The 57,671-nt window shown below is 41.7% G+C and carries 41 protein-coding genes and 1 pseudogene (2 of these 42 running past the window's edge); 13 read left to right on the top strand and 29 right to left on the bottom strand.

Going from position 1 to position 57,671, the window contains the following annotated elements:
* From Q0791_RS00850 to Q0791_RS00825, 6 genes are all read right to left on the bottom strand, one after another.
* Positions 1–1,041, bottom strand: the 5' portion of a protein-coding gene (locus tag Q0791_RS00850) for a multidrug effflux MFS transporter (RefSeq protein ID WP_299001882.1). Its footprint begins 135 nt before the window's first position; only the first 1,041 of its 1,176 coding nucleotides appear in the window; the start codon lies at positions 1,039–1,041; its stop codon lies off the left edge, out of view.
* A 20-nt stretch (positions 1,042–1,061) separates the two neighbouring features.
* Positions 1,062–2,054, bottom strand: a complete 993-nt coding sequence (locus tag Q0791_RS00845) for an alpha/beta fold hydrolase (RefSeq protein ID WP_299001880.1) — start codon at positions 2,052–2,054, stop codon at positions 1,062–1,064.
* Positions 2,055–2,279: 225 nt separating this feature from the next.
* Complete coding sequence (locus Q0791_RS00840; protein WP_299001878.1) at positions 2,280–3,101, bottom strand: sulfite exporter TauE/SafE family protein; 822 nt, start codon at positions 3,099–3,101, stop codon at positions 2,280–2,282.
* A 52-nt stretch (positions 3,102–3,153) separates the two neighbouring features.
* Complete coding sequence (locus Q0791_RS00835; protein WP_299001876.1) at positions 3,154–4,566, bottom strand: MFS transporter; 1,413 nt, start codon at positions 4,564–4,566, stop codon at positions 3,154–3,156.
* The gene (locus Q0791_RS00830) at positions 4,553–5,932 is read right to left on the bottom strand and encodes an MFS transporter (protein ID WP_299001873.1); all 1,380 of its coding nucleotides are present in this window, start codon (positions 5,930–5,932) and stop codon (positions 4,553–4,555) included. The genes Q0791_RS00835 and Q0791_RS00830 overlap by 14 nt, the downstream gene beginning before the upstream one ends.
* 28 nt (positions 5,933–5,960) lie before the next feature.
* Positions 5,961–7,346, bottom strand: coding sequence for an MFS transporter (locus Q0791_RS00825; protein WP_299001871.1), 1,386 nt, complete (start codon positions 7,344–7,346; stop codon positions 5,961–5,963).
* A gap of 209 nt (positions 7,347–7,555) precedes the next feature.
* Here Q0791_RS00825 and Q0791_RS00820 point away from each other — a divergent pair, with 209 nt between their 5' ends.
* On the top strand, positions 7,556–8,716 hold the full coding sequence (locus Q0791_RS00820) for a glycerate kinase (RefSeq protein WP_299001869.1): 1,161 nt from the start codon (positions 7,556–7,558) through the stop codon (positions 8,714–8,716).
* Between the two features lie 238 nt (positions 8,717–8,954).
* Here the strand turns inward: Q0791_RS00820 and Q0791_RS00815 are convergent, their stop codons facing one another.
* The 3 genes from Q0791_RS00815 to Q0791_RS00805 form a co-directional block, all read right to left on the bottom strand.
* Positions 8,955–9,167: a hypothetical protein gene (locus tag Q0791_RS00815; RefSeq protein ID WP_299001868.1), complete on the bottom strand. Its 213-nt coding sequence runs from the start codon at positions 9,165–9,167 to the stop codon at positions 8,955–8,957.
* Between the two features lie 204 nt (positions 9,168–9,371).
* On the bottom strand, positions 9,372–10,274 hold the full coding sequence (locus Q0791_RS00810) for a class I SAM-dependent methyltransferase (protein ID WP_299001937.1): 903 nt from the start codon (positions 10,272–10,274) through the stop codon (positions 9,372–9,374).
* Between the two features lie 94 nt (positions 10,275–10,368).
* Positions 10,369–11,481, bottom strand: coding sequence for an AI-2E family transporter (locus tag Q0791_RS00805; protein ID WP_299001867.1), 1,113 nt, complete (start codon positions 11,479–11,481; stop codon positions 10,369–10,371).
* A gap of 119 nt (positions 11,482–11,600) precedes the next feature.
* Between Q0791_RS00805 and folX the strand changes: the two genes are divergently transcribed.
* Entirely contained in the window at positions 11,601–11,963 is a 363-nt protein-coding gene (gene folX / locus Q0791_RS00800; RefSeq protein ID WP_299001865.1) for a dihydroneopterin triphosphate 2'-epimerase, read from the top strand.
* Between the two features lie 135 nt (positions 11,964–12,098).
* Entirely contained in the window at positions 12,099–13,010 is a 912-nt protein-coding gene (locus Q0791_RS00795; protein WP_299001863.1) for a TIGR01777 family oxidoreductase, read from the top strand.
* A 413-nt stretch (positions 13,011–13,423) separates the two neighbouring features.
* Here Q0791_RS00795 and Q0791_RS00790 read toward each other — a convergent pair whose 3' ends face one another.
* Both Q0791_RS00790 and Q0791_RS00785 read right to left on the bottom strand, forming a co-directional pair.
* Positions 13,424–15,877 carry an FtsX-like permease family protein gene (locus Q0791_RS00790; protein WP_299001861.1) on the bottom strand — a complete coding sequence of 818 codons (2,454 nt, stop codon included), beginning with the start codon at positions 15,875–15,877 and terminating at the stop codon, positions 13,424–13,426.
* On the bottom strand, positions 15,877–16,590 hold the full coding sequence (locus Q0791_RS00785; protein ID WP_299001859.1) for an ABC transporter ATP-binding protein: 714 nt from the start codon (positions 16,588–16,590) through the stop codon (positions 15,877–15,879). Before Q0791_RS00785 ends, Q0791_RS00790 begins: the two co-directional genes overlap by 1 nt.
* 25 nt (positions 16,591–16,615) lie before the next feature.
* Here Q0791_RS00785 and Q0791_RS00780 point away from each other — a divergent pair, with 25 nt between their 5' ends.
* Positions 16,616–17,212, top strand: a complete 597-nt coding sequence (locus tag Q0791_RS00780; protein WP_299001856.1) for an arylesterase — start codon at positions 16,616–16,618, stop codon at positions 17,210–17,212.
* Positions 17,213–17,306: 94 nt separating this feature from the next.
* Positions 17,307–18,461, top strand: coding sequence for a DUF481 domain-containing protein (locus Q0791_RS00775; protein ID WP_299001855.1), 1,155 nt, complete (start codon positions 17,307–17,309; stop codon positions 18,459–18,461).
* 32 nt (positions 18,462–18,493) lie between these two features.
* Here the strand turns inward: Q0791_RS00775 and Q0791_RS00770 are convergent, their stop codons facing one another.
* The 5 genes from Q0791_RS00770 to Q0791_RS00750 all read right to left on the bottom strand — a co-directional run bounded on the left by Q0791_RS00770 (position 18,494) and on the right by Q0791_RS00750 (position 22,100).
* Positions 18,494–18,985: a DUF2165 family protein gene (locus Q0791_RS00770; RefSeq protein ID WP_299001854.1), complete on the bottom strand. Its 492-nt coding sequence runs from the start codon at positions 18,983–18,985 to the stop codon at positions 18,494–18,496.
* A gap of 55 nt (positions 18,986–19,040) precedes the next feature.
* Positions 19,041–19,730, bottom strand: a complete 690-nt coding sequence (locus Q0791_RS00765) for a VIT family protein (RefSeq protein WP_299001853.1) — start codon at positions 19,728–19,730, stop codon at positions 19,041–19,043.
* Between the two features lie 109 nt (positions 19,731–19,839).
* Positions 19,840–20,463 carry a M15 family metallopeptidase gene (locus Q0791_RS00760; RefSeq protein ID WP_299001851.1) on the bottom strand — a complete coding sequence of 208 codons (624 nt, stop codon included), beginning with the start codon at positions 20,461–20,463 and terminating at the stop codon, positions 19,840–19,842.
* Positions 20,464–20,493: 30 nt separating this feature from the next.
* Positions 20,494–21,054: a hypothetical protein gene (locus Q0791_RS00755; RefSeq protein WP_299001850.1), complete on the bottom strand. Its 561-nt coding sequence runs from the start codon at positions 21,052–21,054 to the stop codon at positions 20,494–20,496.
* Positions 21,055–21,173: 119 nt separating this feature from the next.
* Positions 21,174–22,100, bottom strand: coding sequence for an alpha/beta hydrolase (locus tag Q0791_RS00750; RefSeq protein ID WP_299001848.1), 927 nt, complete (start codon positions 22,098–22,100; stop codon positions 21,174–21,176).
* A 212-nt stretch (positions 22,101–22,312) separates the two neighbouring features.
* Between Q0791_RS00750 and Q0791_RS00745 the strand changes: the two genes are divergently transcribed.
* The gene (locus tag Q0791_RS00745; protein WP_299001846.1) at positions 22,313–28,060 is read left to right on the top strand and encodes a hypothetical protein; all 5,748 of its coding nucleotides are present in this window, start codon (positions 22,313–22,315) and stop codon (positions 28,058–28,060) included.
* A gap of 157 nt (positions 28,061–28,217) precedes the next feature.
* On the opposite strand, the gene Q0791_RS00740 is transcribed toward Q0791_RS00745, so the two are convergent.
* The 12 genes and pseudogenes from Q0791_RS00740 to sdhC all read right to left on the bottom strand — a co-directional run bounded on the left by Q0791_RS00740 (position 28,218) and on the right by sdhC (position 43,355).
* Positions 28,218–28,913, bottom strand: a complete 696-nt coding sequence (locus tag Q0791_RS00740; RefSeq protein WP_299001844.1) for an SDR family oxidoreductase — start codon at positions 28,911–28,913, stop codon at positions 28,218–28,220.
* Positions 28,914–28,996: 83 nt separating this feature from the next.
* Entirely contained in the window at positions 28,997–29,344 is a 348-nt protein-coding gene (locus Q0791_RS00735; RefSeq protein ID WP_299001842.1) for a cupin domain-containing protein, read from the bottom strand.
* Positions 29,345–29,557: 213 nt separating this feature from the next.
* Positions 29,558–29,794, bottom strand: a pseudogene (locus Q0791_RS00730) (succinate--CoA ligase subunit alpha); the annotation flags it as partial.
* A gap of 246 nt (positions 29,795–30,040) precedes the next feature.
* Entirely contained in the window at positions 30,041–33,016 is a 2,976-nt protein-coding gene (locus Q0791_RS00725) for a hypothetical protein (protein ID WP_299001840.1), read from the bottom strand.
* A 751-nt stretch (positions 33,017–33,767) separates the two neighbouring features.
* On the bottom strand, positions 33,768–34,640 hold the full coding sequence (sucD, locus tag Q0791_RS00720) for a succinate--CoA ligase subunit alpha (protein ID WP_299001838.1): 873 nt from the start codon (positions 34,638–34,640) through the stop codon (positions 33,768–33,770).
* On the bottom strand, positions 34,640–35,806 hold the full coding sequence (gene sucC, locus Q0791_RS00715; RefSeq protein ID WP_299001837.1) for an ADP-forming succinate--CoA ligase subunit beta: 1,167 nt from the start codon (positions 35,804–35,806) through the stop codon (positions 34,640–34,642). Before sucC ends, sucD begins: the two co-directional genes overlap by 1 nt.
* An 80-nt stretch (positions 35,807–35,886) precedes the next feature.
* Positions 35,887–37,071, bottom strand: a complete 1,185-nt coding sequence (gene odhB / locus Q0791_RS00710) for a 2-oxoglutarate dehydrogenase complex dihydrolipoyllysine-residue succinyltransferase (protein WP_299001836.1) — start codon at positions 37,069–37,071, stop codon at positions 35,887–35,889.
* A 31-nt stretch (positions 37,072–37,102) separates the two neighbouring features.
* Positions 37,103–39,922, bottom strand: a complete 2,820-nt coding sequence (gene sucA / locus Q0791_RS00705) for a 2-oxoglutarate dehydrogenase E1 component (RefSeq protein WP_299001835.1) — start codon at positions 39,920–39,922, stop codon at positions 37,103–37,105.
* Between the two features lie 207 nt (positions 39,923–40,129).
* Positions 40,130–40,837, bottom strand: coding sequence for a succinate dehydrogenase iron-sulfur subunit (locus Q0791_RS00700; protein ID WP_299001834.1), 708 nt, complete (start codon positions 40,835–40,837; stop codon positions 40,130–40,132).
* Between the two features lie 14 nt (positions 40,838–40,851).
* Positions 40,852–42,618, bottom strand: coding sequence for a succinate dehydrogenase flavoprotein subunit (gene sdhA, locus Q0791_RS00695; protein WP_299001833.1), 1,767 nt, complete (start codon positions 42,616–42,618; stop codon positions 40,852–40,854).
* Positions 42,619–42,966 (bottom strand): succinate dehydrogenase, hydrophobic membrane anchor protein, encoded by a 348-nt coding sequence (gene sdhD / locus Q0791_RS00690; RefSeq protein WP_299001832.1) that lies wholly within the window; start codon positions 42,964–42,966, stop codon positions 42,619–42,621.
* Entirely contained in the window at positions 42,960–43,355 is a 396-nt protein-coding gene (gene sdhC / locus Q0791_RS00685; protein ID WP_299001934.1) for a succinate dehydrogenase cytochrome b556 subunit, read from the bottom strand. Before sdhC ends, sdhD begins: the two co-directional genes overlap by 7 nt.
* Positions 43,356–43,765: 410 nt before the next feature.
* Between sdhC and Q0791_RS00680 the strand changes: the two genes are divergently transcribed.
* The 4 genes from Q0791_RS00680 (at position 43,766) to Q0791_RS00665 (ending at position 52,773) form a co-directional block, all read left to right on the top strand.
* Positions 43,766–45,052 carry a citrate synthase gene (locus tag Q0791_RS00680; protein ID WP_299001831.1) on the top strand — a complete coding sequence of 429 codons (1,287 nt, stop codon included), beginning with the start codon at positions 43,766–43,768 and terminating at the stop codon, positions 45,050–45,052.
* A gap of 316 nt (positions 45,053–45,368) precedes the next feature.
* Positions 45,369–46,433 (top strand): efflux RND transporter periplasmic adaptor subunit, encoded by a 1,065-nt coding sequence (locus tag Q0791_RS00675; protein WP_299001932.1) that lies wholly within the window; start codon positions 45,369–45,371, stop codon positions 46,431–46,433.
* Between the two features lie 11 nt (positions 46,434–46,444).
* Complete coding sequence (locus Q0791_RS00670) at positions 46,445–49,720, top strand: efflux RND transporter permease subunit (protein WP_299001830.1); 3,276 nt, start codon at positions 46,445–46,447, stop codon at positions 49,718–49,720.
* Positions 49,720–52,773, top strand: coding sequence for an efflux RND transporter permease subunit (locus Q0791_RS00665; protein ID WP_299001829.1), 3,054 nt, complete (start codon positions 49,720–49,722; stop codon positions 52,771–52,773). The genes Q0791_RS00670 and Q0791_RS00665 overlap by 1 nt, the downstream gene beginning before the upstream one ends.
* A gap of 561 nt (positions 52,774–53,334) precedes the next feature.
* On the opposite strand, the gene Q0791_RS00660 is transcribed toward Q0791_RS00665, so the two are convergent.
* Positions 53,335–54,213 carry a ClpXP protease specificity-enhancing factor SspB gene (locus Q0791_RS00660; protein ID WP_299001828.1) on the bottom strand — a complete coding sequence of 293 codons (879 nt, stop codon included), beginning with the start codon at positions 54,211–54,213 and terminating at the stop codon, positions 53,335–53,337.
* Positions 54,214–55,057: 844 nt separating this feature from the next.
* Between Q0791_RS00660 and Q0791_RS00655 the strand changes: the two genes are divergently transcribed.
* The 3 genes from Q0791_RS00655 to Q0791_RS00645 all read left to right on the top strand — a co-directional run.
* Positions 55,058–55,771 (top strand): hypothetical protein, encoded by a 714-nt coding sequence (locus tag Q0791_RS00655; RefSeq protein WP_299001827.1) that lies wholly within the window; start codon positions 55,058–55,060, stop codon positions 55,769–55,771.
* 71 nt (positions 55,772–55,842) lie between these two features.
* Entirely contained in the window at positions 55,843–57,180 is a 1,338-nt protein-coding gene (locus Q0791_RS00650) for a hypothetical protein (RefSeq protein WP_299001826.1), read from the top strand.
* Positions 57,181–57,550: 370 nt separating this feature from the next.
* A protein-coding gene (locus tag Q0791_RS00645; RefSeq protein WP_299001825.1) for a GNAT family N-acetyltransferase crosses the window boundary here: on the top strand, positions 57,551–57,671 show its 5' portion. 314 nt of this gene lie beyond the right edge of the window; the window shows 121 of its 435 coding nt (coding positions 1–121); the start codon lies at positions 57,551–57,553; its stop codon lies beyond the right edge, outside the window.

Genomic DNA, 57,671 nt, shown 5'->3' with positions numbered 1-57,671 from the left:
AAATTTTAAGGTACCAATCACTGCAGATGCTGTGCCCACTTCCTTTTTAAACTTCATTAATACAATCGAGTCGGCATTAATGGACATCATCCACAAGCAGCCCATAAAAGGCAATAAGGTCACCAGGGTAAATACCACATTAAGGGACAAGATATTAACCACCACCAAGCCTGAAGCAAAACACAGGGCAAATACATTGGCAGCGCCCAATAACCAGGCAACGCGATATCTTCCCAACAATCGACCATTGATAAAACTGGCTGAAATCAACATCACCACATTACTGGCAAAAACCAAAGAAAAAGTATACTTACTCAGGCCAAAAACCTGCATAAACACAAAAGACGAGTCTGTGATGTAGCAAAAAAAAGCAAAAGAAGCGAAAAAGCTGGTTAAAATATCCAGTTTAGCCCCTTTTTTTGAAAAAACGATACGGTAATTTTTAAAAAAAGACAGCTTATTGGTGTTCAACTGCTGTTTTTCATTGTCAACGCGAAGATACATATAAGCCAGTAGCAAAATAACCCCAGCGTATACCGCCAGCAACACAAAAATTAAATGCCATTGTCCCCAGGTCATCACCAGACTGCCAATCGCTGGGGCAATTAATGGCGCCAGCATCATGATTAAATTAAAATATGACATGCCCTTTGGCGTATTTTTACCATACAATGCTTTAATATACCCAGGAATGGCTACGGTTGCCGCCGCCCCTGCAAACGCCTGCAGGAAACGCAGTAGTAAAAACCAGGTGATATTGTTCGTCAGTGCTGCCAGTAAACTGGCAATACTGAAAATGAGTAATCCCCCTATCACAAATTGACGCCGACCAAAATGATCAATCAAAGGCCCAAACAGAAACATGCCCACACCATAGCCTGCAAAAAACAAACTTAAAGATTGTTGAACCAGGGTAATATGGACATCAAAATCCGATGCCATTTCAGACAATGCGGGCAGATACAGATCCGTTGAAAACGGGGTAATCGCAAAAATAGCCGACAACATCACAGTAAACAGAAACAATCTAATTTGAGTCATTTCATCTCATATCCCATTGATTAGCGCGATAATTGCTTCAGCCAACTCGCCATGTCATCGGCAATCAAAACGGCTCCCGGTAATGCAAGGTGCGTGATATTCGGCGCTATTTTCACTTGTGCCTGACTGGCATGTTCATGCATTACATGAATAAATTGATGGGGATAAAATGCCTCATCTTTATCTCCCACCCATAAGAGTATAGGCTTATTATTGGCCTGTAAGTCAGCCTGATAATTTTCAGGGGAAAATGACACCATTAACCGATAAGAGTAGCTTTTCAACTGCATGGCATCATTGATGTGCTTCGGGCGATTAAAAAATAATACTGGCATGCCATTAAACTGATTAACACCCAGCATATTGAATAACTTAATAGCAATAATACGCCGAACAGAAACCTGCACCCAACCTCCCGAGTCAGTCCGGACTGTGGGGGCATCGTGGCTTAAATAAGGAGCAAGCAACACATAAGCATCAAAATTAGGCAGCATATTCTCGGCCAAACTCAAACGTGCACGGCCCCCCAAACGAATAGCAAGGCCGCCGCCGGAAGAGTGTCCCCCCAGTACCCACTTTGCATTGGGATAATCAACAGCAAGTTTTTTTTGTAAATCGATAATATCGTCATCAAACTGATCCCGATAAGCAATGTCGCCGGGACGGGACAAGATTGAACGGCCATGTCCTCGTAAATCCGGCACAATCACTGTGGCACCTGATTGACGGTTCAATCGTTCTGCCAAAGGCAATAAATAGCGCCCCTCCGTCCCCGAGCCGTGTAATAACATCACCACTAAGGCTTTACTGCCGGGTAAATAACGGTAAAACAGGCGCTGACCATCACGGGCCATGTACTGCGATTCCATACTATTAACGGGCTGTGTGACTAACACATCAAAATTCAATCCTGTGCCGCTGCTCTCTCGTTTAACAGGAATAAAAATCATACCCAACAAAATAGTAAAAAAAATCAAAGGGACAAAAATAAAAACAGCAATCAATTTACTCACCCATACATCCTTTTATGACAAAGATTTTATGCCAGACTATCACCCACTTTCACAAACAGTTAAGTCTTAATTAAACTGAGCTAGGTATAATGCCTATCAAAGAAACCAAGAATCAAAGCAATAAACTCAACATCACTCACTTAATATAGAGTTTATTATTTTTTAATTTGGTTAAAGGTATAACTATAACCAATTACTTCTGATGAATTAGCACTAAATACTTCTCTATAAATAATAAAATTCTAATAACTTATACAACATCACCAAGAAAATAATAATGAGTAAACAAAAATAAATAACAGTGGTCATTTTTTCAGATAACTGTCGTCCAAGCCAAGTACCAAAAGGCACACCCACAATCGATCCTAATACGAGCCATATCATCACTGGCCAAAAAACAAACCCAGTTGTGTCGTCAGATAAGATCTCACCTTTAGCCTGAAATAACCCATAAATGAATACAGCAACTAAGGCAATCAATACATTAAAACAACAAGATAATCCCGCACAATGTCGAATATAAAAACCATAACGTTTTAAAAAAGGCACCATAACCAAACTCGATCCCACTCCCATTCCAGCACCAATAAAACCACTTAATAGACCACTAAGTGCTTTATTGAGCATAGGAGGGCGCGAATCTGCAAGCACCTTATATTGCTTTCGATATATCAGGTGTACCACAAAGCGGAGCAGAATAACGAATAAGAAAGTCAAAAATAATAAAATCAGTATTTGAGTCGGCAATTGAATCGAAATAATACAGCCCACTGTGGTCCCCACTAGGGCAAAAGGCAAAATTTGCCAAAACAAAAGCCAATTAATATTGTTAGCCTGATGATGTGATAAGATGGCAGCTAAACTGTTGAGTAACATAATGAGCAACGAAGTTCCAACAGACAAATGCATGACTACGCTTGGATCGACATGGTAAAAAGGCAAACAAATCACTAAAGCAGGGACAATCACTAATCCCCCACCTAAGCCAAAAAGGCTGGCTAAAATACCACCAGAGAATCCCGCAATGACCAAAATAATGATTTCCATATTGCTCCTTTAATCTTAGCCCCATCGCATCGATACCTTTTTAATATTCCCATTACCCAGATGGCTCACTGGCATGATCTTTCATCCAAAGTAAACAAATCCCTAGTCCAATAAACGCAAGAAAAGCATTAAAGAAAAAAGCATTTTCCATCCCCACCAATGGAGAAGAAGAAAGCAAAATAATACAAGTACTTACCCCTACTCCAACAGCACCGCCTGCACTTCTAAACATATAAATAATGCCGCCCGCCAAGCTCATGCGAGATGAGGGCACCACCATCATTGCGGCCGTTGTTACCGTCGGGTAAGCCAGCCCTATTCCTCCTCCTAATATGAACATCACCACGGCAAGTTGCCAATAAGAGGTCGCAAGTTGTAAATGAGCCAGCAACAACATGCCTAATGCAAGTAAGCTGATCCCTATCACCACCAAACATTTAGCTCCTAGTCGTTGATAAATGCTCCCCGAAAAAAATGAAGTCAAAGCATAAGTCAAAATCATTGGCAATAGCCCCACACCAGACTCTGCTGCACCATAGCTCCACTCACGCATAAAAAACTGAGGCAAATATAATAATGCCGCAAAAAAAATGGTCGACATCATTAATGTCGTCAAACCAATAGCCAGAAACTCTCCGTTTTTCATCAATTCTCGAGGAATTAATGCCTGTTCATTTTGATAACGTTCAATGATAACAAAAACCAACATGCTCAATCCAAAAACACAAAGTAATCCAACAATCAGTCCCCTATTAAATTGAGGATCGGCTAATAAATCAAACCCCAATAATAACGAAAACAAAGATACCGATAAGGTCAATACGCCAGCGTAATCCACTCGTTGATGTTTCCAAACTCTGTTTTCAGGAACAATGGCTTTCCAAGTCAATAACAGAGCCAACAATGCAATAGGAATATTAATCAGTAAGATCCAACGCCAACTCGCCAAATCTGTTAACAAGCCCCCCACCATTGGACCTGCCGCATTACTGATCCCTGCCACACCGATAATAAAGCCACCAGCAACACCAGCTTTGTCTTTAGAAAATAAGGCATAAACCATGCCTAAAATCGCAGGCCATATCATCGCCCCCCCTAAACCCATGATGATCCTGCAAACAATTAGCCCATTAATATTTGTCGCTAGGGCACCAAATACAGAAAAGACGCAAAAAATCACAATTCCAATAAAAAAAAGCCTTCGCCGACCATACAGATCCGCTAAATGGCCACCGGTAATAATAAAAACCCCTAAGGTTAAAGCGTAGCCATTAAAAACCCACTGACTGTGATTAAGTGTACTATTAAATTCTTCGCTTATTTTAGGGATAGCAACTGAAAAAGCAGTAAAATCATAAGCAATAACGATAATCGCTAATGACATGGCAATAAAAGCTAAAGGATGCTTCGAGTCAAGCTTGGATTTACCTCGAAATAAAGCAAAAAAATATTCAAGCTTTGCCATCACGAACATCATTTTCGACATGAATAAACAAAAGGCAACTCAACACACCGCTCAGCGCAAGTAACATGTTGATCATAAAAGCCAGCCTCATTCCTTCAATAAGCGAGTTCGATAAACTGATCACACAAGTGTTCATCGCCACTCCAATGGCCCCTCCCGCTACCCTGCAAAGGTACATGACACCACTGGCCAAGCTCATGTGCTCTGATGACACAGATTGCACGGCAGCAGTGACAATGGATGGATACGCCACACCCACCCCCACTCCCATAGCAATAAGCGCAATACTCAATTGCCAATAAGGGGTTGAGATCTGAATAAATGAAAGTTGCAACATGCCAACAGCCAGTAAACTTGCACCCAAAGTTATCGTCCATTTTGCTCCTAAGCTTTCATATAAGCCTCCAGCTGTGAAAGAAACAATGGCATAGCTAATAATGAAAGGCAGTAAAGCCACCCCAGACTGACCCGCAGTAAAGTGCCATTCATTTTCAAAAAAATGAGGTAAAAACAACAAAACGGCAAACCAGATAGTTGAAATTAAAATACTGGTACCACCGATGGCGATAAAAGTCTGATTCTTTAAAATATCAGGCGAAATAAGTGCCTTGCTTTTTGCCATTTGCTCTTCTTTTAAAAAAATAAAAAACAGCACAACAAATAAAGTAAATAATCCAATTATCAATGGATGATCAGTATTAAGTTCAGCTATTAATTCCAGCGCAAATAATAATGAAAATAAAGAAAGCGATAACAAGGTCACTCCCCAGTAGTCCATCTCTTGAGTAGTTTTAGGCGCATCCTTTACTATGGTTTTTAACACCACTAACATTGCAAAAAGGGCAATGGGAATATTAACCAGTAATATCCAGCGCCAACCCAACGCATCCGTCAATACCCCTCCCAATACTGGTCCAGTAGCATTACCTACACCCGACATGCCAATCACAAATCCCCCTGCAATAGCAGCCTTGCTTTCCGGCACTAACGAAAAGATCATTCCTATAATCGCAGGTAATACCACAGCGGTACAAAGTCCCATCAGTATTCTGCAAATAATCAGCATATTCATACTGGTGGAAAAAGCCCCCAATAAAAGAAACAACACGAAAAAAAACATAGCAATAAAAAAGGTTTTTCGCCGACCATAAAGATCGGCAAGCTTCCCACCCGTAATAATAAACACGCCCAGCGCTAAAGCATAACCATTAAAAATCCACTGAGCATGATTCAAAGACGAGTAAAATTCTTGAGTAATACTGGGCAAGGCCACAGGAAAAGCCGTAATATCAAATCCAATCACAATGATAGCCAGTCCTAGGGCCAAAAAACGGAGTAAATACATGTGTTCTGTGTCTTTTTTCATTCAAATCTCCTTATAACCTTCAACGCTATTACCCATTAACAGGCCCTTTTCTCCCCCCAATCCAAAGGACACAAATGATAAAGCCTAAGATGGAGAAAACGCCGTTGACTTTAAAGGCCATATTGATCCCCTCACTAAGGAGATCGTATTGAGATACAATGGCAGTATTTAACCCTAACCCTATGGATCCTCCTGCAATTTGAAACATAAAAATGATCCCACCTGCTAAGCTCGCTCGCTTTTCTGGCACAAGGGTCAACGCAGCAGTCGTAATCGTCGAATAAAAAAGTCCAACCCCTGCCCCTAAAATAAACATACCAAACAACATTGAAAGGTAACTAGTGTGCATAGTCAGGCTTGATAATAAAAACATTCCCAGCGCTAAGCAGGCGCTTCCAACAGATAAAATGAGTTTTGATCCCAGTTTTTCATATAATGCACCAGCAAAAAAAGAAGTAATGGCAAAAGTCAACATGACAGGTAATAATCCAACACCTGATTTCATTGGGGAGTAGTGCATTGTTTGACTAAAAAAAAGGGGAAGATAAACTAACACTGCAAAGAAAATAGCTGACATCATTAAAGTGGCAAGCCCTGCAGCCATAAAGGAATAGTTTCGAACGATATCTGTTGGAATAAGTGCGTACTGGCCCACTTTAGATTCAATGTAAAAAAATGCGCATATCACAACGAAAAAGATGACAAAAAGACTCAAAATAAAAGGATCTTCCCACCCCAGTCCAATACCAAAGTCCAACGCCAGTAATAAAGCCATTAAGGCAATCGATAAAGTCAACACACCGACATAATCAATAGGCTCATTTTGATCAATAGGCTGATCATCCTCTATCAATTTGTAAACCAATAAGTACACTATAGCGGCTATGGGAACATTGATGAGGAAAATCCAGCGCCAGCTCAATATATCCGTTAACACGCCACCTAACATAGGCCCCATAGCATTGCCAAATCCTGCTGTACCAATAACTAAAGCGCCAGCTAACCCCGCACGATGACTCGGCATGATCCCAAATACCATCCCTAAAATAGCGGGCCACATGAGTGCTCCCCCTACCCCCATCAGCATTCGACACACGATGACACCTAAAGTACCGCTCACTAAGGTGGCTAGCACTGAAAAAACAGTAAAAATACTGATCCCAATAATCAGCGTTTTTCGCCGGCCAATCCTATCGGCCAATCGTCCACCAGTAACAATTAACACACCAAACATTAAAGTGTAACCATTAATAATCCACTGCGTCTTATTAATCCCCGCTTTGAATTCTTCACCGATTATGGGCAAAGCAACAGAAAATGCTGTGAAATCAATCGCTATCATTAGCACCGATAACACCATCGCAAGCAATGCCAATACACTGATCTTAGCCTCTTTTTGCTCACTTCCTTGCATATCTCTCTCCATAGAATCATTCACCAATAAAAATTGATTTAAATGCATTAATCAAATAATGGCACATAATAAATAATTTATTGAAATGTATTTTTATATTTACCTATTCTGTTTATGATTATCCCTATATGAATAATATATACCATTAATCACAGCATTTGAGCCTAATACAAAGCAAATTGAATTGATTCATTTTTTAGGGATATTTTATGAAAATTGTGATTGCTCCCGATTCATTTAAAGAAAGCTTAACGGCTGTAGAAGTGGCCAATGAAATTGAAAAAGGTTTTCGAAAAGTGCTTCCCCACGCACAATATGTAAATCAGCCCATTGCTGATGGCGGAGAAGGATCAGTTGATACACTCATTGCAGCCACAAATGGGCAAAAGATACACTTAACAGTCAAAGGGCCATTGGGTGATAAAGTAGAAACCTATTATGGTATTCTTGGCAATACTCAGCAAAGCACACCACAAACAGCCATCATTGAAGTCGCCAAAGCCTCTGGATTAACGCTAATACCCAAAACCTTACGTGATCCTCGTATTACATCAAGCATAGGTACGGGAGAACTTATCCTTGATGCGCTAAACCGCGGAATAAAGCACATCATTTTAGGGTTAGGTGGTAGTGCAACAATCGACGGTGGTACCGGCATACTCAGCGCCTTAGGAGTAAGATTTCTCGATAAAAACAAACAAGAATTAAAGCCCGGTGGTATTTACTTAACAGACCTCGACACCATTGACATCACCAAACTCAACCCACTATTAAAGCAATGCCAATTGACATTGGCCTGTGATGTGACTAACCCTTTGTGTGGCGAAGCTGGCGCCAGTCAAGTATTTGGCCCGCAAAAAGGCGCAAACCATCACTCAATAAAGCAACTGGATGCAGCACTCAGCCACTTTGCTGATATATTGGTCAAAATGGGAATAGAAGATCATCGCAATAATGCTGGTGCAGGCGCCGCTGGCGGCATTGGATTTGGCCTCGTCTCCTTGCTACAAGCAAACATGAAACCGGGTATCGATCTTATCCTTAAGATGACGGAACTTGAGACAAAAATAGCGGATGCTGATTTAATCATTACCGGTGAAGGCCGCTTAGACAGTCAAACCCTTAACGGCAAAGCACCTTTAGGCGTCACACGCCTAGCCAACCAATATGCTGTTCCTGTGATCGCCATTGGCGGCAGTGTCAGTGAAGATGCAAATATTTTACTCGGTAACGGCATAACAGCTATCTTTGCTATCACACCAGGCTATTGTCCTTTACCTACATTACTCAAACAAGCCAAGCACCATTTATATGCCTGCTCACGTAATATTGCAGCATTGTATAATATCAGTCCAAAAACGAATGATTAAACTGAAATCAAGGTGAGATTACGACCATAATAGCTCACTCATAATAAAACGCACAACACGAATGGACTAAAAATAGTGATATTTAGCAACGCTGCTAAACCCGACCTAAGTTGAAGCAGCAAGGAAAAATACCAGTCAATCTCTGACTGGCATTTTTTCTATTTTTTGTTTCTCTTTTTTGTTTCTATTTTCTGTTTCTCTGAAGCGATATCTAAAATAACCGCCTTGAATAAGGAGCTCAATCTAAAAACGCATCTTCATCCATTTCAGTGGGCAACAAAGCTAACATTTCATCTTGTACTTGATAGTAAGCTTCTTCGTAATCTTGCGCTTCCATAGTCACTCCGCATAAAAGATAGTATAGGGTACAAAGCATGCCATCAAATCGTGTCATTTTGCCTTGTATGAGAAGAATTATTGCGAAACTGGCCATATTCAACTCTGAACCCATTATACCACTTTAAAAGCCCTTATTACAAAAAACTTTCAGTTCTGTATGACAAAAACAGTATATTAAGTTTTAAAACGATAAAAAAGGCATTAAAAACTGAAAGTCTTTCAGCTTTTAATGCCTTTTTTATATTAAAATTTAATTTTATATTACGAATTTAACATATTGTGAGATTAAAAAAACATCCTAAAAATGACTCACTCTTTATTGATATCTCAATACTTTCAATGCCTTGTTAATATCAATATCTTCAAAGACCTCAGGGTTGGCAATTTGCTCCTTAAAAACTAAATTTGGACTGTATTCTCTGACTTGGTCTTTTAAAAAATCAATACTCAACTCAGGTGCGTTAAGACACAACAACAAATCACCTTCAGGCTTTAGTAAGCTCGGAAGTCGCTTTAATAAACGCGCATAATCTTTACTGGCAACAAAACTGCCTTTTTGATTGCTTGGCGGATCAGCAATGATAAGATCATAAGGACCTAATTTAGTCAATTTACCCCAAGACTTAAAAATATCATGGCCTAAAAATTTAGCCCCAGTAGAGAAACCGTTTAACAAGTGATTCTGTTTACCAATGGCAAGGGCACCTTTACTCATATCCATGTTCACCACATCCACCGCACCACCTTGTAAGGCGGCAACAGAAAAACCACAAGTATAGGCAAACAAGTTCAGGACTTTTTTCTCGCGCGCATGGGCCCTTACCCATTGACGCCCTTGGCTCATATCAAGAAACAAGCCGTGATTTTGCCCTTTTAACAAGTGCACCTGAAAACGCGCACCATTTTCAGTCACGATATGGGGATCGGGCACATTGCCCGCTATACACTCAGTGAATGTTTGCCCAGCACTTCGATATTGATACACTAAATTTAACGGCTCATTGGGCATCAAGGTATGCCAACGCTGAGTGATCCCACTGATGATCTGATCATACTCTTTTTCGGTTAACGCTTTAAAACTCGTTAATAACAACACAGGGTTAAACCAATCCAAGCACAAATGTTCACAGCCAACGTAACGCCCACCCCGCCCATGAAATAAACGTGCCACATCTTGATCCCAATAGACTTCTTGTAGTGCTTCTAAAAATAACTGCATTAACTCACTGTTCCAACCATTCAAAAAATATCCCTTAAACGCATTCAAAACCTGTTTTTAAAGTGCGTAAAGAGAAGCTATATTCTTATCAATATTACACTTTCGGCTTTTGTTCCACTATCTGTTCATTTTTATCTTCCCCCTTAACAGATGCCGTTAAGGGAACACAAGGCTCAGCCCCTAAATTGTCAGATAACAAAATAGATAACCATTTGCCACTCTCGCTATATTCTAATGCAATTTTCACCACCATAGTTAAAGGAACGGACAATAACATGCCAACGGTACCCAGTAACCACCCCCAAAAAATGAGTGACAAAAACACCACTAAGGTCGACAACCCCACGCCTCGGCCTGTATATTTAGGCTCAATAATGTTTCCAATTACAGTGTTTGTTACTATGTACAGTAATGTGGCAGCGCCCGCCTCCCCAGTCCCTAATTGAATAAAAGCTAATAAAACTGCGGGGACTGCCGCAATAATGGAACCAATATTCGGAATATAGTTAAACAAAAAAGCAATGACCCCCCATAACAAGGCATAATCGACTCCGATAATATACAGTCCAATTCCAATAATACCACCCGTAGCCAAACTCAGTAGCGTCTTTATTAGCATGTAACGATTGACCGAATGTAAGAACTTATCCATTTGCTGCAAGCCGACACCCGGATTATCAAAAGCAAAATGCAATTTTTTCGTAAAAGTCGGGGCTTCTATCAACATAAAAACAATCGCTAATACAATCAAAAATAAATTGGCCATGACATTACCAATACCCGATAACATATTAGTTGTCATCGAAAAAGCAACACCGGGATCAAAATAAGACATGATTTGATCCCGCGTAATATTGATATTGAGTGACTGTAATTTATCGATCCCCCATGAAAAATGTTCTAGCAATTGACTGCGATATTGAGGTAACTGTTTAGAAAATTCGGTGATAGAGCTTCCCACAACCGAGGTTAACCAAAAACCTGCTAATAAAATCAACACCATCAAAATTAATACCGCGAGCAAACGGGGCACACGATAAGTGGACATCCAATTAATAATAGGATTACAAATCACCGCAATAAAAGCCGATAACACAAGAGGCACCACAATAGGGCTAGCAATTTTAATTCCAGCCAAAATAATCACAATAAACCCCATGGTCGCAATCCCTTTATAGGCAACCCCTTTATCTTCAAATCGATTCATTCATACAATCCTCAATGCTTATTCACGGCAAGATACTATCGGTAAGACAAAAAAGCTTCTAGATTTATTATAAAATTGATAGGCTTATTCTTAGTAATATAAAGGAGATTATAACAAGAATGAAACCAGAAATAGCAATAATCCGCATTAAAAATTTACGCCTTCGCACTTTCATCGGTATTAAAGAAGATGAAATTAAAAATAAACAAGACATTATCATTAATGCCTCTATTCATTACTGTGCAACGAAAGCGCGAGGTAGCGATAACATGGAAGATGCGTTAAATTATCGAACTATCACTAAAAAAATCATTGCATTAGTTGAAAACAATCGTTTTTCATTACTTGAAAATTTAACCAATCAAGTGCTAAATATTGCCAGTGAGCACCCTTGGGTCGATTTAGCAGAAGTAGAAATAGACAAACCTCACGCCCTTAGGTTTGCAGACTCAGTCTCTCTAACACTATGTTATAAAAAATAAAAAAAACAACCCGCCTCACTCAATCAGTGAGGCAAGATAAAAATTCAACCTCATTTTAAGTTTAAACGTAAAAAATTGATCCTTTTTATGTTGGAGTGATTATGCTTGTAAGCAAATCCGATAAAAAATATCACTATGAATATACTTATCACAGGCGCAACAGGTTTTATTGGAACACAACTTGTTCATGCCCTTGAACAAGAACATGAACTGACACTGCTTTCTCGCCATCCAGGAAAAGCTGCGCAACAGTTAGGGACAAGGCATACTTATCTCACAACATTAAGCTCCCTTGATCACCTTAATGATATAGACATAGTGATCAACCTCGCCGGCGAACCCATAGCAAACAAACGCTGGAGCCATACTCAAAAAGATCGTATCTGTCACAGCCGCTGGCAAATCACTCAAACAATCGCAAGCTTAATTAAAAAAAGTGCCACTCCACCTCAAAAGTTAATCAATGCTTCAGCCATTGGTTTTTATGGCAGCCATTCCAATAAAGCACTCGATGAAGATGATATCCCTCAAAAAGAAAGCATTCAGGAATTCCCCCACATTATCTGTAAAGAATGGGAGAAGTCAGCTAATGCTTGTCGCTCCTTACAGACTCAAGTCATTGTTTTACGTATTGGTTTGGTCTTAGGAACACATGGCGGCGCACTCAGTAAAATGCTTCCAGCCTTTAAGCTGGGCCTAGGCGGCCCCATTGGAAATGGGCAACAAGGAGTCAGTTGGATCCATCAAACCGATTTAATAGCACTTATTCTCTTCATGATAAAGCAAACTCATTGCCAGGGCATTTTTAATGCCACTAGCCCTCACCCCGTCAGCCAAAGTGAATTTGCCAAAATATTAGCCCGTACGCTTAAAAGACCAGCGGTCGTGCCTTTACCCGCTTTTATATTAAAGCTAGCACTGGGTGAGATGTCCCAACTCCTGACGCAAGGCCAGTTCATTCTACCGACCCGCACATTAACCACAGGGTTTCAGTTTCAATACCCCGAGCTCAATGAAGCGTTTCATCAATTACTCCAATCGAAATAAATACGCAGTCAAGATCACAAATTAGCAAAACGAGACAAAAGCTTTCACTTAGGCTCATATTCACTACGTGAAAAAGAGTACCTAAGTGACTTCTAATACCAATTCCATTATATAAGTGATCTTTCAGCGGGAATTCAACATGCTGTAGGCAAGGCAGATGATTGAAGCTAATAGTTATTCTATATCGAAAGCAGCTAACGTAGCATAAAGTATGTTGAAACCCGCACAAAGTGAGCTGCTCAGACATTCCACTTCTGCGTTGCATTCATTTGAAAGGGAATGACCATTACAGCATAAATGCGCCTTGAATTGAAAAGTCTGAGAAGCTCTGAATTGATCATCTATATAATGGAATTGGTATAAATTAACAGACTTCTACACCGCAAGCAGCAAAGCGTTTACCTCACATGGAATTAATGTCCCTTTAATAGCTCAGTACAAGGTCGATTTAATAATTGACGGCAACGCCAAAGCCCTAATAACCCAACCACAACTCCCCCACTCAGTGGTGCAATGGCCCACCATGGCCAATGCATATAAACATTCAGCTCAAAGACTTGTGTTTTTAACAAATATAAAGAAAACTCAGCAACCCAGACCGCTAATATACCCGCGATGATCCCTAAAAGGGCAAACTCCAATCCGGTGGCCCATTTTAACAAGCTGCCTTTAGCACCAAAGGTGCGTAACACTGCTAATTCCCGCTGCCGAGACGCCATTCCAGCTTCCGTTTGCGCCATCATGACTAATGCACTTGCCATTAACACTAATGCCAACACTAAAGATAAAGACACTGACACTTGACTGATAATTTGCCGTAACTGCTCGATCATCGCCCCCACATCAATCACTGAAATGGTTGGAAACAAACGCAGCAAACCAACAATAACTTGCTGCTTATCTTCACCTAGACGAAAGCTCACAATGGAGGTTGAGGCAAAAGAAGACAAAGCTTCTTCAGTAAAAACCATAAAAAAATTAGGTTGCAGACTCTCCCAATGCACATCACGAATACTTGTAACAGTCACATCCACTTTCTGATTATCTATGGTAAAGGTTAACCTATCACCCAATGTGAGCCCTAATCGTTTGGCCACTCCAGACTCAACTGAAACATCATTTGGTGCTTGATTGAATTTCCCCTCTAACAATCGATTATTGTCAGGTAGCGTATTTCGCCAAGTTAAATTAAGCTCTCGGCCAATCCCTAAGCGTCCAGTCTGACCTTCTTCTTGCTGTTTTTTAGTAATGGTTTCCTCACCGTTAATTTGAGTCAGCCGACCTCGAATAACAGGATACAAATGTGGAACCTCTCCAATATATTGAGACAAATACTGGATCACTCCTTCTTTTTGTTCTGGCGCAATATTCACTAAAAAATAATTAGGTGCATTTTCCGGTAATTGCTGGCGCCATTCTTCCAATAAATCTTGTCTAAGGGCTAAAATAGTGAGTAAAAGTACTAAGGCACAACTAAACCCCACCAATTGCATTGCATTTTGCTTTGCTCTGCGCCTTAAACCCGCCAGCGCCAACTGCAATGGATTAGTGGTTTTCATGCCCATTCCATGACCAAGTTTGATCATAAAAAAGCCAAGTAAGCTTAACAATCCCCCTAACAGCAACACAGTCGCCATCACTGTCAAGGTCATAGCCAGTTGCCCTGAATACAAATAGCCCAATAATCCCATCGCCGATAAACTCAGTAAGAGATGTAACCAAGTGCCAAAGCTTGCACTTTCAAGCTGACGTTGAAGTACTCTTAAAGGAGGAATAGACAATAAACGCAACAATGGATAAGCAGAAAACATCATGGCACTAATGAGCCCCGTTGCGATGCCTAATAAAATCGGCCTGAGCAGCGAAGGAGAATAACGTGCAATCTCTTGGGGTAGAAACAAACTAATAACTTGATCCAGTCCTATTCCCAATAAAAGGCCTAGCACGACACCCAAGCAAGTCACCAAAAGTAGATGAAAACTAAACAGTGTGCGAATTTGGCGTGCAGAAGCCCCAAAGGTCTTCAACATTGCCACCACATCATAATGACGCTGACAGTATCGCTGCGCGGCAATACCTATTGCAGCGCATGCTAATGCAATACCTAATAAACAAGCCAACAGCAAAAACTGCTCCGCACGATTCACAGCATTAGCAATCGGCGAGTCACCGGATGTGACATCAACCCAACGTTGACTGGTATTTAATAAAGGTTTCACTTGTTCTTCAAATGCACTTAATTGACTGTCGCTCCCCGTAAATTGATATAAATATGTCACTCGACTACCTGGTTGTAACACACCTGTTTTTGCCACATCCGCCATACGCATAAGTACCACTGGCGAGGAGGCAAACGGGTTAAAACCGGCATCAGGCAATCGCTTTATTTCCTTTGATAAAGTAAAATAATGATGGCCTATTTCCACCTGAGTCGGTTGAGATAATAAACCATAAAGCCGTGTTTCATACCATAAATGCCCAAGAGCGGGTAACCCACTGGCTTGACCCGTGGATAATTCAATTTTTCCTTTTAAAGGATATTCATCCTCCACGGCCCTCACTTTCACAAGTTGAAATTGATCTCCCGCATAGGCCATGGAGTTAAACTCAAGCACTGTCGTGTGTGACAATCCAAGTTGACTCGCCAATGTCAACAAAGCAGGCTCAATCTCAGTGGGTGATCGAATAATACGATCAGCGGCAATAAATTGTGAAGCTTGTCCCTTAATCGCCACTTGAAGTCTATCACTGACACTCGCCAAGCCCGTCACAGACAACACAGCGAGCGTAATCGCCAAAATAATAAGCAATAACTGCCCTTGATATAATTCCCGTTTAAACAATCGCCACGCCAGTTTTAATGCCATTAACTCACCTCATTCTTGATATGCGCTTTATGGGCAGTCGATTCAGACAAGATCCCCTTTTCCATTAACAATTGACGCTCACATAAATTCGCCAAGGTTAAATCATGGGTAACAAGGACTAAGGTTGTTTGGCTTTCTTGGTTCATTGAAAACAACATTTCTGTGATTTTATGACTGTTTTCTGCATCTAAATTCCCGGTGGGTTCATCGGCAAATAACACTTTAGGCTCACTAATAAAAGCGCGAGCAATCGCCACTCTCTGTTGCTCCCCTCCCGACAATTGATTGGGTAGATGATTCAAGCGATGAGACAGCCCCACCCTGTCCAGCATCATTTTGGCTTTTTCTCTTGCCTCTTTTACCCCTGCCAGTTCAGCAGGTAACATCACATTTTCCAGTGCCGTTAATGTATCCACCAACATGAAAGACTGAAAAATAAAACTCACTTTTTCTTTACGAAGGGCTGCCTTCCCCTCTTCATCAAGCCCCTTTAATGACACACCATCTAACGCAATATCCCCAGATGTCGGTGTATCTAAGGCAGCAAGTAAACCTAATAGCGTTGATTTTCCTGATCCTGAAGGTCCTAAAATCGCAACGCTTTCTCCCTGCTTGACTTCTAAGTCAATGCCGTTGAGGATAGAAAGCTGCCCTTCTTGGGTCGCCACTGACTTAACGAGAGAATTAACCACTATGGCACTTTTATTCAACATAACACCCTTCTTAAAGAAAAAAACCATGACGCAATTAACCGCCATGATATTGATTTTGATAAGCCTTCCCCTTCAAGCTGCCCCGATTTTAATCTTAGGCGACAGCTTAAGCGCAGGCTACGGCATGCCTGAAAATGAAGGCTGGGTTAACTTAATACGTAAAAAATTACCACAACATACAATTATCAATGCTTCTGTCAGCGGCGAAACATCAGCTGGAGCACTAAGACGATTGCCTTCATTACTTGACTCCACAGCACCTCAACTCGTCTTCATAGAGTTAGGTGCAAATGATGGCTTACGTGGCTTTCCGACAAAGCAGCTTAAACAAAATTTAACACAAATCATTAAATTATCTCAAGAAAGAGGCGCACTTATTTTACTGTCAAATATTATGATCCCTCCCAACTACGGCCCACGATACGCTAAACAGTTCGCCCAAGTGTATCAAGATATCGCCGAGGAGCAGCAAATCACTTTAGTCCCCTTTTTCTTAAAAGATATCATCACTCATTCGAATTTAATGCAAAGTGACGGTCTTCATCCCAATGCCATAGCGCAGCCACAAATCGCCGCCTTTCTTCTGCCTTGGTTACTGGAAGAACTGAAAAACCTTTATTAGCCACTCTTTTCACACGACAGCATTGCTTTGCAAGCAACACTTTTATAACATATCCTTCACTATACTGTTTTTAACCAATTATAGGGAGAAAAAGGTGCAGGAAAACATGCTAGGTTGTCACTCATCAAGAGGAAAAAAAAATAAACTGGGCCTAATTGTTTTATCTTGTAGCCTATTAACCACTGGCTTTGAAAGCATTGCCGCTTCTGCTTCCAAAGCCCAATTGGACACTGAGAAAAAACAGACATTAGCGCCAGCGGAACTCACTTTACCGAAAGACGACAAGTATGATTGGATCCAACTTTCAAGTCTTGAAATGTTAAAAGGAACCCTCAATTATTTATATGAAGAAAAAGTCGAATTTAAAAGTAAAGAGTTTGGTACTCTCAGCATAGATTGGGAGGATATTCTACAGCTGAATACTAGCCATGTCGTCAGTGTGGGTCTTATCGATTTCACTACGCAAACAGGGCAATTAACCTTACGAAATAACCAAATAGAAATCAATAATCGTCAATACCCTCGCAGCGATGTCCTGACCATTATCACAGGCAATGATAGTGAAAGTAATTATTGGTCCACAAAAATTACCTTAGGGGCTGACTTTTATTCTGGCAACACAGATCAAGTTGATTATAGCGCCATCGCTTATACACGAAGAAGAACAACCGAATCTCGATTTAATACGACTTATCTCGGGAATTACTCACGTACCGATGATGAAGCAACCATTAATAACCATAGACTTAATAGTAACTTTGATTGGTTTATTTCCCCAAAATTCTATTTACGTCCCATTTTTGGAGAAGTCTATAAAGATCCTTTTTTAAACTATGATTACAAAATCACTTTAGGTTCAGGTATTGGTTATAATATCATTGACACATCAAAAACCGAATGGAAAGTCAGTGGCGGTCCAGCCTTTGTCTACACACGCTTTGATGAAGTCGAAGCGGGTGAAGACAAATATAACAGCAGTCCAGCCGCTGTTCTTGAAACAGACTTTGATACAAAACTCACCGACATTATCGATTTTAATGCCCTTTACCGCATACAATACGGCAGTGACGATTCAGGCGGCTATACCCATCACGTGTTAACGGGGTTTTCCATCAATCTAACACAATACTTTGATTTAGATCTTTCCTTTGTCTGGGACAGAGTGACCGATCCCCAAGCAGATAGTGATGGGATCATTCCTAAAAAAGATGACTTTCAATTTATTGTCGGATTAGGCATATCCATTTAATAATGATCCTGAGGCTAAGAGACGCATTAGCCTCATGACTCAAAGTCATCAGGTAACAGAAAAACAATTAAAATCAACAAAAAAACAACCACTAATCGGTACGCTGCTTGCTGACCATTCCACAATGTAGACTGCCACATTAAAAACCACTCTCCTCCAATCGTTAAAAAACCTGTAAACCAGAGCAGTATCCCTAAAGTCAACCCAACCACAGCCAAATGCTTAGCCCCATTGAATGCTTCATGATTATGGCGATGTTTAATTAATAACACACCCGCAATCGCCGATAATAAAGCGATAAGGCCTTCAATCGCAATAATAAAACCATAGACAAGGTGATATAAAATAGGGGTTTCAATGGCTCGCGACATAGCCTCATTGGTCGGGTATGTGGTGTCCATTTTAAGCACATGAAAAACAAAACCATAGTTTGATTCATAATCTATCATGTTATTCCAAGCGACTATACCTGCATACACAGCCACACTCCAAATAAGCACTATTTTTACATAACGAATCGTCATCGCTCTTCCTTGAATAAAAAACAAACAGTTAATAATTCATGTACTTTCAATACCGCTATACCACCACTCCAAATAACTTTCCAACGGCAGCTGACAGTATCATGGCCAAGGCTCCCCAAAAAAGCACGCGAAACGCCCCTTTTTTCAAAGATGCTCCTCCCACACGTGCCGCTAACATACCTAACCCAGCCAAAAACAATAACGAAGCACAACTCGTCGACACTATCATATAATTCAAGGGTACCCACCAAGCCACCGTTAAAGGCAGTAATGCCCCCAAAGTGAACATACTGGCTGATGACATCGCCGCCTGTAAAGGTCGAGCTCTTCCTGTATCCGTTATCCCTAATTCATCTCTAGCATGTGCCGCTAATGCATCATGCTGCATTAACTGTTTTGCGACTCGATAAGCCAGTTCAGGTTCAAGCCCTCTGTGACAATAGATTTCAGCTAGCTCTTTCTCTTCAAATTCAATATCATCATTTAAAGAGGCTTTTTCTAGTGCTAAGTCCGCTTCCTCAATATCCGATTGTGAACTCACTGACACATACTCCCCTGCCGCCATCGACATCGCTCCAGCCACCAGTCCAGCCATACCTGCAAGCAAAATATCAAACCGAGTAGAATGTGCTGCCGCGACACCAATAATTAAACTTGCAGTGGACACAATACCATCATTGGCGCCTAGTACTGCCGCGCGCAGCCAACCAATACGATGCATTCGATGTAATTCATGTCGACTCATTTTCATTTCCAACAATAAAAAGCAATACGCTTAACGCTATCAAATAATCATGTTTATTGTTTAACATCAAATATGTTTTATCATCGGTTAACACGAAAACCATTAGGGGCTATTCAATAGGAAAATTAAAATACGTCTTTGGAAAAGGCTCTTCCTTTAACGTGAAATGCCACCATTCTTGTGCCAACCCCATGAAGCCAACATCACTCATCACCTGTTGTAACAACATTCGATTTGCCCGTTGTTCATGCGTGATCTTATTATAGTGTGTCCAAGAAGACGGATGAAAGTAGTCCCAAATAGTCCCCATATCTAACACTTGAAAGGAGGGAGATGACAAAGAAACCAAGGTCACATCGACTGTGCTCGCTCTGGTGTGAGACGATTTACTGGCAATAAACCCCTTATTAAAAAGCGCACTTTTATCAAGATCAGGGTAATAAATGGATTTCATTTGAGTATCATGCTCATCTTGGGACCAGCGAATAAAATGATCCACGCTCATTTGAGGGCGATAAGCATCATACACTTTTAAGCCTAAATCAAAAGATGCCAGCATATTTTGCGCTTTTTCTAACGCGCGACATGCCGATATGGATAAAAAAGCTTTAGGTGCCAAATATCCATCAATAGGCCTACCCATAAAATTATCATTTGAATAGTAACGTACATCTAAAACAATCGATGGAAGCATCGACTGAATATCAATAATTGTTTCTGGGCGTTTATCCATATTCGCTACGCGTATTCAAACGTCATAAAGTTAAACCACTGGATTAGCAACATGTTTTTCTTCAGGCTCCTTTGGCGGGCCACCAAATATCCCTTTTATCACGACTGATGGCGCCCTTTTGCCTAACAAAAAAGCCAATATATTGACATTGGTTTCGGCAAATAAAAGCGTGTTATCAATAGATAATATCACTTTGGTGCTACCATCCACTTTCCAAGTCGTTTCCGCAATTTTAAAGCCATCAACCCAGTAGCGTTTACCCGCTTTAACTGAACCTTTGGCGGATTGATCAAATTCATCAATTAACCACAGCTTTAATCTCCCTTTACAGCTGGATTCAAGAATAATCTCCCCCAAATTGAGTTTATAAGCACAGAATCCAATTCGATAAGGAAATTTATTTTCTAAAAACGGCCTATCAGTTAACGCCGATAAACCCAATTCAGTGATTTCAGACATGGCTTTGACTTGTAATTCATTTTCTTGTAACACTAACTGAGCAAGAGGAATACGATAACGAAGACTCACAAACGCAAAAAAACCGATAACACATAACGCAACTATCCACCAAACATGCTCTAACAACCACATAACATTCCCTCATATCTCCATGCCTAATGGTATAAAACACAAGCATTTCACTGATCAATTAACATTGCTAAATTAGCACTTCTTTTCATTAATAATAGCTCGCAATTTATATTTCTGTATCAACTTGCCCCCTCTTTAACAAGACTCGCCACATGTATTAGCGCCTCTTGAGCTGATTGACTGATACCTGATAATTGAATAAAGCCATGAATAACACCAAAATAACGACGGCAATAAGCAGCGACTCCAGCTGAGCATAAGTATCGATATAGCATTTCTCCCTCATCAACAAGGGGATCGAACTCTGCTGTTAAAATATGTGTTTCAGGTAAGCCTTTCCAATCTGTTCGAAATAATGGGCTGATCTCTAAATGATTAAGATCAATATTGTTATCCCCCCTATAATAGTCAAAGCCTGACATCAACATGGCTTTAGTGATCACATAGCCCTCAGCGTATCGTGTCATACTTTCACAAGAGGCCGATGCATCCAACATGGGATAGATGAGTATTTGTTTTTTCGGTCGCCAAACTCCCTGATCCCGCAACCTTAGGCTAGTGATTAAAGCTATGTGTCCCCCCGCGCTGTCGCCGGCTAATGTAATAGCTTCTTTATTGCCGCCCCATTGATAACAACCCTGATATATACCTTCACAAGCATCAAACGCATCATCATGAGCACACGGATAGGTGTATTCAGGCGCTAACCGATACTTAACCGCGATAACCATTGCCCCCGATAAATACGCAATTTGCCTTAGCTGCTGTTCATGGGTCTCAAAACCACCACTGACAAAACAACCTCCATGAAAATAAATCATAATAGGCAAATTTTCACCATTAGAAGGCTTGAAAACTTTTACGGGAATACCATTGCACTGGGTTTCAAACACATAAGGGATCAACCGAAAAACACCGGCTAACCCAGTACTGTTAATGTACCCTTGACGACGAAGACTGATGCTAGGCAACACACTAGATTCACTTGTTTCTCGTCTAGCAGAGCTTACTAACTCATCTATGCCTAATTCAAAAACACTTTCCATGCCCTATTATTTTTATCCATTAATTATTATCTTTCAAAAGAATAACAACATATTAAGTCACTGTATATCTACACAGCTCACAGTTTTCATTAAACAAATAAATGGTCAAATTATTTCCCTATCACTCAATGATTTTTTACTACACTTGAACATAAGCGCTTCTTTCCATAACCAATAAAAAGCTGTGTATGAAACACAAGGAACAATCTCTGATGCTAAGGTCTATTTCGTGCCAACATATTCATCTGATTTTCTATTTTATGCTTGCTATCTTGCTCACAGCTTGTGGTGGCGGTGGCGGCAGTGGGGGGTCTTCAGGTTCAAGTTATAGTTTATCGGCGACGCTTGCGGATAATGATATTGCCCCCGGTGACTCAACCAAGATCACCATTACAGCTTCGACTGCCCCAGGAAAAACCGTCACAATCACACCGGCAGAAACCGACAGCGATGACTTATTTAGCTTTAGCGGAAATGCAAGCGATGATACTGGCTGCACCATTGCAGCCACAGAAACTGAATGTGTTATTACTGTTACCGCCTCAAGCGCAGTAACGACAACCACTGAAGGCAGCATCAGTTTAACACCCGATGATGGCTCAAGTTTACCCGATCAAACCATTACTGTTGATATTACTAGCTATACCTTATCCGACTCAATCAATGCCACGGAGATCAGCGCTGGCGGCACAGCCACTATTACTATCACAGCATCCAATAAGCCCAGTACAGCAGTAACTATCACTCCCAGTGCCAGTGCGTCAAATCTATTAACCTTTAGCGGTGATACAGGCGAGACCAGCTGTACTATTGGTACCAGTCAAACAAGTTGCACCATTGATGCCACAGCTGCCGATACTATCAGCAGCACTCAAAGTGTCACAATTAGCCTAACAAGTAGTGATGGAAGCAGTCTTGATGATCTGCCTTTAACAATAACAACCAATACTTATAGCTTAACCGCAGCCATTGACAGTAACCTCATTAGCGCAGGGGACAGCACCAATATTACCGTCACCGCAACAGGTACACTTACAAGCAGCATTACTATCGCCCCCAGTGAAAGCGCAAGTGATAGCGAAGCCTTATTTACCTTTAGCTATCCCGACGACAACTCCGCCTGTAGCTTAAGCTCAAATAACATGAGCTGCACGATTACCGTCACCGCAATAGATGACATTACCGATACTGAGACGGGTACCATTATCCTCACGCCGAGTGATGAAAGTACCTTACCTGATCTTGATGTCACTGTATTAATCGCCCTCGACTATATTATTAATGCAACGCTCGCACAAAGCAGTATTAATCCTAAAGGAGTCACAGAGTTAACCTTTTCAACTGCCGGGGTGCTCACTGATGCGGTGACCATAACCGCATTTGAATCTAACAATGATGCGACTAAACTGTTTAATTTCGGCGCGAGTAACACTAACACCGATGAGTCCAGTATCTCTTGTAGCATTGACGCGGATAGCAACAGTTGCAGTGTCTACGTGCAAGCAAAAAGCACAATCACAACAGGCAGCTCAGGCGAGATCAGCTTTCAAACCAGCGATGGCCAAACCATAGATGATCTTACACTCATAGTATATATCTTAACTGACGACATTAATGCCAATGAAATCGGCGCCGATAGTCAGGTCGAAATCACCATTACAGCAAGCAGTGCCGTCAGTGAGGACATTAATATTACCCTCTCAGCTTCTGGTGATACTCAAGAGATTTTAACCTTCAGTGGTGACTACGATACGACTGGCTGTACAATTAAAGCCTATACAACCGATTGTGTGATTACTGTATCCAGCGGCAGTACTATCAATACCTCTGAAGATGTGACAATCGATTTAACATCCAGTGATGGCTCCACATTGGATCCATTGACATTAAAAGTTGCGAACAGCAGCTACACATTAACCGCAGACATCACGGAGCAAATCGTCACGCTAGGAGGCAGTACTGCGATCACTGTTACGGCATCGGGCACCCTCACCAACGCGATAATCATCACGCCAACCGATAGCAATAAGGTATTCACTTATACCTATACCAATGCCGATTCCTCCTCTGACACTAATTGCACATTAGCATCGAGCAACATGAGTTGCACCATCACTGCCACGGCCCCTGACAGCTTATCTGACACTAGCACCACGACAATTTCATTATCGGCCAGTGACAAAACCAGCTTGCCCTCATTTGAAATAAGCATTCTAAACAGGCTTAACATTACACTATCCGCCAGTCTTACAGACACTAGCATCGCCCCCGACTACGTCACTTCCCTCACAGTATCAACGCCAGTAACCTCCTCAAGTGATATAAAAGTTACCACAGAACAAAATGCAGCATTTACCTTTGGGATCAGCAGCGGCAGTGCAGATTCTGACACAGCCACCTGCACTATTTCAGCAGGAGATACAAGCTGCGGGGACACCATTTTTGTTAAAGCCAAGGATACCACAGCGCAAACCGGCAGCATCAGTTTTATTGTTGATGACAGCAGCTATACCTTAGATGACATATCATTGACCATTTACACTATTAGCGGTCAACTGGCCAGTGATGCGCTAAGCCCAGGTGACACAACAAACTTAACCTTAACGGCAACCTCTCTGCCAAGCCAAAATGTGACCATAGAGGTAGAAGAAAGTGACGGTAATAGTCTACTGACCTTTGCACAAAATGGCAGTACAGAATATGACACACAAGCTGATTGTGGCATTACCACCAGTCAAAGCACATGCACAGTATCTGTCAAAGTCAACGATGACATCACTCAAAATTATAATGATGTCACCATTTCATTAACGCCCTCTGAGCCATCCATTTACCCAGTAAACATTGATGATGTCAGCTTGTCTATTTCCTCACAAACTGGCATTGCTATCACGCCTAGCATGTCTGCCATGACCTTAATTGCCAGTGAAATTGTGACGGTCAATGTCACTGCTGACAGTAATCTTACCGCACAAACGATTATCGAAATTAGCAATAATGATGCTGACGCATTAACCTTATCCAGCGATACCTGCACCATAGAGCAGAATGCTAATACCTGCAATGCAAGCATCACAGCCACTGCCACAGGAACAAGCCCTAATACATCGATAAACAGTAGTCTGAGTTTTACAATCACTGATACCGATAGTATTGTCGATACCGATAACTATTTAACCCGCTCAAGCCTCAATTACACCATTGCCTCACAAAGTGCGTTTAACCTCACGCCAACCATTACACCCGCCAATATGGCCAGTGACGGCACAGCCACCATTACTCTGTTTGCCAATACCATACTCACTGAAGATGTATCGACCACAGTCACAGATAACTCAGGGCTACTCACTCTCCAAACATCACCTTGTACCATTTCTGCCGGCGACAGGAGTTGCTCTATTACTGCAAGCCCCACAAGCTCCAACACTGGATCAAGCAGTCAAACAGGTAGCTTAAGTTTTACTGTCTCAGGCACGCTCGATGCCACTTATTCACCACAGCTCATCGACTACAGTATCTTCCCTGAGAGTTATTCGGTCAGCCTCACGCCCAGCATCACAGTTAATGGTGAAGCAACCGAAGACTATAGCTTTATAACTGGTGATAGTGTTGAAATTACAATAAGTGCCGACAGTGCGGTAAGCAGTGAGACTACGATCGTTGCTTCTGATTATAATTCTGATCGTCAAACCAATGGCTACTTCAATTTTCTACATTCTAACCAATGCAGCATACCAATTGGTGAAACAAGCTGTTCTATAGAAGCCCTCATCAACTATGTTTATAGTGTAAATCACTACGATAGCATTCAACTTCCAACACTCTCTTTATCAATTAACAACCCATTCGCTAGTTACAGCGATAAGAGTGTTGTTTATGAGAAAACTTATAACGTCGCCTACACAGATAATACGATATTCAATGCTTGGATAACGCCTAATCCATTAGAAAGTGGTGAAAAAGGCATGTTATTTGTTAAAAATAATCTCGATATTGGTGATACAGTTAACATTACTATCACTGATTCAGGTGAAGGAAATTATATTCTTTTTGGTAGTGAACGTAGTAGTGGTGCAGTGGCTTGCACAGAGCAATCCAATAGTGCTCAAAGCTGCATTTGCACCATCACAGAAAAGACACAAAGCTGCGGCATACCTATCTCGGCTCAATCAACCACAGGTACAGGTGAGCTCTCTTTTTCGGTTACTGACTACACTATCGACTCCATTGATTATGAAGTTGCAACCGATACCTATTCAGGGCTGGTGCGCGGCTGGCCAAAATACCTTGCCATGGGCGCTATTACTGATTTAGATGATACAATCACCTTACCAAATCTTGTCGATAGCCCAGTTAACACTATTTACAAATATGTAGGAACAGGTAAAGTTGACGATAATGGTCAAACAGATGAAACCTACTCAGTAACTTTCCCTATATATACCTATGAAACTATAGAACAAACTTTTCAACTTAATACCAGCTACAGCGATAATATCAGTCTGCCCAATAACAGTCCCAATGTGCTACCGACTATGGTGGCTTATACCGTCAATGCCAGTTATACCAATAATTATGATCCAAAAACTGACTTGCAAATGACAAATTCCAGTTTCATTATGATGAACTATTTTACTAAACTGATCATGGTTGCTCAAATGCTGGAACGCAGTGGCGGGGGTAGCCTAATCCTCAATCCCGATTTAATGGGCTGGTTACAACAAAGCTCTGACAACGTGACTGACTTGACAGATCAACTCAATAATAATACCTACACGGTACAACAAGCCCTCATTGGCGCAGTCACCTATGCCATTTCTTACCATACATTTGAATATTGCTATACAGATACAACCTTTACTGGTTATCAATATTTCACTGCGTTACTGGATAACCCCACAACTTGCCTCCTCAGTGATCAAGAACACTACGGTGTATATAATACGGTTTTTGGCCCTAATGGGAACGATTCACAATTCTATGAAGGTTGGAATTTAGCTGCGCAAAACAACCCACCTGATGTAGAAGATAACAGTGGCGCCCTAAACTATAATTTAAAAACTGATGACAATACTGATGGTGTGAGCTTTGACAATACCTTAAGTGATTGGATCCAGGCAACACATTGGATTATTGAAACCTTCGCCCCCAATGTCTCTTACGGCTGGATGGAAAACCTCTGGGCCACTGGCAATGCCAATACAGTGATACATACCGACTCTGCTAACGTCAGTGACTACGCCGAGCAAGTCTATGAGTTTATAAACGGCGATGATATCGGCGCGTACAATGGAACTTATATTCCTGACTTTATTGTGTTTGACCGCTATGAATCCGATGATTATGTCAATGATGTTTATAACGCTGGTTGGGCTTATAATGCCAGAGACTGGTATAACTATATTGAGTACGTAGGAGACATAGCAGAAAATCTAGGCGTACCCGCAGTAATTTGGCAAATTCCAGGAGCACACATACAAAGCACAAATGATATCGATACACGAGGAAGTGATGGTGAAACGAATGTAGGTCATGGCGGCTCTGCGCCTAACTTCTTATTTTCTGAAAGCCAAGGTGGAACACTGGCCATAAATTTTGATAACCTCATCGCTTATCTAGGGGAAACTTCACTTGACAGTTCAACTTACAACCTTTCAAGCAATACAGAGGCGTCTGAATATTTAAAAACCCAACCCGACGGCACCACTGGCACCACATACTTATGGCATGAGGGCTATTTAAGTACTGTGGCGGAGAAAAATATCATGGCCATACTTTGGGGCGGCGGAGGGGGAACCACAGGGGCAACGACAAACGTCGCTCCATTGTATAATTGGTCTTCACTAAAGCCTGTTTCACCACAAGACAATCAGGATAATGACAGTGGCTGGTTAGCCACACGTATTCGATCTTACTTTGCTAATCCTGAAACCTTATCATCAAATGACTCAGCCGATTAAGCACAGACAATAACAGCGTGCTAAAAACACAAGATGAATGCAAACGGCATTCATCTTGTGTTGGTAATGACATTGTGGTGAATACTGCTTTGTGACTTTGACTAAAAATGATTTATCATAGCAATAAAAGTCACTCAAATTGGCCGCCTATATTGGTTTACCAAGGCAATACTTGGCCGTTAGAATGTTTAAAAACACCCGACTCTTCTAAGGTCAGCTCATCAATTAAATTAACAATCCTAGACGCGGCAACGTCGCTAGTGATATCGCCATTAAAATTCACCATATCCGTTTGCACATACCCAGGATGATAAATTCCCACCGCAATGTTATCCGCCGTTAAATCTTTTGCCAAAGAAACACCCGCCGCATTCAATGCCGCCTTTGACATGCGGTATCCATACCGACCACCTGAGCCATTATCGGCAATAGAGCCCATTCGGGATGTGATCAACGCGATTTTGCTCCCCGATGTTAGGTGACTCAACAAGGCATGACACACACGCAGTGGCGCCACCGCATTCACTTGAAACTGTGCTTCTATGGTCTGTAAATTGAGATTATGAAGGTTTTCATCCCGTAAAATACCGGCATTGTTAATTAAAATATCGACAGTTCGGCCGTTAATTGCCGATAACATAGTCTCTATTCCCGCCTCAGTGGCCACATCAACACCTTCTACAATATCGACATTGTGATGTGCTAATGCCGCGAGTTTTGGCGATGACTGTCGACATAATGCTATAACGTGATCACCTCGAAGCGCATAAATCGCCACCATGGCCAAGCCGATCCCTCTGTTGGCACCAGTAATCACCACTGTTTTAGACACACTATTCGTCGTTTTTTCCATAAGATACTCTCAAATATTGGATAGGTAGATTGTCAATATAATAACAAGAACATAAGCAAACTGTATTGAAAACAGTGAATGTATTATTTTATTTCAGTTTCAATAATCACCACTTCTGTATTACCAATATTAATCACATTATGGGTCACCTTAGGCATAAAATAGGTTTTTCCATCTGGAATATTCACCACATGTCGCGAGCTTTCCTTATTATCGGACACTAATTGTAATTTTCCTCCTTTCACAAAATAAACAGCGCGATGTGAAAACGCATGAGTGTGCATACCCGACTCAGCACCTGGCGGGTACGTCAGTCTGATGATCTGTACTGTATCATTATCCAATAACACTTCACGAGAACCCAATCGAGCCTCTGATTGGACATAAAAAGAACAAAAAATCAATGGCGCCAATATTGCTATCCCTTTCATTTCAACCTCAATCTTGATTGACTTATCCTTAACATAGCAAAATAACATTATCGATATCAGTTTTTTATTATTTTGACTTTATTATTGTTGTAAGATAAAAACTAAAAACAATCGCAGACTAATAGATCACAATACAAGACATAAAAAGCGCCAAAAGGCGCTTTTTATGTCTTGGAATAACTTATTAATTGATGGTTAACCATCAATCAAATATTACCAACCTGTTTTAGTGCGCAGGGCACTGCCGATATCAGCCAGTGAACGAACAGTCGTCACGCCTGCTGCTTCAAGGGCTGCGAACTTATCTTCCGCTGTTCCTTTACCGCCAGCAATAATAGCACCAGCATGACCCATACGCTTACCTTCAGGTGCAGTCACACCCGCAATGTAAGACACAACAGGCTTAGTCACGTTAGCTTTGATGTATTCAGCCGCCTCTTCAGCTGTGCCTACTCGACTTGCCAAGTAGCCTCATTCTCCAAGGTAAGGGTGTTATCATTGTGTCGCCACCGAACGATACGGCTACAACTATGACGAACACCACCAACCAATTAAATTTAAAAAAATTAACAAAAGCCGAGCATAAGTGCTTCTCGATAGCGAGGAGTCAGTTATCTCCTTTTGCTAATTCAATCGCAACGATTATCGGCATACTTCGAAACGAGCAATCGTTTTCCCACTTTTCAGGAGCTAGTGTTATCTTGAAAAGGTCGCATGTTCACCACTTGATAAATCGACCACTATAATCTTGTGAAGAGAGGAATTTGAGGTCATGAAAGCGATGTTATTCTCGGCATCTAACACCACACGCTCAACTTGCGAGTCGAACCAATTAATAGTACTGCGATCTCCCGTAGACAGGTCAATTGATAAAAGTCGATGATCAGACTGATCTGCAACTAAAAGGCGATTGTTTGCGCTGTCTAATGCCAAACTCTCAGGAAATATAAGCATACTCCCTGTGCCTATATCATTATTTGAAACAATCGCCCGGTTTCCTGTGGATAAATCAACAGTAAAAATACTAGATGCGTATGTGTCTGCTACAAAAAGTTGGTTATTTTTTTCATCAATGGCTAAGCCTTTAAGGCCTTCAAAATTCGGTCCAGTACCAATATCTAACTCTGGGTACGACAGAAACTCGCTAGCACCCGTGTCTAAATCTATGGCCACCACACCTTGGATTTCACTAAAAACACTTGTAGTCAGTAACGCTCGATTGTTTGAACTGTCTAACACTATACTAGAAAAAGAAAACAGATCAGAAAAACTTGCAAGCTCGTACCTTGTGCCTGTGATTAAACTTACCTCAAACACAGAATGTGGTGCAGCGACTAACAAGCGATTATTGGTTCTATCCCAAGCCACATTGGAGATATAGCCATAAAAGTCCACAGAAAACGTTCGCTCAGCATTGGCTCTATCCACCAACACCACTTTATTGGCACGATCATCTACAACGAGAAATTGGCTATTGGTCGCATCTAATTCAATGTCACGGATTGATTCAAAGCCTATTCCACTGCCAACATTACTGTTAGCAATGACCTCCCGTTGACCTGTGGTTAAATCAACAGATACAATGGCATCTACTGTATCATCTAATACCAAAGCCCTGTTATTAGTTAAATCAAAAGATAACTTATGAAAAGAGAGAAATCTTTCTGCACTGTTATCTGCAATCACACCTATAGCGCCAGTCGATAAATCTAATGAAGAAATGTAGTTGTAAGATCCAAATAAAAGACGGTTGTTCACGTTATCTAAAATTGCATCATTCATATTATATCCTGCAAAAGAAAATAAGGTTTCTCGGTTGCCAGTGGCTAGATTGACTGAGATCAGTGAATAACGTAAATGCGATGTATTATCAAATAATAAAACTCGGTTATTAGGTTTATCAAGCAGCATTTCAGTGGGGGATACAAACATATCTCCTGTGCCAGTAACACTATTGGAAATAACGCTGCGGTTACCGTTCGTTACATCCACCGCCAAAATTGAGTACCCCTTGTCGGAAGATTGGTTGGACACAATGAGTCGATTGTTATCGCCATCAAAAAACATATCAGTAATATAATTAAGCGCTTCTCCTTCCCCCCAACTACTATCGGCTATAAATGAACGATTGCCTGTTGTTAGGTCGATTTCGAGAATCAAACCATATCCTGAAACAAAAGCCCTATTGTTAGGTATATCTAGGATAACATTCGTCAGGTATGTTAGAGAAACGCCGCTGCCAGTATGGTCATCTGAAATGGAGGTCATTTGACCGGTAGATAAATCGACCGAAATAAGTGCATCTGGGTGTGAGCCAATAATATAAGCACGATTATTTTGGCTATCCATGGCTATATCTCTAGGATGTTCCAAAGTCACCTTATTAAATAAATGTTGAGAGGCGACATCAAGCAGGTTTTCATTATTTGAACTAACTGTTAGTGTATTCGCTCCACTTTCAACGGGCACTCTCGTTGACCACCGTCCAGGGGTACTGTCATCTAATTGAATTTGTATACCATTTACTGTTATCCCTTCAATGTCACTAGCGGATATATTGCCATCCTCATCATCCGATATATTGCCTGTCACGATTGTACTTAACGCTCTTCCACCTAAATTCGCATTCGGCGTCGGATAACTAATCGTTAATTGCGGACTCGATTGATCCGTGACTGTTATTGTGAGATGTTGCTCAGTATTTTCTACGCCATCACTCGCGGTAATGGTTAATGCATAACTATTATCGCTATTCTTATCAGCAGGCGCCTCAAAATCTGGTGGTGTTAAAAAAAATAGACTTTCATTGTCCAAAAAAAATAAGTTTGCGTCACTTCCACCAGTAATAGAAAAAATGACAGTATCACCTTCATCATCATGTGCTGTTATCGAAGCTGCAGCAAATTCACTATTTTCAATGAAGTTGATGTTTGCCGATGAAGTGAAATACGGCGCATCATTGACATCATTAACACTAATAGTATGCCTTTGCTCAATAGTATTTGTACCATCACTGGCACTGATAATCACCTCGTATTCATTATTAAGGTCGGTGTCCGTTGGTTCCTCAAAGTTAGGAGGTGATTGGAAAGACAATTCATTTGAATATAGATTAAATGCGTTGGCATCATTACCTCCACTAATTGAGAACACAAGATCATCATTGTTACCATCGGTAGCTGTCAAAAATAACAATGAAGAGGCATGATTTTCATCAACACTCACTGATAATGAAGAAGTAAAGCTAGGAGCTACATTTAATATATTAATAGTTAACGTTTGCGTAAGTGGGCCGCTTTGCTCACCTTCACCGCCATCAATACCTGAAGCTGTTACTTCAATAGTGTAACTGCCAACAGCTAAATTTTGAGTATCAATTGTAAATGTATATAGGTTATCAGTGACTGTATATGATATTGTTTTTACAATATCTTCCGCCTGATCCTTTAGTTTGACTTCTATATTATTGATCCCATCTGGATCAGTAATAGTAATACCGTATTCCACTTTTTGATTCGGCTGAATATTTGTACTGCCAGAGATGGTTGAGAGTGTAAGAGGCGAATCTTGAATGGTTTTTTCTAAATTAGTATCAGAAGAACCAGAAGAACCAGAACCACCACAACCCACAAAAGCGAATGTACTCAAAAGTACAAAAATCAGTTTTTTCATTTATCTTCCCTGTCTAGTTATCAATCCCCACCTATCCGGGGGGGGTAAGTTAATTGGCACTGTCACCTAACAAAACCAAGCTACTCATTATAAATCAGTAGCATACTGAAAAATAAACACGATATCCATTATAAAAAAATTGAACGCTGAAAATTTATTCACATAATTAACACAAATAAACAACCAAAAAATTACTCAGCAGAAGATTATAAATTAAACATTAAAAATCAGAACGATAAAAACAATAGTTAAAAAATGGTTTTATACAATAAACTGATATTTTTCTATTAGTTTCTTTTGAAAGAGAAGCATTATGAACATAGAGAAGTCAGTTTTAGGCCAATTTTTTGTAATGCTACTAAATAGACTGTATTTTACGAGTAAAAGCTTACAGTTGTACGTGACAGAAAACCTGTATAGCGCTTAATAGTTCCTAATGTCTCAGCTAATAAGCTTAATGACAACAATCCTAGAGTTCTCACTCTAGACCACTTCCGAGCATGCTAATTATTCGTCATTGGTAAATTTTACATCACTAACTTTCATTATTATTGACGAAAATAAGGCCAGCTTTCCAAATTAAAGAGTCGTCCATTGCTTAGCCCCCTAATCGCCTCTCACCTTAGCAAGTTAAACTAAGCAAGGCGTAGTTCTTAGAAGTCTCACAATGCAAGACATAAAAAAAGCGCCTTTCGGCGCTTTTTATGTCTTGCAATAGCTTATTAATTGATGGTTAACCATCAATTAAATATTACCAACCTGTTTTAGTACGCAGGGCACTGCCGATATCAGCCAGTGAACGCACTGTGGTAACGCCTGCTGCTTCAAGAGCGGCAAACTTATCTTCAGCCGTACCTTTACCGCCAGCAATAATGGCACCAGCATGGCCCATACGCTTACCTTCAGGTGCAGTCACACCCGCAATGTAAGACACAACAGGCTTAGTCACGTTAGCTTTGATGTATGCTGCTGCTTCTTCTTCAGCTGTACCACCAATTTCACCAATCATAACAATGGCTTCTGTTTGTGGATCGTTTTGGAACATTTCCAATACGTCAATGAAGTTAGTGCCAGGAATTGGATCGCCACCAATACCCACACAAGTTGATTGACCAAAACCTTCGTCAGTCGTTTGCTTAACCGCTTCATAGGTTAATGTACCAGAGCGAGAAACAATACCCACTTTACCCGGCTTATGAATGTGACCAGGCATGATCCCAATTTTACATTCACCCGGCGTGATAACACCTGGGCAGTTAGGACCAATCATGCGAACACCAGTTTCTTCAAGTTTCACTTTAACTTGAAGCATATCTAACGTTGGGATCCCTTCAGTAATACAAACGATAAGCTCAATGCCACCGTCAATTGCTTCTAGAATCGCATCTTTACAGAAAGGTGCAGGCACGTAAATAACAGAAGCAGTCGCACCTGTTTCGGCAACCGCATCTTTTACTGTATTAAAAACGGGAAGTCCCAAATGCACTTGACCGCCTTTTCCTGGAGACACGCCACCGACCATTTGAGTACCGTAATCAATAGCTTGCTCAGAATGGAAAGTCCCTTGACCGCCAGTAAAACCTTGACAGATAACTTTAGTATCTTTGTTAATTAAGACAGACATTATTTGCCCTCCGCAGCTTTAACAACTTGCTCAGCCGCGTCAGTTAGACTTGTAGCAGCGATGATATCAAGATCTGAATTAGCCAATACTTCACGGCCAAGATCAGCATTCGTCCCTTCAAGACGAACCACAACAGGCACTTCAACGCCCACTTCTTTCACTGCACCTATGATACCTTCAGCAATCATATCGCAACGAACGATACCACCAAAGATGTTCACAAGAACGGCTTTAACGTTATCATCAGAAAGAATAATTTTAAATGCTTCAGCAACACGCTCTTTCGTCGCCCCGCCGCCTACATCTAAGAAGTTGGCTGGCTTGCCACCATGAAGGTTAACGATGTCCATGGTTCCCATCGCAAGACCTGCTCCATTAACCATGCAGCCAACATTACCGTCTAATGCCACATAGTTAAGTTCAAATTTAGCCGCATGAGCTTCACGAGCATCATCTTGAGAAGGATCATGCATGTCACGGATTTTAGGTTGACGGAATAATGCATTGCCATCGATACCAATTTTACCGTCTAAGCAATGAATATTCCCCTCATCAGTAATCACCAGAGGGTTGATTTCAAGTAACGCGAAATCATGATCTTCAAACATTTTAGCAAGACCCATGAACACCTTAGTGAACTGCTTCATTTGCGTTGGGTTTAACCCCAATTTGAAGCCAAGATCACGGGCTTGATAAGGCTGAGGACCTGTTAAAGGATCGATGATGGCTTTATGGATTAACTCTGGCGTTTCTTCCGCCACAGTTTCAATTTCAACACCACCTTCTGTTGATGCCATGAACACAACACGACGAGTCGCACGGTCAACGACGGCACCTAGGTATAATTCATTTGCAATGTCAGTACAGCTTTCAACTAAAATCTTAGCGACTGGCTGGCCTTTTTCATCAGTTTGATAAGTAACAAGATTCTTACCTAACCAATGTTCAGCAAATGCTCTAATTTCGTCTTTATCGCCAGTGACTTTTACGCCACCTGCTTTACCACGGCCGCCTGCGTGTACTTGACACTTAACAACCCACATATCACCGCCAATATGGCCTGCCGCTTCAACAGCTTCTTGAGCTGTATCACATGCAAAACCTTCTGACACTGGTAAACCATATTCGGCAAATAAAGATTTTGCCTGATACTCATGCAAATTCATGATGATCTATCCGTATACTACTTTTCAATGTTTAGCAGGCCCAATCGAGCCTGCCACGAGGGTACTGTCTGAACTTTAACCTACAAGTCAAGTAACAGACGTGTTGGATCTTCTAGGAAGTCTTTAATCGCAACCAAAAAGCCAACAGACTCACGACCATCAATAATACGGTGGTCATAAGATAATGCGAGGTACATCATGGGCAAAATTTCGACTTGACCATTCACCGCCATAGGACGATCTTTAATGGCATGCATGCCAAGAATAGCACTTTGTGGTAGATTCAAAATCGGTGTCGACATCAATGAGCCAAACACACCACCATTAGTCACAGTAAAGTTACCACCTGTCATATCAGCAACCGACAACTTGCCATCACGACCTTTAATAGCCAATTCACGTACGGCTTTTTCAATTTCAGCCAAGTTCATTTTGTCAGTATCACGTAATACAGGCGTCACAAGACCACGAGGAGTTGAAACGGCAATGCTCACGTCAAAATAGTTATGATAGACAATATCATCACCATCGATAGACGCATTCACATCAGGGAAACGTTTAAGTGCTTCAGTCACGGCTTTGATATAAAAAGACATAAAGCCCAAACGGATACCATGACGTTTTTCAAACACTTCTTGATATTGCTTACGAATATCCATGATTGGCTTCATATTAACTTCATTAAATGTCGTTAACATGGCTGTGGAATTTTTCGCTTCTAGCAAACGAGTTGCAATGGTTTTGCGAAGGCGTGTCATAGGAACACGTTTTTCGCTGCGCTCAGCTAATGGCGCAACTGCAGCTGGCGCTGCAGCAGGTTTAGCTTGTGCTTTCACAAAAGACTCAACATCTTCTTTTGTGATACGTCCACCCACACCCGTGCCTTTAAGTTTGCTCGCATCAACATTATGCTCAGCAATTAAGCGGCGCACAGAGGGACTCAATGCATCACTGCTCTCATCAGACGCTTCTGGTGCGGGCGTTGCCGCTTCCGCTTCCGCTTTAGTCACTTCTTTACCCGCCGTAGCACCTGCTACAAACTTAGCAATTAAAGCTTCACCAAGAACTGTGTCACCTTCTTCAGCTAAAAACTCTACAATGTGCCCATCTTCAGGGGCAACCACTTCTAACACCACTTTATCGGTTTCAATATCAACCAAATTTTGATCGCGAGACACTTGCTCACCGGCTTGAACATGCCAAGTGGCAATCGTTGCATCAGCAACAGATTCTGGTAGTACGGGTACCTTAATGTCGATACTCATGGATCACTATCCTTTTAAAATATGTCTATTACTAGAGTTTTAATGCGCTATTAATCAAAGATTCTTGTTGCTCTGCGTGCAATGCCGGATAACCACAAGCGGGTGCGGCAGAGGCGTCACGACCTGCATAGTTCAGCTCCGCTCCCTTAGGGATCACTCCACGGAAATGATGCTGACTGCAATACCAAGCCCCTTGGTTTTGTGGTTCTTCTTGACACCAAACAAAATCAGTCACATGGCTATAATCGCTCAACGCGGCTAATGCTTCTTCTCGTGGGAACGGGTATAACTGTTCAATACGAATAAGGGCAACATTATCAATATTGTTTTTACGACGTTTTTCAAGCAGTTCAAAATAAACTTTACCACTACAAAATACGACGCGATCGACGTTACTGGCATCCAAGCTATCGATTTCACCAATCACATTTTTAAATGTTCCTTCAGCAAGCTCTTCCATACTGGACACCGCTAATGGATGACGAAGCAGTGATTTTGGTGACATAACCACCAAAGGACGGCGCATTGGACGCACCACTTGACGGCGAAGCATGTGATAAACCTGCGCAGGTGTTGAGGGTATACACACTTGCATATTATGGTTAGCACATAACTGTAAAAAACGCTCTAAACGGGCACTGGAATGCTCAGGACCTTGACCTTCATATCCATGAGGCAATAGCATGGTCAAGCCACATAAGCGTCCCCATTTTTGCTCACCCGATGATAAGAATTGATCAATAACCACTTGCGCACAGTTAGCAAAGTCACCAAATTGCGCTTCCCAAATGGTTAAACCACCCGGCTCTGCGGTAGCATAGCCATATTCAAAGGCAAGTACTGACGCTTCAGATAGCACCGAGTCGGTAATATCAATAGGACCTTGCTCTTCAGTGATGTTACGCAGTGGCAAATAGGCTGTTGCATCATTTTGATTATGCAACACCGCATGACGGTGAAAGAAAGTCCCACGACCAGAATCTTGGCCTGTGATCCTAACGCGCTTATTATCTTCTAAAATAGACGCATACGCTAAGGTTTCAGCAAATCCCCAATCAAGCGGTTTTTCACCTTGCGCCATCAGAGCGCGATCCTTATAAATTTTAGCCACACGAGATTGCAATTTATGGGATTCTGGTACATAGCTAATTTTTTCGGCTAAGTGTTTCAGACGTGCCATTGGCATTTCGCCAGCATAGGTATCAAACCACTCAGCGCCAATATAAGGCCCCCAGTCACCTGAATGTTGCGTCGTTGCACGGCGTTCTTTAACAACACAATTACCTTGATCTAGAGCGTCACGATAATTATTCACCATGGCCGTCACTTCATCACTGGCTAAGGTTTGGTCAGCAATGAGACGCTCCGCATAAATCTTACGTGGCGTGGGATGTTTTTTGATTTTAGCGTACATCAAAGGCTGAGTCGCACTCGGCTCATCCGCTTCGTTATGACCATGGCGGCGATAACACACTAAATCAATCACCACATCACGCTTAAACTCGTTACGATAATCAACAGCCAACTGAGACACAAAAGCCACCGCTTCAGGATCGTCCGCATTCACGTGGAAAATCGGCGCTTGCACCATTTTCGCAATATCGGTGCAATACTCTGTTGAACGCACATCCTCACGATTTGAGGTCGTAAAGCCCACTTGGTTATTCACCACAATGCGAATGCTGCCGCCCACCTTAAAACCACGGGTTTGAGACATATTAAATGTCTCTTGTACTATCCCTTGCCCCGCAATCGCTGAATCGCCATGAATGGTAATAGGCAAAACTTGCAATCCGGTATCACAACCGCGTCTATCCAGTCGAGCACGTACTGAGCCCATCACAACAGGGTTAACAATCTCAAGATGCGATGGGTTAAAGGCCAATGCTAAGTGAACATTACCGCCTGGCGTTTCAAAATCTGATGAGAAACCTTGATGGTATTTCACATCGCCAGAGCCATTATTGATCTCGTGTTTACCCGCAAACTCATCGAAAAGCTCAGAAGGTTTTTTACCTAGCACGTTCACTAACACATTTAAACGTCCGCGGTGAGCCATACCAATCACCACTTCTTTAGTGCCAGCATCACCCGCTCGATAAATGATTTCTCTCATCATAGGGACAAGCGCATCACCCCCTTCAAGTGAGAAACGTTTTGCACCTGGGAATTTAGCGCCGAGATATTTCTCTAATCCTTCCGCAGCATTGAGCCCCTCAAGAACACGCTTTTTATCATCTTTGCTATATTGTCCTCGACCCAATGAAGGCTCAAGACGCTGTTGGATCCAACGTTTTTCGTCAGTATCCGTAATATGCATGTATTCCGCACCAATCGACCCACCGTAAGTGGACTTGAGTGCGTTAACGAGATCGATAAGCTTTAATGTATCGCCACCGTGCGCAAAAGAGCCAGTATTGAATTCACGTTGCATATCATCGCTGTCTAAGCCATGAAAACTCGGATCCAATTCAGATACTTTATCGCGATCCCATAAACCGAGGGGATCTAAGTTTGCACTTTGATGACCACGAAATCGATAAGCATTAATAAGTTGCAGGACTTTGACTTGTTTAGCATCAACATCAGGATCGCTCACTCGAGCTGAGCTCTTGTGATGCCCTTCTAATGCGAGGCTGCGAAAATAGTCTCGAACTTTAGAGTGAACCGCTTCAGGTACTTCTGCAGAATTACCATTCACATAAGGGAGATTATCAAACACCGTCTGCCAATCTTCTGGAATTGACTGAGGGTTTTCTTGATAGGCTTCATACATCTGTTCTACATAGGTCGAGTTAGCCCCATTTAAGTGAGATGACTCGAGCCAGGCTTTCATGATGCCTTGGTGCATTTCTATTCCTTACAAACTTGATACACGTGTTTAGCCAAAATTGTCAATATGCACAAACAACAGTCATACATCGAAAGTGCACTCTTTGCCGCTTCAAACAATGAAGATGTACGGCACCTTGTCATACTCTAGTCAAGCAAAGAGAGCCACAAGCATGATATGGCTCCTCATCGGGCGAATGGAATCCATTAACCCGACTTCAGGCACTTAAACTGCGCGATTAAGCAACATAGACTTAATATGTCCAATGGCTTTCGTTGGATTCAGGCCTTTAGGGCATACATCCACACAGTTCATAATGCCATGACACCTAAAGACACTATAGGCATCATCTAAGTCAGACAGACGCTCTTCTGTCGCCGTATCACGACTATCAATCAAGAAACGATAAGCATGCAACAGGCCACTAGGACCGATGAACTTATCTGGGTTCCACCAGAAAGAAGGACACGCAGTCGAGCAACAAGCACACATAATGCACTCATATAATCCATCTAAATGCTCACGCTCTGCAGGTGATTGTAAATGCTCACGAGCAGGGGCTTTCTCATCATTGATTAGGTAAGGCTTAATTTTTTCATACTGAGTATAAAATTGCGTTAAATCAACAACAAGATCGCGAATAACCGGCATACCTGGTAAAGGTCTAATTTCAATTTTCTTCCCTTTAAAGGTCGAAATTGGCGTAATACACGCTAAACCATTTTTACCATTCATGTTCACGCCGTCAGAGCCACATACCCCTTCACGGCAAGAACGACGCAACACCAAACTTGGGTCTTGTTCTTTCAATTGAAGTAACACATCCAGTACCATCATATCAGTACCTTCAGCCACTTCTAACGTATAATCCTTCATGTAGGGCTTAGTATCTACATCTGGATTATAGCGATAAACGGCAATATCCAATTTCATCTCAACTACTCCTACTAGTAGGTACGTTTTTTAGGTGGAAACGCATCACGAAGCTTAGGCTCCATGTTAACAGCACGGCGATCCATCTGTTCCGTTTCAGGATCAAACAGACTGTGGCATAGCCAATTCTCATCATCACGCTCAAGGTAATCTTCACGTGAATGAGCACCTCGACTTTCTGTACGGAAATTCGCCGCATAAGCCGTCGCAATTGCAGTTGCCATTAAGTTATCCAATTCTAGACATTCAATACGTTGCGTATTAAATTCTGTTGAATTATCAGATAATTTAGCATTTTGCAAACGTTCACGAATGGCTTTAAGCTCCTTTAAGCCTTCTGCCATCGCATCACCACTTCTAAATACTGAGAAGTTTAATTGCATACAAAGTTGCAGGTCCTTGCGAATTTGCGCAGGATCTTCACCTTCTTTGTTATTTTCCCAACGCTTCATACGCTCAAGTGATTTTTCAATCTCAGCATCCGTCGCATCTTTAGGATCCGCAGTCGCATCCAGAGCCTCACCAAGGTGATGCCCAGCAGCGCGGCCAAATACCACCAAATCAAGCAAAGAGTTACCACCTAGACGGTTCGCACCATGCACAGACACACAGGCAATTTCGCCCACAGCAAATAGACCAACAACATCGCTTTCGCTGCCATCGGTATTTTTACGAATAACTTGTCCACTGACTTTAGCGGGCAAACCACCCATCATATAATGACAGGTTGGCAGGACAGGAATGGGACCATCGGCAGGATCGATATGGGCAAAGGTACGGGATAATTCACACACACCCGGTAGACGCGCTTCTAAGGTTTCTTTACCTAAATGATCAAGTTTAAGTAAACAATGAGGGCCTAAAGGACCATCTAAACCACGACCTTCACGAATTTCAGTCATCATAGAACGGGCAACCACATCACGAGAGGCTAAATCTTTCGCATTGGGTGCATAGCGTTCCATGAAGCGCTCACCATCTTTGTTGAGCAGGTAGCCACCTTCACCGCGGCAACCTTCCGTCACTAATACACCTGCGCCAGCAATACCCGTTGGGTGGAACTGCCACATTTCCATGTCTTGCATTTGCACGCCGGCGCGCATGGCCATACCAACGCCATCACCTGTGTTAATGTGGGCATTGGTGGTTGAAGCAAAAATACGGCCAGCACCGCCAGTAGCAAGTACTGTAGCTTTGGCTTTAAAATAAACTATGTCGCCGCTTTCAATATCAATTGCGGTACAACCTACGATGGCGCCATCTTCATTTTTGACTAAATCGAGTGCATACCACTCAGAAAAAACTTGAGTATGATGCTTCACATTTTGCTGGTATAAACAATGTAATAATGCATGACCCGTTCGGTCAGCAGCCGCCGCAGTCCTTGCCGCTTGTTCTCCACCAAAGTTTTTTGATTGGCCGCCAAAAGGACGTTGGTAAATGGTACCATTATCGAAACGTGAAAAAGGCAGACCCATCTGCTCTAATTCAATGACAGCTTCAGGACCTGTTTTACACATGAATTCGATAGCTTCTTGGTCGCCGATAAAATCAGAACCTTTGACCGTATCGTACATGTGTTGTTCCCAGTGATCTTCATGGGCATTACCCAGAGCAACCGTAATACCCCCTTGAGCCGATACCGTATGAGAACGCGTTGGAAACACTTTAGATAAAAGCGCACAGCTCTTACCTTCTTTAGAAATCTGTAATGCCGCGCGCATGCCTGCGCCGCCAGCACCAATTACGACTGCATCAAATTCGCGTACTGGAATACTCACTTATACACCCCACACAATTAATATGCCTGCGACAAGATACGAAAACGCAGCAATGACAAAAACAAACTGAAGTACGCCACGAACGGCCACGTTTTTCACGTAATCGGTGAGCACTTGCCAAATACCAATCCAAGCATGGACCAATACGGCAATCAGCGTCAAAATAGTAAACACTTTCATTGGTATAGCACTGAACAACCCGTGCCATACGTCATAAGTGAGGGGGGAATTACAAGCCACAAAACCCACCATAAAAATGGTGTAACAGGCTAAAATAATTGCACTTGCACGAATAAGAATAAAGTCGTGGACACCGCTGCGTCCAAGGCTTGCTGCGTTGGTTACCATACCCAAATCCCCACTATGATAGAAAAGACGACCGCCAAGGCAATCGCAATTTTAGCCGATAATTGACCTGAAGCTAATTCTTCCCAACACCCAGCGTCCATCACTAGATGGCGTACGCCAACAATGAGATGGTAACCCAGTGCGGTTAAAATACCCCAGATAACAAACTTGACTAAAAGGTTATCAAAAAGAGACTGGACATTGGCAAAACTCTCAGGTGAAGCTAATGATTCATTTAGCAACCAAATAAGAATGCCAACGGCAAACAACATTATCACACCGGATACTCGGTGAAGGATTGACGCAATCGCAGTTGCAGGGAAGCGAATGGTCTGCAGATCTAAATGGACAGGTCTTTGCTTTTTCACGTTCTGCTCACTCTGCTCAATTGAGCTGGTTTTTTGTTATATGAACTACTTTTGATTAAAAATTAATCTAATATTTAGCTTAGTTAAAAATGTCACAAAAGAAAAGTTTAAACAAACATTTTACGCTTTAGAAGCTACTCATTAACAAGGAAAAAGTCGTTTCTCAACGAATATGTTTGTGGCTCTAAAATGAGCCGACTCAAGTATACTCGCGGCTAATGTCAAATACAAACGTCACATAATGCAAATTTAGTTTTTTTCTTTTTAAAATGAGTAAAAACCTTTTTATACAGATGCTTAAATCAAATTTAATTATGTTAAAAAAAATTTAAACACTTATTTGAATTGAAATGTGATCACGATCCGCTGTAGAGTATTGAGCGCTTAATAAGCCGCACTCAAAATAAGATATGAAGTAAGGAGAATGAGGTATGGCTGAAAATATAGCCAAATTGGAACTACCAGGAAACGACTCAATCGAGCTACCTATCAAAAAAGGGACTGCTGGATTTGACGTTATTGACATCAGTAAACTAGGTAGTAAAGGTCACTTTACCTTCGATCCAGGGTTTCTAGCAACAGCCTCATGTGAATCAGCAATCACTTACATAGATGGCAATCAAGGTATACTGTTACACCGCGGATACCCAATTGATCAGTTAGCCATGGATTCTGATTATTTAGATTTGTGTTACTTGTTGCTTTATGGAGAGTTGCCCACTAAAGAACAGTACGCAGCGTTCGTACAAAAAGTCAAAAAACATACGCTTGTCGATGAGCAATTAGTCGCCTTTTTTAAAGGTTTCCGTCGTTCTGCTCACCCTATGGCTATGCTATGTGGTGTCACCGGCGCATTATCAGCGTTTTTCCAAGACTCTCTCGATGTCAACGATAAACAAGATCGTGAAACAGCCGTATTGCGTTTAGTTTCTAAAATGCCGACTATCGCAGCCATGTGTTATAAATATTCTGTTGGTCAGCCCTTCATCTACCCACGCAGCGATTTAAGTTACGCTGGTAACTTCCTGAGCATGATGTTTGCTGTTCCAACAGAAGAATATAAAGTGAATCCCATTGTAGAGCGTGCAATGGATCGTATCTTTATACTACATGCCGATCACGAGCAAAACGCATCTACATCAACGGTACGTTTAGCCGGATCATCAGGTGCAAACCCATTTGCGTGTATCGCAGCGGGTATTGCCTCGCTTTGGGGGCCTGCACATGGTGGCGCAAACGAAGCTTGTCTAAACATGCTAGAAGAAATCGGCAGTGTCGATCGCATTCCTGAGTTCATCGCTCGTGCAAAAGACAAAGACGACCCCTTCCGCTTGATGGGCTTTGGTCATCGTGTTTATAAGAACTTTGATCCCCGTGCCAAGGTCATGCGTGAAACCTGTCATGAAGTACTGGCCGAGCTAAATGTGGACGATCCTTTGTTAGATGTCGCGATGGAACTTGAGCGTATCGCCCTTGAAGATGAATATTTCGTATCTAAGAAATTATACCCAAATGTTGACTTCTACTCAGGGATCATCATGAAAGCCATCGGTATTCCAACCAGCATGTTCACTGTGATGTTCGCCCTTGCACGTACTGTGGGTTGGATCACGCACTGGAAAGAAATGCTTGATCAACCGGGTCATAAAATTAGCCGTCCTCGCCAGCTTTATACTGGTGAAGCTGTACGGGATTTTATTCCTGCAGATAAACGTTAACTTATTTCGTTAGCTATCGTAATAAGTTAACACATAAAAAGGCGCCATTAGCGCCTTTTTTATTGGCCTCAAAAAAACCGTTCGATACCCTACCACCTTTTTACACCATTTTCTCATCAAAGATATGAACTAATTCAACTGACTTTCGTCAAACTCACCACAAGTTAAACAATTTAACCACATAAAATAATCAAAAAACAAAACTTACAGCAACAATAAGTGTAAGCCATTGAATATAAATAAAATAAATGTTGGCACGGTAAATGCTTAATGGAATAAAGCAATGAAGAAGAATAACATCGTTAAGGATATCAACATGAACCACCCTGCTCGCCGCCATACACTATGGGCTTGCTTATTCATCACGTTTTTAAGCGCCTGTAGCGAAACCAAAACAACTCAAACAGAACCTGAATATGCCATCCCCGTCAAAACCCGTGTCGCGACACAAGGAGACGTCTCCTCCTTTTATAACACAACGGCAATTTTAGAAGCACCAAAGGAAGCTAGAGTCGTCACTCGACTTGCGGGCATGATCACAGAGCTTAGAGTAGAAGAAGGTGACAATGTGTCTCAAGGTCAAATCATGGCAGTGGTTGATGCCAAAAGACAAGCATTCTCTCTTGCCCATCTGCAAGCTGAAGCCCAAATCATTGAACAAGAATTGCAACGCTTAAAACAGATTGAAAATAAGCAATTTGTGAGCGCCGATTCCATGGCAAAATTAGAATACAAATTACTCTCCGCCCGTGCCAAGCGTGATGAGGCTCAGCTTCAGGTAACCGAAAGTAAAATTCGCTCGCCTATTAAGGGCGTTGTGGCTAAACGCAGCGTTAAAGCAGGCAATATGGCACAAGAGTTTGATGAACTTTTTTATGTTGTTAACCAAGAAAAGCTACATGCCATTGTACACCTACCCGAAGCACAACTGCCCTTTTTACAACTCGGACAAACGGCAAAGATTTATACCAGTCACCAGAAAAATGTTGCCCTCAATGCCAAGGTTTTTCTCATCAGTCCCATTATCGACACCCAAAGTGGCACTTTTAAAGTCACATTAGCTATTCCTAATCATGATGCACAGCTCAAAGCCGGCATGTTTACTCGCGTGGAAATTCGCTACGACACCCATAAAAATGTCATTACTGTTCCCGCACAAGCCATCATAGATCAAGATAATCAGTACTCCATATACATAGTCAATGACAATAAGGCGCAAAAAAAATCGGTATCCATTGGATATAAGGAAGATAACACAGTTGAAATCATCTCAGGTATTGCACTGGGAGACAATGTCGTCACCCATGGACTGCACAATCTAAAAGATCAATCTCTTGTAGAAATCATTAATCCGCTGACCTTAGCATCAAGCCATCAATAAGGATTATTGACATGTCTATTATTCAAACTGCGGTAAAGCGGCCTGTCAGTGTGTGGATGTTCATGCTGGCCATTATGCTATTTGGTATGGTGGGATTTTCCAGACTGGCCGTGAAATTATTGCCCGATCTAAGCTACCCCAGTGTCACTATTCGTACCCTCTATGACGGCGCAGCGCCTGTTGAAATTGAGCAGCTGATCGCCAAACCCATAGAAGAAGCCCTCGGTATCGTAAAAGGCCTTAGACAGGTAAGCTCTATCTCGCGCGCAGGTTTATCCGATGTGGTATTAGAATTTGAATGGGGAACTGACATGAACATGGCCAGTTTAGCCATTAGAGAGAAGCTAGAAGCCATTAACTTGCCCCTTGATATCGATAAGCCTTTGTTACTGAGATTTAACCCCAATCTGGATCCCATTATACGACTGGCATTGTCGACTCCCAATGCCAGTGAAGCACAACTGAAACACATACGCACTTATGCTAGCGAAGCGCTAAAAAGAGAACTGGAGTCCATCAAGGGAATCGCATCCGTAAAGCTCTCTGGTGGCTTAGAGCAAGAAGTCCACATTCAATTAGATCAATACAAACTCAGTCAGCTACAACTCAATGCCAATGACATTAAAAACCGTATCGAACAAGAAAACATCAACCTTTCCGCAGGAAAAGTCCTGCAAGGCGATAAAGAATACTTAGTTCGCACATTGAATCAATTCTCTTCTTTAAATGAGCTCGAGCAAATCATCATTTACCGCAATGGTTCTCAACTTATTCGACTCTTTGAAGTGGCTAATATTATGGATGCCCACAAAGAGCGAAGCGACATAACGCGCATTAATGGTCAAGAATCCATTGAACTGGCCATTTATAAAGAAGGTGATGCCAACACAGTGGCCGCAGCAAAGCGAATAAAAGCACAATTTAGCCGCCTACAATCCCTTTATCCTGATGCATCCCTTGAAATCATCTTCGATCAATCCGAGTTTATCTCCCAAGCCATAGATGAAGTCATTAATACGGCGTTAATCGGCAGTGTATTGGCCATGTTAGTGATCTATTTTTTCTTAAAAGATATTATTCCAACCTTAATCATTTCCATCGCCATTCCTTTTTCTGTCATTGCCACTTTTAACATGATGTATTTTAGTGACATCAGCTTAAACATGATGTCTCTGGGAGGCATCGCACTTGCTGTCGGTTTATTAGTGGATAATGCCATTGTGGTGCTGGAAAATATTAAGCGCTGCCAATCTGAAGGCATGAATAGAACCCAAGCGGCCATCACAGGCACCAAACAAGTCTCAGGCGCTATTTTTGCATCAACCTTGACCACGCTAGCTGTCTTCATTCCACTCATTTTTGTCGATGGTGTGGCAGGCGCCCTGTTTTCCGATCAAGCCCTCACAGTCACCTTTGCCTTAATTGCCTCTTTAATCGTAGCCTTGACGACCATTCCCATGCTTGCCTCAAGAAAAGGCTGGCGGGCAAGTGTTGAGCCATCGCCACAAACGCATAATAACACTCCCCAAAAGAGACCTGTTCAAAATGAAAAATCCAGCGGGTACCGCTGGCTCACCTTTCCCCTAAACTTTGTCTGCCGCACGCTTCCTTTTACACTGATAACGGCAAGCTTAATCTTCATACGTGTCATCACTTGGTTAGCAAAATGCCTCTTTAGGCCCTTTTTAAGCCTATTTGATGCCGTCTATCGCAGAATTTATTATTATTATGAGATCATACTCAAGGCGGCCCTGCATCGGCAATGGACTTCACTGGTGATTGCCTTCAGCCTGTCTATCGCAGCGACATCCTTGCTACCAAAACTCGGCATGGAGCTCATTCCAACTATGGATCAAGGCACCTTTTATGCCGATATTCTCTTGCCACCTGGCAGCCGCGTCCATCAAACCGATAAGGTATTGCAACAATTGTCCGCCTCCATCGACTCACTGCCTGAGGTCAAACAAGTTTTCAGTCAAGCAGGCAGTAGCGGGCTTATGTCTTCCAATATCGAACAAGGGGGTGAAAACTGGGGCCGATTACAAGTAAAATTAACCCATAAGCAAGGCTTAGATAAAGTGTCACAACACCTACGTCAGGCCGCCATGCTGATCCCATCGGTTGAACTTAAGATTGAACAACCCAGCTTGTTCAGTTTTAACACGCCCCTTGAAATCGAGCTCAGTGGTTATGACATTAAAGAGTTAACACAAGTTTCAAAACGCTTAGTCGATGTACTCAGCCAGAATGAACGTTTTGTCGACGTTCGCACTAGCCTACGTTCAGGTCAACCTGAGCTCAGCATTCGATTTGATCACGCAAGGCTTGCCGCGCTCAATATGGATGCTCCCACTGTCGCCACACGCATTGCCCAGCGAATTGGCGGAACTTTTGCCAGCCAATACACGATTCAAGACAGAAAAGTCGATATTCTCGTGCGCAGTCAATTAACTGAGCGCAATAGCATCAGTGATATTGACAGTATGATCATTAACCCTGACAGCGAGCGCCCTATTCCCTTAAGCGCCGTGGCGGATGTGTCTTTAACATTAGGCCCTTCAGCCATCAATCGCCTTCACCAACAACGTATTGCCTTAGTCAGTGCCAATATTGCCTACGGCAACTTAAATCAAGCTGTAGCACAGGCACAACAGCTCCTTTCAACCCAGCCTTTACCTAACACCATAGGGCTGAGATTTGGTGGTCAAAACGAAGAAATGCAAACCGCCTTTACTTCACTCCAAATGGCTTTGCTACTGGCCATTGTTTTGGTTTATCTCGTCATGGCCAGTCAATTTGAATCATTAGTGCATCCACTGTTTATTTTAGTCACCATTCCAATGGCATTAGCGGGCAGTATTCTTGGCTTATACCTCACCAACACACCACTGAGTGTCGTGGTATTTATTGGCCTCATCATGCTAGCCGGCATTGTGGTTAACAATGCCATTGTACTCATTGATAGAATTAATCAGCTACGAAGTGATGGCTTGGCGAAATCCCAAGCCGTTATTCAAGCGGCCCAATCTCGTCTTCGCCCCATATTAATGACCACATTAACCACCACCTTAGGCCTGTTACCTATGGCCATAGGAGTCGGTGACGGTAGCGAAGTGCGAGCCCCTATGGCTATCAGTGTCATTTTTGGTTTAACTTTATCAACTCTGCTGACCCTCATAGTGCTTCCTGTGCTTTATAGCGTCTTTGACCGCAAGTCCTTCTCAACCGCAAGCGCGTTTCACACTCAAGCTAATACCTCAATAGCCCCGCAAAAGGGAGAAGCATAATGAGTCTGACAAACATCGCCTTAACGCGGCCAGTCACCACCAGCTTATTCTTCATTGCCACCTTATTATTTGGATTAGCCACCACGAAATTGCTGCCATTGGAGCTACTCCCTGGCATTGATATTCCCCAAGTGATGATAGAGGTGCCCTATAAAGGCTCCACTCCTCGTGAAGTTGAACGGGAGATCACTCGTGTATTAGAAGGCTCCCTTGCCACCTTAAGTGGCATCGAGGAGCTAAACTCCACATCGAGTCAAGATGGTGCTGAAATAGAGCTCATCATGAAGTGGGGTGAGGATATCGCCACAAAAAGCTTGGAAGCTCGAGAGAAAATCGATGCCGTGAGACACTTGTTGCCAAAGGATGTGGAACGCATTTTTATTCGACAGTTTTCAACATCGGATCTGCCTTTAATCAATATTCGACTCTCGAGTCAGCATGCTCTATCAGGTGCCTATGATTTACTTGAGCATCAATTAAAAAAACCTTTAGAGCGCATTGAAGGCGTGTCAAAAGTTACCCTTTACGGCGTCGATAAAAAGCAGATCCGCATTCAAGTCGATGGAAAAAAACTTACCGCCAGTGGCGTCAGTATCACGGCACTCACAGGGCGGCTAGCGCGAGAAAACTTTATCCTCAATGCGGGAGCCATACGCACGCAAGATAAAATCTATCAACTCTCTCCTCAAGGTGAATATCGCAATCTCAATGATATTGCCAAACTGCCCATTACGCCTTACATCACCTTAGAGGATATTGCTGATGTGAGTTACCAACTCCCCGAACCCACTGAGGGGCGATTATTAGGCAGACAGTTTGCCATTGGACTGGATGTCTTTAAAGCTTCAGGGGCTAACCTTGTTGCCGTTTCAGACAGAGTGTTTAAGGTAATAGAACAAACTCAGCAAAACAGTGAATTTGATGGCATTAAAGTCTATATCATGGAAGATCAAGCCGATGGCGTAAAATCTTCTCTATCGGATCTGCTAACAGCAGGACTCATCGGTGCCCTACTGTCTTTTATAGTGCTGTATGTATTCTTGCGAGATCTCAAAACCACCCTCATTGTCGTCAGCTCAGTGCCTATCGCCATTGCCATCACACTGGCCATTATGTATTTGCTCGGCTACAGCCTCAACATTCTCTCTATGATGGGATTGTTACTCGCCGTGGGAATGCTCATCGATAATGCCGTGGTGATCACAGAAAGTATTTTACAAGAAAAACAACAGGTGACATCCAGCCAGCTGCAAACACAGGCCTTAATAAAAGGCGTCGATAAGGTCTCCCTCGCCGTGCTAGCAGGCACGTTAACCACGGCCATTGTTTTTTTACCCAATATTGTCGGCGAAAAAGTCGAAATCACCTTGTTTTTAGAGCACGTCGCCATCGCCATCTGTATCGCATTAGGCAGCTCCTTGTTGCTCGCCAAAACACTCATACCTCTACTGCTCAATACAGTCCACTTTACCCCGACAAAAAAGAGCGATCCTTCCCGCCTCGCCCACACATACCAAGTCTGGCTGAGTCGCTTATTAAATTATCCCAAAACTGGCGGTCTTATCGCGCTGTTATTATTAGCCTCAACGGCGATTCCCATGCAATTTGTTAAACAAGATCAAGATGACAATCCAGGGACTGAACGCTTATTTATCAATTATAATGTGAAAGGACGCCATCACCTCGATGTGACAAAAGCCATGGTGGACCGCATGGAAGCCTATCTTTATGCGCACCAAGACACTTTTCATATCGATACTATCTACAGCTATTATGCCCCCGACACGGCACAATCAACCTTATTACTCAAACCGGATCTGCCTATCAGTATTAATGAGTTGAAAGACGCCATACGCCAAGATTTCCCCACCTTCACACAGGCCAGTCCTCAATTTGGCTGGGGAAACCAAAATCAAGGATTACGGGTGTCATTAAGCGGTCAATCCACCGACAAGTTATTGCAATTAAGTGAACAAGTCGTCCCCTTATTATCTCGTATTGAAGGCTTAAGTGATGTGCGCTCAGAGGTCAATAATGCCCAACAAGAAGTGCTCATCACCCTTGATAGGCAGCTTATCGCGCGGCTTGGTTTAAGCCTTGAGCGTGTCGCTCGAGATATTGCCACCGCGCTACGTGGGCAAATGCTGCGCTCATTTCGTCACGCGCCTAATGGCGAGCTGCGCATCAAGCTGCGCCTTTCATCTGAACAATTGTCTTTATCCCAATTAAAAGCCTTGCCCATACTTAGGATAAATCAACAAGTCTATGATTTAAATAGTCTAAGTCAAATTAAGATCCAGCCTAGATTTGACAGTATTCGCCACTATGATAGGCAAACAGCCTTAACCATAGGCGCAAATCTTGATGATTTATCGCTACAAGACGCACAAAGCCGAATCATCAAGATCATGGATACCATTGACTTTCCCCCCGGTTATCGTTATTCATTAACTGGCGGGTTTGAGCGGCAAAATGAAGAAAAGAACATCATGCTCACCAATATGTTATTGGCTATCGCCATGATTTATATTGTCATGGCCGCGCTGTTTGAATCACTGCTGTTACCCACAGCCATTATTAATGCCATTATTTTTTCAATCACTGGGGTATTTTGGGCCTTAATGCTCACCGATACGCCACTGTCTATGATGCCCATGATAGGCATATTAATTTTAATGGGCATAGTGGTGAATAACGGCATAGTATTAGTGGATCAAATCAACCAACACCGCCCTTCACTGAACACCCTTTCAAGTGCCATTGCCAACGTCTGTGTCACGCGTCTGCGGCCTGTGCTCATGACCGTTTCCACCACAGTACTGGGCTTATTACCTTTGGCCTTAGGCGACACACAAGTGGGCGGCGGTGGCCCAGCCTATGCCCCCATGGCCATCGCAATTATTGGTGGCCTACTCTTCTCCACGATCACTAGCTTGTTTCTCGTGCCCTTATGTTATCAGGCCTTGTATCGTTTGCGCCATCGAGCAGGCGTGCACTTTGCCAATGCTAATCAAGCCGCTAACATTGCATTGCCAAGGTTCATGAGAAAATAGCTCATGAAAAAATGAGTGAAAAACAGGTAATGAGAAGCACAGTAAAATAGCGATTATGCGCAATGAGATTCAAATGCGAGTCGTTATAATACCAATTCCATTATATAAGTGATCTTTCAGCGGGAATTCAACATGCTGTAGGCAAGGTCGTTAATTGCTCCTGCATCAACAGACAGTCCCACCATCCATGGCGGTCGCAGATGATTGAAGCTAATAGTCATTCTATATCGAAAGCAGCTAACGTAGCATAAAGTATGTTGAAACCCGCACAAGTGAGCTTCTCAGACATTCCACTTCAGCGTTGCATTCACTTGAAAGGGAATCACCATTACAGCATAAATGCGCCTTGAATTGAAAAGCCTGAGAGGCTCTGAATTGATCATCTATATAATGGAATTGGTATAAAAATAAATTGTACTCGCTCAGACCTGATGTGATGGCCTCTTCTCTGACGATAGGCATCACATCAGGTTAATTTGAGGACGTTCAATATTCTGTGACAATAATATTAAGTTAAATGCGCTTGTTTACACAAGATACTCACTTAGAATATACTGAATATTATGCATATTTATCAACAAACTTTTCTCCAAAGGCATACTTATCACCCGTTTTAAGCTGCTGACTTTCTACATAGTTTGTTCTTATACTATCATGACGTTCACGACCATATGTTCCAATAAATTTTGCATCAATAGGCAAGTAATCATAACCTCCGGTTTCGTTCTTTATTTTTATAAAGTTATCAGGCTTAACGTCCCAAGCTTGAAAACCAGCATTTTTAAGCTCTTGTAAAGCCGATTCGGGAATTTTCTCATAAGGTTTATTGCTGACGACCCCGCCATCAAGCTTAGTGAATTGTAAATTCTCAGCGTTTTTAATCACTGAAAAAGTTGAAATCGTCATCTTTGTTCCTGAAGCATCTACCGCTCGCCTGACTTCATTAGTGGCTAAATGTGCGTATTTTCCGCCATAAAAATTAGGGTTAGAGTAAATATCATTTAATCTTAAACTCGTGTTTGCAATACCAATATCTCGCCCTTCTAGGTTGTTCTTTGATACTTTAAATCCGTTACCCTCTTGATCTATATAAACATCTCGGTTTGCACCTTCGAAACAAGTCATTCCCATTTTATTTTTAATCTGATTAAGCTTAATGGTTGAATTGTCATTAATGATACGAGCCATTTGTTCAGCCCTTTCTTCTGTCGCACTTTCACCACTGGTAGACATTCTTCCAAAAAAGTCTTTTATTGCTGTAAATGGTCTGCACAGATTTTCACTAATTCCAGTATACTGTCTTTCAACAGTAAATTCTCCATCCTCATGAAGCTTAACGTTATATACTTTGTCATTTAAAATGATCTGATCTGTCGTCTTGAGTTGTTCAAACTGATAATCACCTATTTTTTGTACTTGGGATATATTGATTGTATTCAAAGGGTCGCCGTCATTCATCTCTAGTAAAATAGGCTTAAATTTTATGAAATTACATCATATTTTTAAATAGCTGAAAAATTTTTCCTTTTGCTTAAAACACTCACTCCGCCCTCTGCTCCACCTGCCCTCTACCTTTAAGATTAAGTAAGCAGTCACAAACCCAAAAAAGTAGCACTCCGTCAGTCACTATATATATAAACATCAACACCAATACTGACAACATAATTTAATGTTGATAACAGTAGCCACACCAAAGTATACATTCGTTACAGTTATGCTTATCCCCACGTCTATGAATGCCCCCAAATTAATGACTTACTCTTATTCAACGATCACTCGCTTGTTTCTCGTGCCCTTATGTTATCAGGCCTTGTATCGTTTGCGCCATCGAGCAGGCGTGCACTTTGTCAATGCTAATCAAGCGCCTAAAAATTTGTTACCGAGATTTATGAAAAATTAAGGGGGATTAAAAAAGTAAGGATTATACAGCCCTCGACCATTCCGACATGCAAAGGACTTTTTATTGGGTTATTGGTAATTCAAGCTTATGCCACAATAGTACAACTAAATAGTGCCAATAAGTTTGTCCCATGAGGCAGCTACCAGTGATAAAGCTTGTTTATTACGGGTAGTGACTATTATCATGCAGAAGCCATCATAAAGTTGTCTATTGTCTCTTTTACTGCCTCATGCTTATCCACCGCTTACTTTAGCATTTAACGATTTTACAACAAAGTGTTGGGAGTGTATGTTAACGTCTTAATATTAAGCAGGTTGGAAGATTATTCTGCTGGTGTTGGATAATAAGCTTAACAACTACAGTTATGCATCTTAAGGAGCAAGAGTGTCTACTATATTTGCTTTCGTAAAATTATTTGAAAACAAAGAGTACGCAGAAGATTTTGTGAATGGAAAGTTGTTCATGAATACAATTCGATCCTTTAAGGAATACAAGGATGAATCTGGTGAGTTACGGGGTGATGAATATGAAGGGATCATTGCTCTTTACCAGCCAGAGAAGTTGGGGGAAATAAAGGTTGGCGATCATATTATTCCAGCATCTGATTTAGCAGCGCCAATAGTTATGCATGGTGATCATTTGCAAAATCATAATGTTTTCTGCATATATTCCTTGAATAGTCGAGGTCACCATAATGTATCCTTCGAGACTTTATCTGAATTTAAACGCACTCTTTCACTCCATGAATCATGCTTTGGGTTGGGAAAATTCTGTGTAGTTATTATAAATGCGACGAAATTTATCGAGCGCTGTAAATCTGCAATTGAAAAGCTCAATGTGAATGGCAACCTTGGTTTGGTAGATTATTTCAACGAACACGAATTTCATGGCAATATGCCGGAAAACAAACTCGGTTATCAAAAGCGTAGCTTGTTCGCTCATCAACGAGAGTACAGGATAAAAATTGATATAAACAGCACTGAACCAGGCCCATATCACTTAAATGTGGGTGATTTAAGTGATATTGCGCTAATCACCACCCCAAAAGAGTTCAATGATCAATTAGAGCTGAAACTACCGGATGGCAGCCATGCATAACAAGGCACTGCTACGAAAACAAGCGAAAGGTACCTCCTTTACACTTTCAACAAATTATTGGTAATAAGGCGATGTCAAAAATTCAAAGAGTGGCAAGTATATCTGCAATTATTGTCACACTTTTTACAGGACTACCAGCTATTTGGTACACGGCCCATTGTTCGTCCAAAGGCATAAACTGTGAGAGGTCACTTTTCGGGCCAAAAGTAGAAGAAATTCAGCAGAAACAGCTAGCTACACTTGTAAAGTCTGGTCACAAAGTTACCGACATTATTGTTGAAAAATTTGATCCGTTGTTTTCAAAACCGTTTTTGGAGGTTTCTGCCAGAACGGCACCTAAAGGTGAGATTTTAGGGTTCATCCCAACGGGTGACAAAGGGCATTTTGAGTTTAGTAAGTTTGAGCAAGAACAGAAATATGTGCTCGCCTCTAGCACTGGAAAGACTTCTAGATTTGATATTTTTGATACATCCAACATTCTTCGTCATACCTTTGTTCTGTCGAGATGTACCAGATTTGATCATAATAAGCTCAATATTAAGATCACAAACTTTAGATGGAATTATTTGCCAGACGAAAAAAATATTTTTTCGTTCGATTTAATTTCAAATTGTCATAAATTTTTGGTAAATGGGCTTGAAGATTTAAATTTCGGAGGAAACAGTTATTATAAGCATGTCCAACTGTATCCGGAACTAAATGGTCGGGTGTACCTTGAATTTGGTAGGGATTTTATTCTTAGTAGGGCATACACTCGCGAAGGAATAAACAGAAGCAAAGAAATTGAACGTTATAAGTCAAAAATAAATGAAGCTAAAGGTCATTTTGATGTGTGTGTTGATGAGCTGAAAAATAGGAATCGTAGTGGTGACGATCCAAATTTTTGTTCGGTTTATTTTCCTCATCATCCAGATTCGTCCCAATCTAAATATTTCCGTAAAGGAGATGCTTTTGCTTTCACTCCCCAAAAAAATACACACAAAACGTCCACTCCAGTAATTGGCACTTGTAAATATGGTGTCGAGCGGCTTTCGAATATAGAGATTGGCAATTTTGGTGTGAAATGTACCAACCCATTTGAAGTATCATCACATGGTGAGACGGAAACAGATATTGATGGCTTAGAAATAAGCATGTATATCGATACCGGATTTTCAGATATTAAAGTTCTTAATTTTAGATCTGATTCATATCATGCTAGCCTTGAGGGTGTTGAGGTTATAGACAAAAATACTATAGAATTTGATGTTTATTCATCTAGCAAATTGCTTTCATTTAATTCTCATGTAATGGTAGTTGAACTTGAGAAAAAAGCAGCTCAAGTGGTACTAGATAAGAAGATATTTAGAGGACGCTTTAGTATTTCTTTTCATGAGGGTGGAGCAGTAAAAAAGGTAGTGAGAATATAGAGTGAGCTTCATTTCAAATTTTTAATGCTTGGTTATCATCAAGGTCCGCAAGTTCAAAGGTTGTAAAACCTTAAAGCCCTTAGATCGAATGAGTTTAAATCTAATCGGTAGCTAGAGAAATCTAACCTCCCCTACTTCCCCCTTCAATTAAACAAATTGTCTATGCCACTACAAAAAATACGCCTTAAAATAAGGCGTTCATGAACTCCACTCACCTATAAAAAAATGACCCCAATGTAAAATGACACTCTTGAAAAATATTAACTATTCCTTAGCTATTCCTTAGATTTTCCTAGATTCCAGCAATCAAGACAGGCTACACTGCGTGCTTGCGGCTGCACATGGATTTCATTCAAAATAAGAGTCAAAAATGAAAATAGAAAATGTACGCCCTGAAGATTTCGCAGAAATGTTGAATGTTTGGGAAAATTCAGTTCGAGCCACCCATAACTTCATTACAGAAGACGATATTGCGTTTTTTAAACCTATCA

This window comes from uncultured Shewanella sp. (assembly GCF_947495455.1).
GTDB lineage: Bacteria > Pseudomonadota > Gammaproteobacteria > Enterobacterales > Shewanellaceae > Shewanella.
Note: the sequence above shows the minus strand (reverse complement) of the source record. Positions and strands in the feature narration are given on the sequence as shown.

What these genes read in the sequence shown, in the direction of transcription:
- sucA (WP_299001835.1), bottom strand. Translation starts at nt 39,922, where the DNA reads ATGCACCAAGGCATCATGAAAGCCTGGCTCGAGTCATCTCACTTAAAT.
- Q0791_RS00795 (WP_299001863.1), top strand. Translation starts at nt 12,099, where the DNA reads ATGAATATACTTATCACAGGCGCAACAGGTTTTATTGGAACACAACTT.
- Q0791_RS00835 (WP_299001876.1), bottom strand. Translation starts at nt 4,566, where the DNA reads ATGGCAAAGCTTGAATATTTTTTTGCTTTATTTCGAGGTAAATCCAAG.
- sdhD (WP_299001832.1), bottom strand. Translation starts at nt 42,966, where the DNA reads ATGGTAACCAACGCAGCAAGCCTTGGACGCAGCGGTGTCCACGACTTT.
- Q0791_RS00810 (WP_299001937.1), bottom strand. Translation starts at nt 10,274, where the DNA reads ATGCAGTTATTTTTAGAAGCACTACAAGAAGTCTATTGGGATCAAGAT.
- Q0791_RS00750 (WP_299001848.1), bottom strand. Translation starts at nt 22,100, where the DNA reads ATGGAAAGTGTTTTTGAATTAGGCATAGATGAGTTAGTAAGCTCTGCT.
- Q0791_RS00790 (WP_299001861.1), bottom strand. Translation starts at nt 15,877, where the DNA reads ATGGCATTAAAACTGGCGTGGCGATTGTTTAAACGGGAATTATATCAA.
- Q0791_RS00770 (WP_299001854.1), bottom strand. Translation starts at nt 18,985, where the DNA reads ATGACGATTCGTTATGTAAAAATAGTGCTTATTTGGAGTGTGGCTGTG.
- Q0791_RS00680 (WP_299001831.1), top strand. Translation starts at nt 43,766, where the DNA reads ATGGCTGAAAATATAGCCAAATTGGAACTACCAGGAAACGACTCAATC.
- Q0791_RS00825 (WP_299001871.1), bottom strand. Translation starts at nt 7,346, where the DNA reads ATGCAAGGAAGTGAGCAAAAAGAGGCTAAGATCAGTGTATTGGCATTG.
- sucD (WP_299001838.1), bottom strand. Translation starts at nt 34,640, where the DNA reads ATGTCTGTCTTAATTAACAAAGATACTAAAGTTATCTGTCAAGGTTTT.
- Q0791_RS00700 (WP_299001834.1), bottom strand. Translation starts at nt 40,837, where the DNA reads ATGAAATTGGATATTGCCGTTTATCGCTATAATCCAGATGTAGATACT.
- Q0791_RS00725 (WP_299001840.1), bottom strand. Translation starts at nt 33,016, where the DNA reads ATGAAAAAACTGATTTTTGTACTTTTGAGTACATTCGCTTTTGTGGGT.
- Q0791_RS00670 (WP_299001830.1), top strand. Translation starts at nt 46,445, where the DNA reads ATGTCTATTATTCAAACTGCGGTAAAGCGGCCTGTCAGTGTGTGGATG.
- Q0791_RS00765 (WP_299001853.1), bottom strand. Translation starts at nt 19,730, where the DNA reads ATGAGTCGACATGAATTACATCGAATGCATCGTATTGGTTGGCTGCGC.
- Q0791_RS00740 (WP_299001844.1), bottom strand. Translation starts at nt 28,913, where the DNA reads ATGGAAAAAACGACGAATAGTGTGTCTAAAACAGTGGTGATTACTGGT.
- Q0791_RS00665 (WP_299001829.1), top strand. Translation starts at nt 49,720, where the DNA reads ATGAGTCTGACAAACATCGCCTTAACGCGGCCAGTCACCACCAGCTTA.
- odhB (WP_299001836.1), bottom strand. Translation starts at nt 37,071, where the DNA reads ATGAGTATCGACATTAAGGTACCCGTACTACCAGAATCTGTTGCTGAT.
- Q0791_RS00675 (WP_299001932.1), top strand. Translation starts at nt 45,369, where the DNA reads ATGAACCACCCTGCTCGCCGCCATACACTATGGGCTTGCTTATTCATC.
- Q0791_RS00650 (WP_299001826.1), top strand. Translation starts at nt 55,843, where the DNA reads ATGTCAAAAATTCAAAGAGTGGCAAGTATATCTGCAATTATTGTCACA.
- Q0791_RS00780 (WP_299001856.1), top strand. Translation starts at nt 16,616, where the DNA reads ATGACGCAATTAACCGCCATGATATTGATTTTGATAAGCCTTCCCCTT.
- Q0791_RS00735 (WP_299001842.1), bottom strand. Translation starts at nt 29,344, where the DNA reads ATGAAAGGGATAGCAATATTGGCGCCATTGATTTTTTGTTCTTTTTAT.
- Q0791_RS00830 (WP_299001873.1), bottom strand. Translation starts at nt 5,932, where the DNA reads ATGAAAAAAGACACAGAACACATGTATTTACTCCGTTTTTTGGCCCTA.
- Q0791_RS00760 (WP_299001851.1), bottom strand. Translation starts at nt 20,463, where the DNA reads ATGGATAAACGCCCAGAAACAATTATTGATATTCAGTCGATGCTTCCA.
- Q0791_RS00745 (WP_299001846.1), top strand. Translation starts at nt 22,313, where the DNA reads ATGCTAAGGTCTATTTCGTGCCAACATATTCATCTGATTTTCTATTTT.
- folX (WP_299001865.1), top strand. Translation starts at nt 11,601, where the DNA reads ATGAAACCAGAAATAGCAATAATCCGCATTAAAAATTTACGCCTTCGC.
- Q0791_RS00815 (WP_299001868.1), bottom strand. Translation starts at nt 9,167, where the DNA reads ATGGGTTCAGAGTTGAATATGGCCAGTTTCGCAATAATTCTTCTCATA.
- Q0791_RS00840 (WP_299001878.1), bottom strand. Translation starts at nt 3,101, where the DNA reads ATGGAAATCATTATTTTGGTCATTGCGGGATTCTCTGGTGGTATTTTA.
- sucC (WP_299001837.1), bottom strand. Translation starts at nt 35,806, where the DNA reads ATGAATTTGCATGAGTATCAGGCAAAATCTTTATTTGCCGAATATGGT.
- Q0791_RS00755 (WP_299001850.1), bottom strand. Translation starts at nt 21,054, where the DNA reads ATGTGGTTGTTAGAGCATGTTTGGTGGATAGTTGCGTTATGTGTTATC.
- Q0791_RS00785 (WP_299001859.1), bottom strand. Translation starts at nt 16,590, where the DNA reads ATGTTGAATAAAAGTGCCATAGTGGTTAATTCTCTCGTTAAGTCAGTG.
- Q0791_RS00805 (WP_299001867.1), bottom strand. Translation starts at nt 11,481, where the DNA reads ATGAATCGATTTGAAGATAAAGGGGTTGCCTATAAAGGGATTGCGACC.
- Q0791_RS00820 (WP_299001869.1), top strand. Translation starts at nt 7,556, where the DNA reads ATGAAAATTGTGATTGCTCCCGATTCATTTAAAGAAAGCTTAACGGCT.